The following is a 55,960-nucleotide window of genomic DNA, read 5'->3' as shown; positions in this document are numbered from 1 at the left end:
GACTTTTGTCAAAGCGTCGGGCGCCAGGCAATCATCATCATTTAGCCAACCGTAAATATCTCCGCATAGAGCCTGCCAACCCTCATTAATCGCATCGCTTTGTCCTTTATCCGGCCCAAATCGCTCATAGCAAATCTGGCTGGAAAATGGTTTGAGTTGCTCTTGCAAGGTTTCGGAGCTCGCCACACTGCAGACTGCTATGCGAGGTTTTACCTCTTGCGCCTTTAATGAACGCAGCGTCCAACTCAACCAACCGGAAGGACTCGGCCCAATAGGGATTGTTATCGCAAACGTAAGTGATGTCACATCAGAATAAGCCCCGGTTTTCATTAGAGTTCCCCTTTATAGACCTCTAAAGCTTGAAAATAGACCTAAGCCCATTTTTCTTTTCCAAGTGACAAGTTCGAGCCGTATTCCGAATGTAGAAGAACAGTATTTGTACGTACGTAAAAACCGCCCCGACAGGGCGGTTTTTAAAATATCAAAAAGTTTCTATTCTGCTGATAAAATTATCTATATTGTTGGACGCGCGTGGTTCGAAGTCCCGCTATGCCGTAACTCTCTATCGAGCGTTGCCATGCCATGAATTCTTCGTTTGAAAGGCCGTAACGTTCACATGCTCCATCCAGCGTCAGCAATCCACCGCGCACTGCCGCCACAACTTCGGCTTTGCGCCGTATAACCCAGCGCACCGTATCCGGCTTGGGTAAATCTGCCATCGTTAACGGCGTGCCTTCCGGTCCGATAACAACATTCTCTCTTTTCATTCTACGGTCAGTCATGAGCTGCTCTTATGTTTTTCTGTATAAATATTAGTAGAAAATGGAGGTTAAAAAGAGTTTAAATAAACCACAAAAAAGTGAACAATATCAGATGTTTACGAAGGTTAACGGAATCAGAGTTACGGTTAAGAAAAGTTTACCAAATCACCAACATGTTGATTCATAAAGGAGATTCACGTGCCCCCTTCTGTGACTCTGTATCGACTTGGAACGATTCCGCGCCTATAGGGGCGTCGAAAAATTTATGAATTAACTCAAACTTTTTAGCTGGAGTGAGTGAAATCTCTCAAGAGACGGGTCATAAAGCGTCAACACAGCCCAAACTCAACGTCAATTCGCTGGGTTTTGCCAAGGCTGAATCCGACACACGGGTCGTGGTGGCGATGAGCGGCGGCGTGGACAGCTCTGTCTGCGCGGCCATGCTTGCCCGTGAAGGCTATGACGTGATCGGAGTTACTCTCCAGCTTTACGATCACGGCGCGGCCATTCAAAAAGCCAAAGCGTGTTGCGCAGGTCAGGATATTTACGACGCGCAGCGCGTGGCGGAAATGATGGGCTTTCCGCATTACGTTCTCGATTACGAAAGCAATTTCAAAGAAAGCGTGATTGAAGACTTTGCCGATACCTATCTACAGGGGTCGACGCCCATTCCTTGCGTGCGGTGTAACCAGACCGTCAAGTTCCGTGATCTCTTGCAGGTGGCCAAAGATTTGAACGCAGACTGCATGGCAACGGGACATTATATACGCCGGATTGAAGGTCCGGACGGGCCAGAGCTTCACCGTGCCTTTGATGGCGGAAAAGATCAGAGTTACTTCCTGTTCGCGACAACGCGTGAGCAACTGGACTTTTTGCGTTTTCCGTTAGGGCATCTGGATAAAAGCGAAACCCGGCGCTTGGCGACAGAGATGGGCCTGAATGTGGCGTCAAAGCCCGACAGTCAGGACATTTGTTTTGTGCCGACCGGAAAATATACGGATGTCATCGAAAAGCTCCGCCCTCATGCGGCGACGCCGGGCGATATTGTGCACATGGACGGGCGGGTGCTGGGGCAGCATCGCGGCGTCATGTATTACACGATCGGGCAGCGGCGCGGTCTGGGCCTGGGGGACGACACCGGGACAGACCCTCTCTTTGTTATACGGATTGATGCGGATAAGGGCGAAATCATTGTCGGCCCGAGAAAAGAGCTCGAAAGGTCAAAGCTCTGGCTGACCGATATTAACTGGATTGGCAAAGGCGAATTTGGCCCGGAACTGGACGGCCTGCCCATTAAAGTCAAAGTCAGGTCGACAAGGCCGCCTACGCCGGCACATCTTCGCTTGTCCAAAGACCGCATTATTGTCGAGCTGGACGAGCCGGATATGGGTTTGTCTCCGGGTCAGGCCTGCGTTTTCTATGCCCCTGACGCCGAGGCCGCGCGCACGTTGGGCGGCGGGTGGATAACGCGCACGGAATAGTCGAGGCTTGAAGTGTTGAAGGGATAACACCAATAGGAGTCACATTATGGCTATTATGAAATCCGTCGAAATTATGAGCGAAAGCCCTAAATCTTTTGAGGACGCTATCCAGCTTGCTGTTACGCGCACCGCGAAAACAGTCAGTAATATCAAATCCGCTTATGTCCGGGATCAAACGACAACGATCAAGGATAATAAAATTGAACTCTATCGCGTCACACTTAAAATCACTTTTGAAGTCGGCGCTTAACTGACTTGCCAAGGCGGGCACAAAGTCAGCCCGTCTTGATTTTGCACCATCTTGAAATTTTTCCGGGCCGCGCTATCTTTATAATGATAGATTATAACATTGGAGCGGATCATGATTTCAGGACTTTCAGATACGGCGGCTATTCTAATCGTGGTCGCTCTAATTGCTATATTTATCGCCCTCTGGACATATAGCAGTCGGCAAAAGCGCAAGTTTGACGAGGCGCGCCGCGCGCGCAAACGCGAACTAGACGCGCTGAAGGCCAAAGCCGCCAAAAAGAATTCCCCCTCTGAGTAATAAGACTTAAGAGAACGCAATAAGATTCCTGTCTGGCCGGTTTATAACCTGCCCAGCCAATCTATTTTGAAATTTTGAGAGATATTATATGAGCCAGTCCGATCCCGTTGTTATCGTTGGAATAGCCCGCACCCCTATGGGCGCTTTTCAAGGGGCATTCTCTAATGTAGACGCGCCAACGCTCGGCGCGACGGCCATTGCTGCCGCCATGAAAGAAGCCGGTATTGACGCCAGCCATGTCGAACAAACCATAATGGGCTGCGTCCTCCCGGCGGGTCAGGGACAGGCCCCGGCCCGTCAAGCGGCTATTAAAGCCGGACTTGGCGAACACTGCGAAGCCACTACGGTCAATAAGATGTGCGGCTCTGGTATGCAAGCGGCGATCATGGCGCATGACGCTATCAAGGCAGGCTCAATTGATGTGGCGGTCGCGGGCGGTATGGAAAACATGACCATCGCGCCTTACCTCCTCCCGAAGGCGCGCGGTGGCATGCGTATGGGCGATCAAAAAGTCGTCGACTCGATGATGTTTGACGGCCTGACCGACGCTTATAAAGGCGGCGCCATGGGCGTCTTTGCCGATATGATCGCCAAGGAATATCAATTTACCCGCGAGCAACAGGATGCTTACGCCATTGAATCTGTCAGCCGGGCTCAGAAAGCTCAGGAAAGCGGCCGTTTTGATCGCGAAATCGCGTCCGTAACGGTTAAGGGCCGTAAAGGCGATACAGTTGTGGACGCCGATGAAGGCCCGAAAAATGCGCGTCCGGAAAAAATTTCGAGCCTGCGCCCTGTCTTCTCCGAAGACGGCACCGTTACAGCGGCCAATGCCAGCTCTATCAATGACGGCGCGGCGGCGATGGTCTTGATGCGCAAGTCACAAGCCGAAAAAGGCGGACATAAGATATTGGCCGAAATCGTTAGCCATGCCGCCCACGCGCACAAACCTGACTACTTCACCACGGCTCCTGTTCACGCCATGAGAAAGGCGCTGGATAAGGCCGGTTGGAAAGCTGAAGACGTCGACCTCTGGGAAATCAATGAGGCTTTTGCGGTCGTTCCCATGATTGCGATGCAGGAACTTGGCCTGGATCATGATAAGGTAAACGTAAATGGCGGCGGCTGCGTTCTGGGTCACCCGATTGGGGCGTCAGGCGCGCGCATCATGGCTACTTTGATTGCCGAGATGGAAAAACGCGACTCAAAGACCGGCGTCGCGTCGCTTTGTATTGGCGGCGGAGAAGCCACGGCGGTCTGCCTTAAACGGGACTAATCAATAAAAATCCTGCACAGTTTTCGCTGTGCAGGATGATTTCAATTCAGGTAATGTGCGTGTGAGCGTTTATCTAACTTAACGCGCGCTCAAATAATGCCAGTTTCCGCGCCCATGCTTTATCTGCTTTTGCCTCATCATAAACGGCAGAATCAGGCGGGCACCATCCATGCTGCGTGCCTTCATAAACTTCTATTTCCGCGGCCAGATTGGCGTCGGCAAAAGCGTCTTTCAAAGTTTCTTTCGCGACCGGGTCACGTTCATCATCATTTTCGGCAATCGCAATAAGGTATTGCGCGTTCATTTGCGGAATGAGCAAATGCGGACTGTCTTCCGCTTCTGTAACGAGGCCGCCGCCATGAAAGGATGCCCCGGCCCCGATCCTTTCCGGAAGTTCCGCCGCCGTGATCATTGTCATGGGGCCGCCCATACAATAGCCGGTCGTACCCATTTTCTTAGTTTTGTCGACAACAGACTGCGTGTCGAGCCATTTCACAAAAGCGCGTGCATCAATGCGGTTGGTCTCCTGAGTGAGCGCCCGGGCATAGGGCACTATCTTTTCTCTTACAGCCGGGTCCTTGAAGGTCTGCCCGACCTCGACCAGAGGCGCCTTCACCTGTCGATAATAAGGGTTCACAACCAAGGCAGCGTAGCCATCCCCGGCCAGACGTTTGGCCATCATTTTAAAGGCCGGGCGTAGGCCAACGATGTCGGGCCAGATAAGAACGGCGGCGCTTGCCTCTCCTTCGGGGTGGGCGAAATAGGCATCGGCCATACCGTCCGGTGTTTCAATCATGACGTCGGCTTCGACTGTGCCTTCTACCATCTCTCCGGGCGTGCACCCTGCAAAGGCAAGGGAAATAGCGGCTCCGCCCGCCATGAGATTAAAATCCCGGCGGTTTAGGTGCTTTTCATAAAAGCCCTGATTTTCAAGTTCGGTAATATCATCACACATCGTCTTGCCCTCACATCCCAATTATAGGAATGGAAGTTAGGCGAAGTCAGTGAGCTCTGCAATGAAAAGTCAAAACATCTTCGTGAGGTGCCGAAGCGGCCTCTAATGTCCCCCGCCAAAGACGCCTGTTTTCACATCATAATTTGTCGCCACTTGGTATTCCGGATCATCATCTGAATCTATCATAAGCTGCCCTGCTTTATTTAGCAGAGCGTGACAATCCCGAGTAAGGTGACGAAGCCGAAGTGTTTTGCCGGCGGCTTCGTATTTCCCTGCAAGGTTTTCGATTGCTTGCAGGGCGGATTGATCGACAACGCGGGATTTATCGAAATCAACAATAACGAGATCGGGATCCTCGCTCGGATTGAACAACTCGCTAAAGCCTTCAACTGACCCAAAGAAAAGGGGACCAATAATCTTGTAGACCCGCTGACCTTCGGTTTCCTCAATATCCGCGTCGATCCGGCGGGCATTATTCCAGGCATAAGTCAGCGCTGAAATAATCACGCCAACAACCACAGCGACAGCCAGATCGTGCCACACAGTTACCAATGTTACGATGATAATCACCAGCGCATCCATCACCGGGATACGGCGCATAATCGTCAAAGATTGCCAAGCAAAAGTTCCGATAACGACCATGAACATCACGCCGACCAACGCTGCCAGAGGAATTTGTTCAATGACGGAAGAGCCGAACAGGATAAACGCCAAAAGGAAAAGCGCGGCCGCGATACCCGACAGGCGAGTCCGTGCGCCGGATTTCATATTGATCATGGACTGACCGATCATGGCGCACCCGCCCATGCCGCCGAAAAACCCTGTCACCGTATTGGCGACGCCTTGCGCCAAACATTCCTGAGATGCCCCGCCGCGCTCTTCCTTGATCTCGCCGACGAGGTTTAAGGTTAGGAGACTTTCAATCAAACCAATAGCCGCCAGCACCAGCGCATAAGGAAAGATGATCTCAAGCGTTTCAAGCGTGAGCGGCACTTGCGGAATATGGAGCGGCGGCAATCCGCCTTTGATTGTGCTCAAATCGCCCACATTCGGGACCGGAATATTCAAAGCGATAACCAGAATGGAAACAATACCAATGCCTGCGAGGGGAGCTGGAATGATTTTGGTCACTTTCGGCGTCGCCCAGATCAAAGCCATGGTCAGCGCTACCAGGCCTAACATCAACCAGAGCGTAATGCCGGACATCCATGTACCGTAAAGCATATTAAAAGGACCGTGATGTTCCCCCGCCGGAGCCGGGGCCGTTTGAAACTGGGTCATCTGCGCCAGAAAGATAACGATGGCGAGCCCGTTAACAAACCCCAGCATAACGGGATGCGGAACGAGACGGATAAATTTCCCAAGCTTAAAAACACCTGCCCCGACCTGCATCAGCCCCATTAGAACCACTGTTGCAAAAAGATATTCCACACCATGTTGAGACACGAGCGAAACCATGACAACGGCCAAGGCGCCTGTTGCCCCGGAAATCATTCCGGGACGGCCGCCAATACAGGCGGTGATTAGCCCTACGATAAAAGCGGCATAGAGACCGACTAACGGCTCCACACCTGCAACGAAGGCAAAGGCCACAGCTTCGGGGACCAATGCCAGCGCCACCGTTAGGCCTGCCAGAACTTCCACCTTGATGCGGTTGGGCGTAAAGGTCAGGGGACCAGAACGGCGCCGGGCCGGAATGGTGATTTTATCGGCGAATGTCGAAAGGCTGGAGCGTATCATCACATGTCTCGATATAACTGGCTTTACTAAGTCGCGCGGCGGTTAGCCTGATTACCCTTCACAAGCAAGCATTCGGGGGGACATTAAGCAGACATTGCGCCTCGTCATGCATTTTGATGTTTTTATGTCTCCTTTGAACGACTAAGGTTTTTCAAAATTATATAAGGATATTATATGCGCTATTCCCTTCTTCTTATGTCCAGCCTGGCTGTTTTAGCCGTTACTGCCTGTTCGGAAACGTCCGAACCAGCTCCGGCAGAAAACTCTGACGCCGCTTCAAATTCTGATTCCAGCTCAGAAACCACCGCTCAGTCAGACGCAGAAGAAAACGTATTATTGGCAGAGTGGGACGGCCCATATGGCGGCGTGCCGCCTTTTGATGAGATGGATCTGCAAGACCTCAAACCCGCGCTTGAAGTGGCCATGGCAGAAAATCTTGAAGAGATAGACGCCATTGCTGAGAATCCCGAGGCTCCGACATTTGAAAATACAATTGTCGCTCTGGAGCGCGCAGGCGAAAAATGGGACCGCGTTTCTGTCATGCGGGGCATATGGGAGTCCAACCTGTCCAGTCCTGAATTCAGAGAAATACAAACGGAAATGTCTCCCGTAATTTCGGCCTTTAGATCCAAAATTACGCAAAATCCGGCGCTCTTTACTCGTATCAAAACGGTCTATGAGAGCGAAGAGGCTGAGAACTTGCGCGACGATCAGAAACGGGTTCTGAATTTGACTTATGATCGTTTCGCGCGAAACGGAGCAACGCTGAGTGAAGAAAAGAAAGCCCGTTACGCCGAGATTAACCAGGAACTGGCAACCCTTCATACCAAGTTTGCCAATAACGTCTTGGCGGACGAAGAAAGTTACGTTCTTTATCTTACAGAAGATCAGTTAGGCGGCCTGCCCCAATCCTTTATTGATGCAGCCGCAAGTGCCGCCACGGAGCGCGGAAAAGAGGGAATGTTTTCCGTCACCAATACGCGCTCTTCCATGTCTCCATTTTTGACATATTCAACGGAACGCGACTTGCGAGAGAAAGTCTGGCGGACTTATTACAATCGCGGGGACAATGCTGACGAATTTGATAACAATGCTATCATCGCCGAAATTTTGAAACTTCGTGACGAAAGGGTCGAATTACTGGGCTATGATAATTACGCGCAGTGGCGTCTGGAAAACCGGATGGCCAAAACGCCGGACCGTGCCATTGAATTGATGGAAGCGGTCTGGCCGTCTGCCATTGCCCGCGCCAAAGAAGAAGTCGCGGATATGCAGGCCCTCGCGGAATCAGAAGGCGCGGACATCACCATTCAGCCATGGGATTATCGCTTCTACGCCGAGAAAGTCCGCAAGGATAAATATGATCTCGATTCCGACGAGGTGAAACAATATCTTCAACTCGATAAGCTCCGCGAAGGTATGTTTTATGTGGCGGGTGAGTTATTTAATTATGATTTCAAGCGAGTTCCTTCTGGCATGGTGCCTGTTTTCCATCCGGACGTAAAAGTCTGGAACGTCACGGATAAAACAACAGGCGACCATGTCGGCCTTTGGTATCTGGACCCGTTTGCACGCACTGGAAAACGCTCTGGCGCCTGGGCCACGACATATCGGAGCCACACCACGTTTGATGGACCGACTACTGTTCTTGCCTCTAACAACTCCAATTTTGTCAAAGGGGCGGCGGGTAAACCTGTGCTCGTGTCATGGGATGATGCGACAACCTTTTTCCATGAGTTCGGTCATGCCTTGCACGGTCTGTCGTCAAATGTGGCTTACCCAAGATTAAATGGCGGGGTTCGCGATTACACCGAGTTTCAATCACAGCTTCTGGAGCGTTGGGTTTCAACCGACGAAGTTGTCAATAACTACCTCGTTCATCATGAAACCGGCAAGCCTATGCCGGCTGAATTACGCCAAAAGATCAAAGATGCGGCAACCTTCAATCAAGGCTTTGCAACAACGGAATATCTCGCCTCCGCCTTGGTCGATATGCGCTATCACACCACAGATCCCGAAGGTATAGATCCGGACGCGTTTGAGAAGAAAACGCTTGATGACCTCGGAATGCCATCTGAAATCGTCATGCGTCACCGCTCTCCGCATTTTGGCCATATCTTTTCAGGTGAAGGTTATTCCGCAGGTTATTACGGCTATATGTGGGCGGATGTCCTAACCTCTGACGCGGCGGAAGCCTTTAAGGAAAGCCCTGGCGGGTTTTATGATGAGGCCGTGGCGGAAAAACTCGTTGAGCACCTCTTCGCCCCACGCAATTCCGTGGATCCCGCAGAAGCCTATCGCGCATTCCGCGGACGTGACGCAGAAATTGACGCCCTCATGCGGGACCGCGGGTTTACCGACGAATAGTTGCGGCGCTATAGCTGAAAAACAAAACCCCGCCTCGATGGCGGGGTTTTTTATTGTTTCGGTTTTCCAAGCAAGCCTAGTGCTCTACATTCCGCCAGACACGTTTATAAGTCAGCCAGAGAAGAACTGAGAGGATGAGAAGGTAAAGCATCGTCATCGCGCCTGTATATTTGCGCTGCTCCATCTTTGGATCCGCAGACCAAGCCAGAAATTCCGTCACATCGGCGGCCATTTGCTCAACAGTCGCTTCCGGAGCCGGAATTTCGATTTCGTTACCTTCTTCATCCTCGGTGATGGTTGGGGCGTATTCAACCAACCCATCCACAAGTGGCGCCGCCATGGCGATTTTTCCGCCGTCCATAACCGGATTATAGTACAAACCTGGCGTCAGTTCGACATCGGCGGGTTTGGGCGTATCATAAGCGATAAGAAGATTGTAAACATAATCGGCGCCGCCATTTCGAGCGGAAACCATGACAGACAGGTCTGGCGGCAGCGCCCCGCCATTGGAGGCCCGCGCGGCAGCGTCGTTTGGATAGATAGGCGGGAAATTATCAGAAGTTGTTCCAGGACGATCCATCACGTCACCGGTTTCTGAATCAATGTCAGAAACAAGCCAATCGGTTGCAAAGTTTTTCACATATGGATTGTCGTTCGGGTTTGGATAGTCCTCGAGATAAAACGGGCCGCCCTTATCGCCCAAATGGCGGAAAGACAGATGCTTGAGTTGGTGGCAGCTGGCACACACTTCGCGGTAAACCTGATAACCACGCTGCATGGCCTCACGGTCATAAGTTCCGAACGGGCCGTTAAAGTGCCAGTGCTTATGCACCATTTTATAGTCTCCAGTGCCGCCACTGGCGGCAAAGGCTGCGCCTGTCGCGATAACGGCCAAAGTGCCGCCGGCAACACATAAAGTTTTTAGAAGTTTGGAAGCCATGATCTAGCCCGTATATTTTCTGTCTTTAAGGAGCCGCGCGCAAACCGCGCGGCCTTTGTTTCGTATCTTCGAGATTACTCTGCCGCCGCGAGGCCGCCGCCGCGAGATTGGTTCCCCAATACCGCTTTGGTGATGGAATCGGGCCTCGCTAGAGGTTTTTCAACCAAGCCTAACACAGGCAAAATTATCAAAAAGTAAGCGAAGTAATAAATCGTCGAAATCTGGGAAAGGCGATAGAAAGTTATGCCTGTGTCTCCCAGACCAATAGCAATATCATCCGGCGTTCCCGCGCCGCACCATCCGAGAATAAAGCAGAAAACGAGGAAGATGAAGAAAAAGCCTCTTGCGATCGGACGGAAGCGAAGAGATCTGACCTTCGATGTATCCAGCCACGGCAGAACGAAAAGCACGGCAATCGCGCCTATCATAAGAAGAATTCCCGCGAGTTTGTCCGGGACGGCCCGCAAAATGGCGTAGAAAGGTAGGAAATACCATTCCGGCACAATATGCGCAGGCGTTTTGAGTGAGTCGGCTTCGATATAGTTATCGGCGTGGCCGAGCGCATCTGGCTGATAAAACAGGAAGAAGGCAAAAATCATGAGGAACACCGCAACAGCAAAGGCGTCTTTGACCGTGTAAAATGGGTGGAATGACAATGTGTCAGATTTGCTTTTCTCACTAATACCGATCGGGTTGTTTTGGCCGACATGATGCAAGGCCCAAACATGGAGCCCAACCAAAGCGGCGATAACAAATGGCAAGAGATAGTGAAGCGCGAAAAAGCGGTTCAACGTTGCATTCCCGACGGCGTAGCCGCCCAGGAGCCACTGTTGGAGACTTTCGCCGACGACAGGAACAGCGCCAAAGAAGCCCGTAATCACAGTTGCGCCCCAGAAAGACATTTGCCCCCAGGGAAGTGTATACCCCAAAAAGGCCGTTGCCATCATAATGAGATAAATAACGCAGCCGATAATCCAGAGGAGTTCACGCGGGGCTTTGTACGACCCGTAATAAAGCCCTCTAAACATATGAATATAAACAGCCAAGAAGAACATGGAGGCCCCGACGGCATGCATGGGCTGTAAGAGCCAGCCAAATGGCACGTCACGGCGGATGCGCTGAACAGATTCAAACGCACCGTCAACACTCGGCACATAATGCATGGCCAGAATAATGCCGGTAATAATTTGCGTCACCAGACAAAGCGCCAGAATACCGCCAAAAGTATACCAGTAGTTCAGATTGCGCGGAGACGGAAATGTCATGAAATCCGCGCCGAGACGAATAATGGGCAGACGACGGTCTATCCACTTCGTAGCGGCATATTTGGGTTCGTAAGTAGAAGGGTGTCCTGACATATTAACCTACCTTGATCACAGTGTCGGAGACGAATGTATAGGGCGGGATGACCATATTCGTTGGCGCCGGCCCTTTGCGGATACGTCCGGACGTATCGTAATGCGACCCATGACAGGGGCAATACCAGCCATCAAAATCGCCGGCTTCGCCAACGGGAACACATCCGAAGTGAGTACAAACCCCGACCATCACCAAATAGGCGGGCATTAAATTGCCTTCTCCGTTAGGCACCAGGCGCGCCTCATCGGTTTGCGGGTCTTTCAGCGCGCTCATAGGCACGGATTCAGCCTCCGCGATTTCCTTTTCTGTTCTATGACGAACAAAAACTGGCTTGCCGCGCCAAAGGGTTTTGAGCTGTTGCCCCTCGGCGATCTTAGAAAGATCAATCTCGATAGAGCCTGCGGCGAGTGTATCAGCAGCTTTACCCATTTGCGCGACAAGAGGCCATGCAAGGGAGACTGCACCTGCAGCTGCTACGGCGCCTGTCGCGATAAAAATGAAATCGCGCTTGCCGTCATCAATGTTTTCGTCTGTTTTCACGGTATCGGACATGGTCTGTCCACTCCTGTGGTCAATTTAATGTATTTGGGCGGGTGTCTAACCTTATATATCTTGTAATGCCACAGATTATTCGCGGCAAGACGCCGCAATTCACAGATTTATTGCAGTTTTATTTCCTGTAAGAGGTTGTTTATGGCTCAAAATCTCTCTGTCACCCTGTTTCAACCCGATATTGCCGCTAATCTAGGGGCCGTTATGCGGCTCTGCGCCGGATTCGACGTGCCCCTCTCTGTTATTGAACCCTGCGGCTTTCCTTTGTCCGAGAAAGCGCTTCGGCGGGCCGCCATGGATTACACCCCTCCGGGCGGACTGCAGCGCGTAACAAGCTGGGCGGATTTCAAACCCGAGAAGCGAATCGTTCTTTTGACAACGAAAGCGGCGACCCCTCTGCTGGAGTTTCATTTCGACCCTGGTGATAGTTTGCTGTTTGGACGTGAAAGCGCTGGTGTGCCACAGGAGGTTCATGACCGCGCCGACGCCCGCGTCATTATTCCTATCGCGTCCGAAGCCCGCTCTTTCAACCTCGCTACCAGCGTCGCCGTGACGCTCTATGAAGCCTTGCGGCAAACAGGCAGCTTGCCGTAAAGGGCCGCTATGACTGATTTTGAGTCCCAAAAAACCCGCGCCGCGGATTGGTTTAAATCCCTACGCAATGATATCTGCGCGGAGTTTGAAACGCTGGAGCGCGAAGCGCCTTCTGATCTCTACCCCGGAGAGCCCGGCAAATTTGTTTACGAGGATTGGCAGCGCAAAGTTGAAAATGGCGGCGGCGGGACAGGCGGAATGCTTCGGGGCCGATTATTCGAAAAATGCGGCGTCCATATTTCTGTGGTTCAAGGCGAGTTTACGCCCGAAATGGCCGCCCGCACTCCGGGCGCAGACAAAGACCCTCGCTTCTGGGCGGCGGGCATTTCGCTCATCGCGCATATGAGAAATCCGCATGTCTCGGCCGTTCATATGAACACGAGATATATTGTCACGACCGAAGACTGGTTTGGCGGGGGCGGAGATCTTACGCCGACTCAGGCTAGAGACAGGCGTCCCGACGCGCCGGATGCACTGGCTTTTCACGCCGGAATGAAAGCGGCCTGCGACGCGCATGAAGTTGCCGATTATCAGCGTTATAAAAAGTGGTGCGACGAGTATTTCCACCTGCATCACCGAGACGAGCCGCGCGGGACAGGCGGCATTTTCTATGACCGACATAATAGCGGTGATTTCGAAGCCGATTTTGCTTTCACGCAGGATGTTGGGCGGCATTTCCTGAAAACTTACGCTGCGATAGTGCGCCGCCGAATGGCTGAGCCTTGGACCGAGGCAGACCGGGAAGAACAACTCATTACGCGGGGCCGCTATGTCGAGTTCAACCTCCTCTGGGATCGGGGCACGACCTTTGGTTTGAAAACCGGCGGTAATGTGAAGACAATTCTCAGCTCCATGCCGCCCGTGGTGAAGTGGCCTTGAAATGAATAAAGATGTCCTTCTTTTTGACCTTGGCGGCGTGATTGTGCCTTGGGTTGGCATTGAAAGCCTCATGGAGCGGAAGGGCGTGAGCCGCGGGACAATTGTGGAAATGTTTGCACAATCCGAAACCTTCAACGCTTATGAAGCGGGCCAGTGCGATGACCTGACCTTTTCACGCGAAATGGTCGAGCTTTTCGATATGGATATGCCGCCCGAAGCATTTGGCGCGCTCTGGAATAGTTGGGTTCATCCGCCTTTTCCGAACACGCTGGAAACGCTCAAAACCCTCAGGCAAGATTACACCCTAGCCTGCCTGTCCAATACGAATGCCCTGCATTGGGCGCATCTGAACGAAATTGTCCAATTAGACGAGATTTTCGATTATTGCTTCGCGTCTCACATTATAGACGTCGCCAAACCCGCGCCGCGTAGCTTCCAAATTCCGCTAGAGAAGATGGACGTCTCGGCAAGTGACGTCGTCTATTTCGATGACACCACACTAAATGTCGAAGCCGCTCGCGAGCAAGGTATTGAGACTTACCATGTTGACCGGCGCAATGGGGTTTTGCCGGTTCTGAAAGCCCTGAAGCTCATATAACTTCTTACAGCCTTTTGATTTCTTTATCATCGAGTTCATGCTACAATTGTTAAATGATAAGAGTTTTTATTACTCTATTTTTTCTGAGCTTGTCGGTTGCGGCCAATGCACAAATTCTGGTTGTTGGCTCTGGCGATGCAGAAAATTGTTATAAACTGACACGAGACGGAAATCCCGGCACATCCAAGGCTATAGAGACTTGCCGGTCGGCCTTGAAAATGGGACTTTTACAAAGAGACCAAGCCGCAACACATGTAAACACCGGCATTCTGTATATGCGAAATGGTGATTACGAAGAAAGCCGAGGTCATTACAAAAGCGCGATAAACCTGTCCCCCGAACTCCCGGAAGCCTATATTAATTACGGCGCGGCTCTGATCTTTATGTATGAGACAGATGACGCCATAGAAGCTTTATCAAAAGCCATCGCCTTGGATCAAACTGAAACAGCTGGAAAGCTCCCGGAAGCCCTCTTTAATCGGTCTATCGCCTATAACAAAAATGAGAATTATAAAGCTGCCTACCTGGATTTGCGTCGGGCTCTTGAACTCCGTCCCGACTGGGCTCCTGCCCTCGCCGCTATAAAGCGTTACAATGTTAAAAAACCGTCTTGATCTGCAGGCTCCGAGAGAACAAAGCGGCTTTCCTCTTGAGTTTGAGACAAGGCCCTTTATCAAGGGTCTTTATTCGATTTACGAGCTATGATTTTTTATGAACCTTATAAAGCCCTCCTATAATTATGATGAACTGATCATCAGTGGTGAAAAAAGCCTGTTTGGACAGGGCAATGCCAAATTGCCGCTGCCCCCCATGCTCATGCTCGACAGAATCACGCATATTGATGACAAAAGCGGAGAGTTCGGCAAAGGCCATATCGTGGCAGAATTGGATGTAAATCCTGATCTTTGGTTTTTTGACTGCCACTTTCGGGGCGATCCGGTCATGCCGGGCTGTCTGGGACTGGACGCCATGTGGCAACTCGTGGGCTTCTGGCTCGGATGGACCGGCTCTCCGGGGCGCGGCCGCGCGCTTGGCGTCGGAGAAGTGAAATTTACCGGACAAGTCACGCCTGATGTTAAAAAAGTCCGGTATGAAATTGACCTGAAACGCGTTATACGCCGAAAACTCGTCCTCGGAATCGCGGAAGGCCGCATGTTCGCCGACGACGTGGAAATATATAAAGCCAGTGATCTTCGGGTCGGCTTATTTGTACCTCAAGAAGGAGAAGCTTGATGCGTCGTGTGGTTGTCACCGGATTAGGAATTGTCTCCTGCATCGGCAATGATGCAGACAGTGTTGCCGAAAGCCTGAAAAACGGAAAATGCGGCATTACAAAAGACGAGAAAATGGCGGAGCTTGGCTTTCGCAGTCAAATTTCCGGACGTCCGGACTTGGATCCCAAAGACCATGTTAATAAACGTTCTATGCGGTTTATGGCGGACGCCGCCGGGTGGAGCGCTGTCGCGATGGATCAGGCCATTGCCGATGCCGGATTGGAAGACTCCACCATATCCAATGAGCGCACAGGTATTATCGCCGGATCCGGCGGGCCTTCCGCCATCGAAATCGTCCGGGCCGCGGATATCACCCGTAAGAATAACTCCCCTAAACGGATAGGTCCCTTTGCTGTGCCGAAGGCCATGTCATCCACAGTATCTGCGACACTCGCGACGCATTTCAAAATCCTCGGCGTAAACTATTCCATTACATCTGCCTGCACGACTTCGCTGCACTGTATCGGCGCGGCCGCAGAGCAAATTCAATGGGGCAAACAAGACGTCATGTTTGCCGGCGGCGGCGAAGAAATCGAATGGGCGATGAGCTCGCTTTTCGACGCAATGGGCGCCATGAGCAGTAAATATAATGACACGCCAGAGCTGGCTTCCCGCGCCTTTGACAAAGACCGCGACGGGTTCGTTATTGCCGGCGGCGCAGGCATGTTGGTCCTCGAAGAATATGAACATGCTAAAGCGCGCGGCGCGAAGATTTACGCCGAAATTACGGGCTACGCCGCCACCTCTGACGGTTACGACATGGTCGCGCCAAGCGGTGAAGGCGCAGAACGTGCCATGCGTATGGCGCTCAAAGATGCCGGGCTTGAAACGGTCAATTACATCAATCCTCACGCCACTTCGACGCCAGTCGGCGATATTGCAGAAAGCGCCGCGATTAACCGCGTGTTTGGAGATAAAGGCCCCTATGTGTCCGCGACGAAATGCCTGACCGGACACAGCCTGGGCGCGGCCGGCGTACAAGAAGCCATTTATACCCTATTAATGATGGAACGGGGTTTTGTCGCGCCGAGCATCAATATTTTCGATCTCGACCCGGAAGTGGCAAGGATTAATATCGCGCAGGAAATGGTCGAAACTGAAATTGAAACCGCTATGTCGAACAGTTTCGGGTTTGGCGGTACAAATGGCAGCGTGATTTTTTCAAAACTCTAAAAATGTTTTAAAAATAGGCCGTTCAATCATGTTTGAATGGCCTGTCACTTTTTTATGATGGCACGAATTCTATCCTGCCGCGTATGACCTTCACATATATATGAAGGATCTATCATGAAATTTCTGTCCCTGTTTTTGGGTACATCGGCACTCTGGAGCGCCGCTACATTCGCCGAAGCACAAACCAGCATTTTTGAAATTCCTCCGGAGCAAGCTGAAAGCTTTGCTGATGTTGGGGTCGCAGGTGTTTCGCGCGAGACTTATGTCGGGAGCGAAAAATCTGACTTCATTGTTTTGCCTTATGTAAATGCCAGCTATGAAGGTCGCTTTTTCATCAACCCCGCAGTTGGCGCCGGGGCCTATGCCATCAATAACAGCAAATTCCGCTTAGGCGCGTCTACGAATCTGGCTCTGGGACGGGAGGGTCAGGACACGCCTTTTGCCGGAACGTCCTACGCGGAAGAATTTAAGGTCGACACGAGCGTGACAGGTAATGTTTTTGCACGGGCCTATTTGCCCTTCGCGGCGCTGGATGTTGTGGGCACAGTCCCGATTGGCGGGGACCTTAACGGCGCGCGATTGGACACTCTACTTACGACCGAAATTTATCCTATCGAGAATTTGCGCCTAACGCCCGGCGTTCGCGCGACATTTAATACAGGCGGCTGGCTCGACACGAATTACGGAATTAATACCCGTCAGGCCGCCGCGTCGGGTCTCACGCCGATAAGCTATGATGACGGACTTTCCACGCTCGGCGCACATGTCGCGGGATATTACAAATTAAGTGATGATTACGAAATTGTGGGCTTAATCAATCACAGCTGGCTTGTGGGAGATATCAAGGACAGCCCCTTGACCCCGCAAAATACCGGGCTGACCGTTGCGCTTGGTGTGGCTCGCAAATTTTAGAGCCACTTATCCGAATAGTGTAGTGAGGCCCCCACGCCCGATACCGGACTCCCTCTCCAGCTTGGGGCACAGGGCTGAGAGAGTCGGCTGGAACGCCACTACATCCCTACTATCGAGCCTGTATCTTAAATTCCTACCCTACATTTATAGGACATCGGAATATTTAAACCTCAAGGTAAGATTAGGCCGAGCCGGATAGCCCGCGTTACCGTGTGGGTCCGGTTCGATGTTGCCATACGGCGAGATAAATCTTTTAAATAGTCCCGGACGGAATATTCTGAAATTTGGAGAATTGTTCCGATTTCCCAATTCGTTTTACCTTGTGCGACCAATGACAATACTTCGCGCTCTCTTTGACTCAATGTCAGCTTGGGCATCGCTTCAGGCATTTCGGTCAAACGGTACATCACGTCAAAAACCTGGCGAACAAGCGTTTCAAGGCTGACCATATCTTGAAGTGATAAGTCAAAATCTGTTTTTCGGCCCATCGACATGAGTCCCGGCGCGGTTCGGTCTTTCACAATCGGAAAACATATACCGTAATGGAGCCCGGCAGCTTTCGTCCCTTCGACATGTTTTTTCTGTTCCTCGGTCAGATTCTGCCATGCTTCGCGCCAGCGAAACGGAACGGAGACACGAAAACCATGCAGCACTAAGGGGCTTTTGGTAATCAAATCCCCTGTGCTAACCAGCTTGTTAATCCAGTCATCCGCCCCTTTGGAGAGGTGAAACTGCCTTGGCACATTCTGGGGAGCTTGTGCGCCCGGACGCGGCGGCAATAGACGCCCCATTGAAATGAAGTCAAAACCATAGGGCTCGACCGCGCCGCAATATTGATCGAACGCCTCTTGCGGCGTTTGAGCCTTGTCGATCTTCCCCATCCATCGGACAAGTTCAGACGGGTTCAGCAACGGCTTATCTGTCAGATCTACCGATGAGTCTGATCTGGGCCTATACCGTACTGTTTGTCCCATGGATCCTCGCCTGAATCACGAAATTAAAATCGATATTCTTTGTCAGGTTGTATGACGCTCTGTTCAAATACAACACTTAATTTAATCATGAGTTACTGATATTTACGTCGAACGCCATTCGAAAGATTTCACTATGGCGGAATCGCGTTGAATCCCATATAAGCACATCAAATCGAAAACAGGACGATATATGACTGATATGACCGAAGCGCTCGAAGGCTTTCCAAAGGGCGAGCTGATGAAAGGCAAAAAAGGCCTTATCATGGGCGTAGCCAATAAGAATTCCATTGCCTGGGCAATCGCCCGTCAACTCGCCGCTCAAGGTGCAGAGATCGCGTTTACCTATCAGGGCGATGCGCTGCTCCGCCGGGTAAAACCCCTCGCCGAGAGCATTGGCTCAGATATTCTTTGCGAATGCGACGTCACTGATGACGCGACAATGGACAGCACCTTTGCCACGCTCAAGGAAAAATTCGGCAAGATCGACTTCCTCGTTCACGCGATTGCCTTTGCGGGCAAAGATCAACTTGCCGGATCGTTTGTGGATAATACCACGCGCGAGGGCTTTAAATCTGCGCTGGATATTTCGGCCTACTCCTTTGTCGATGCGGCGCGGCGCGCCTCTGAAATCATGAATGAGGGCGGCTCCATGGTAACGCTGACCTATCTCGGGTCCGAGCGCGTTATCCCGAATTACAATGTGATGGGCGTGGCCAAAGCGGCTCTCGAGGCCTCCACCCGATATATCGCCGCTGACCTTGGTCCGCGCGGCATACGCGTCAATGCCATTTCCGCTGGCCCGATCAAGACGCTCGCCGCCGCCGGTATCGGTTCCGGCCGTCATATGTTCCGCTTCAACAAAGCCGCCTCGGCCCTGCAAGACCACACAGATCCGGCAGGCGTCGCCGGCGCAGCGCTTTACCTTCTGTCCGATCTGGGTCTGTCCTGCACAGGTGAGACGCATCACGTCGATGGCGGTTTCCACGCGATTGGGATGCCGCAAGAAGAGCCGTTGAAAGCAAGTTTGGCGGATTAAGTTTTAAAACATTCTGCCCTGTGCCATTCCATGTAAGCAGGGTGGGGCCAGTCAGATTCTTTGACTGGCATAATTGCTTTTCTATCTGTCACTAATAGGCGGTCAATTTCATCAGTGTTATTTACGTGCCTAGAAACCAAAATATCATGGTCGTCAGAAATCGAAAGATAACCTCGGTCAAACATCCAATGTATTGTCCCTGATAATGCTAAACCATTACTCACAACATCCGGTCCATCATTAGAAACAGGACGGATATGGGCAGCTTCAACCTCTGCCCTTCCCCCACCATTCACGAAATTCAAGCCCGTAAATGCACAGGTTTTGTTGTAGGCTTTTATAACTTGGCGCCGAAAAACTCTATCTCGCACTTTACGGTTTTGTAGAGTCTGTAAAGTTAATCGTGGAGTCGGAACAACATATTCAGGTTGTGCGAAATCAGAAACATAGTTTCCTTGCTCATCATAATTCTGGATTTCATCAATACGAGGCAGTTCAGCAAGTTCGTCTTCAAAGCCTAAGTTCACAATTTTTGCGAAATCCTCTTCGGATATTGGTCTCACGGCGGATATAGCTAGACCGCCATTTATTCGTCCGTCTTCTAAACTTAATAATGACTCGTTTGGTTGACCATCAACTTTGAAGGGCACGAGTTGGTCAAAGGGCAAATATGTATTTGGAGCGATATCAGCATAATAATGGCCGGGTTTGATGAAGTCCTCCCGAATGGCTTTAACTTTTGCAATAGCCTTATAAGATTTTCGCCCTCTCCCTTTCCCAGATTCGTAATAGATAATCCAATCTCCCACAGTAGGTTTTGCCCTAGAGAGATATACTTTTGGGAAGTTGTAGTATTCTTCCGGTCGGTCGTCATAAACCGATTGAGGGTTATGTATAAAAACACCCTTAGCCATCTATCCTCCCCACCCGCGCGAAAAAGTCCGCATTAATCTCAAACGCCTCTTCCGCCCCAATTCCGATCTGCACATCTATACCCGCCTCTTGCAAAAGCGCCGCGCCGCGCCAGTGGACGCGGGGGTCGGGGTCAATCACCGCGATATGACAAGCGGCAATTTTCGCCTCTATCAAGGCGTTGGCACAGGGCGCGGTTTGGCCGTAATGTGAGCAGGGCTCCAGCGTGACATATGCCGTAGAGTCACGCGCTTCTGACCCGGCGCTCATCAAAGCGATTGTCTCGGCATGAGGACGGCCTCCATCCGCCGTCGCCCCGCGTCCGATGACCTCGCCATTTTTGACAAGTACGCATCCCACAGCCGGATTCTCGGCAGTGCGCCCTTTTTGGGCGCGGGCAAGGGAAAGGGCCAAAGCCATATAATCTTCATCACTCATAGGTCTTTATTCCGTTTTTGCTTCGCAAAGGGAAGATTGAATTTGGATGTTTTAACTCCCTGCCGACAGAAGTCTAAGCGGAACACTGCGCAATTCCGCTCACACTCGGAACGTAACAAGGCAGACTGTCGTTAGGTTGGCATAGACATTTAAATTCGAGCCTTACTTATGACTGATACGTCCCCGCTTTTCGACCCTGCCGAGATGGGAGAGCTCAAGCTTTCCAACCGCGTCCTGATGGCGCCGCTGACACGCAATCGCGCGCAAGCCGACGGCACGCCTAAAACAATGGCGCAAACCTATTACCATCAGCGCAGCTCTGCTGGTCTGATTGTAACCGAAGCCACTCAGATTTCCGACATGGGGAAAGGCTATTTGGACACGCCCGGAATATATGACGGAAGTCATGTGTTAAGCTGGAAAAAGATCACAGATGCGGTCCATGCCGGGGGCGGGCAGATTTTCTGCCAGCTCTGGCATGTCGGCCGTATCAGCCACACTTCTCTCTTGCCGGACGGAAAATCCCCGGTCGCGCCCAGCGCTATTCGGGCCGAGACAGAGACATTTACAGCTGAAGGATTCCAAGCTTGCTCTGAACCCGTTGCTCTGACCAAAGAGGGAATAGAGCAAACCATCGAAGATTATTCCAAGGCAGCCCTATTTGCCAAAAATGCCGGCTTTGACGGCATCGAAGTCCATAGCGCAAACGGCTATTTACTTGACCAATTCCTGCAAGACGGCGCGAATAAACGCGACGACGAGTATGGAGGGTCAATCGAAAACCGGACCCGTTTACTGCGGCAAGTGCTGGAAGCCGTCATGGACGTCTGGCCCTCGCAGCGTATTGGGGTTCGCCTTTCTCCACTCGGCCAGGCCAATGACATTAGCGACAGCGATAAGGAAGGCACCTTTGCCTATACCTATAAAATGTTGTCCGACTTCAAACTCGCCTATCTTCACGTCGTAGAGCGTTTCCCCGGAAATGAGCCGGACGGGAAAGACGAAAAGATCATCAAAAATCTTCGAAAACAATATGACGGATTTTATATTGCCAATGGCGATTATGATGCAGAGCGAGCCGTCAAGGCGATAGAGAGCGGCCATGCTGACGCGGTCACCTTCGGACGCCCTTTTATTGCCAATCCCGACCTGCCTGAACGCTTTCGACTCGGCGCGGAGCTGAATGAACCCAATCCCGACACGTTCTATGGCGGGGATGAAACCGGATATACCGATTACCCCTTCCTCGACGAAGAAGAACACACTGCTGAAAAGGATGAAGCCGCATGAACCCCACAGTCACCATAAACCCTGCCACAGAAGACGTTATTGAGCGTCATACCAAACTCACCAATTTCGAATTGTCCGAGGCAATTGAAAATTGCCATAAAGCCTATCTCGACTGGCGTCAGGAAAGCCTTGAATCGCGCGCTCAAGTCATCGGAAAAATCGGCAAATCCTTGATGAAACATAAGGATGACCTTGCGGCGCTTATGACCGAAGAGATGGGGAAACTTCTGTCTCAAAGTCACGAGGAAGTCGAACTTTGCGCCGGTATTTGCGAATACACTGCAGAGAACGGCCCGTCGGAACTGGCTGATGAAGACCGTGATATTGACGATGAAATACGCGGCATCATTACCTATTCTCCGATCGGCGTTATTTACGGCATCCAGCCTTGGAATTACCCGACCTATCAGGTGATACGTTATTCCATCGCCAACCTGATGGCCGGGAACGGCGTGCTTTTGAAACACGCGTCCAATGTTACCGGATCCGGCAAGCTTCTTCAGAAAATTTATGAGGATGCGGGCCTGCCGAAACACCTCTTTAGAACACTGGTCATCTCTCACGATCAGTCGGACACAATTATTTCCAATGAGCGCGTCCGAGGCGTTACCCTGACAGGGAGTTCTGAGGCGGGCCGCATGATTGCTCAAAAGGCCGGCAAGGTTTTGAAAAAAACCGTTTTGGAGCTCGGCTCTAACGACGCCTATATTGTCTTGGCGGATGCTGATATTGAGGCCGCCGTCGAAGTCTGCGTGAATGGCCGCGTCTATAATAACGGCGAGACCTGTATCGCGGCGAAACGCTTTATTGTTGTCGAAGACATCTATGATGATTTCCGCGATGCCTATGTCAAAGCCATGTCGGCGTTGACGACAGGCGATCCGACGTCGGACGAATTTGATATGGGCCCTATGGCGCGTAAAGACCTTCGCGACGATCTGCACAAACAAGTGCAGGACAGTGTTGCGAAAGGCGCCGAAATTCTTTGCGGCGGCGAAATGCCGGACGGTAAAGGATATTTCTATCCGTCAACGGTTCTCGGCAATGTTCTGCCCGGACAACCCGCTTATGATGATGAACTGTTTGGCCCTGTCGCCTCCCTGATCAAAGCCAAAGACGCAAAAGATGCCATGCGTATCGCCAATGACAGCCGATTTGGACTTGGCGGCGGCATTCTGACAACCGACACGGATAAAGCTATTGAGCTTGCCCGCGATCATTTCGACACAGGGATGGTCTTTATCAACCGCTTTGGTCTGGCCGTCCCGAATATGCCCTTCGGCGGCGTCAAAGACTCCGGTTATGGCCGCGAGCATGGCGGGTTTGGCGTAAAAGAATTCGTCAATATCAAGTCCCTGCTGATCCAAAAATAGTCAGAATTGGATTATCTAGCCCGAATTTAAGGTCATTTAATTCCAGCAGACAGGCCGATAGACCTGTGGTATAATGGTTCCAGATAATCTCTGGGGCCAAATTGACATCGTTTCTTTCAGAACTGCGCAGGCGCAATATTTTCCGAGTGGCCGGAGCCTATGCTGTGGTCAGCTGGATCATGGTGCAGATTGCCGCTATTACAACGACCAGCTTCGGTGCGCCTGACTGGGTCATGAAAATGATCATCATCACCCTCGTGATCGGTTTTCCGATCGCCATGATCCTGGCTTGGGCCTTTGAAATGACGCCGGAGGGCATGCGCCCGACGGAGACAAAAGCCGCAAATGACAGTATTTCCTCTCAAACCGGGCGCAAGCTGGATTGGGCCATTCTGGCTGGTCTGTTGGTTGTCGGCGGATTAATGATATTCTCCCAATTTTTCAGCTCTTCCACGGGACCGACTTTCAAGACAGAGAGTTTATCAGCTGACCTAACGGAAGCGGCCTCGATTGGCGACATAGGGGTTTCCGCCGCGTCAGTGAAGGCAGAGGATCCAACAACTCAATCCATCGCCGTTCTTCCCTTTGAAGACTATTCTGCCGACAAAGATCAAGATTATTTTGCCAAGGGCATTTCAGAGGAGCTCTTGAATGTCCTCTCCCGTATCAGCGGTCTGCGGGTCGCGTCCCGAACATCGGCCTTTTCATTCGCTGGACAGAATAAAAGTCTAGCGGAAATTAGTGAAGCGCTGAATGTTTCGCATATTCTGGAAGGCAGTGTGAGAAAAGCGGGTGAAACTTTGCGCATCACGGCCCAATTGATTGATACAAGCAATGACAACCACATTTGGGCGGCGACCTATGACAGGCCGCTCACGGCGAAAAATATTTTTGATGTCCAGGATGAAATTGCGATGGCCATCGTCGAAGAATTAAAGGGGCGCCTAAACTTTACGCCCGAAGGGGAAGCGGGCCGAACCGTCTCCCTCGAGGCCTATGAAAAATACTTGAAAGCGCGCGAAGAAGCCAATCAGCGTCTTCCCGCACCGCTTCTGTCTTCCATTCAGGGGTTTGAAGAGGTTATTTCTCTCGATCCCAAATTTTCACATGCGTATTCGGGACTGGCAGACAGCTATATGCTGGCTTTCGCTTATGGGGCTTTCCCAAAAGAGGACGCGCAGACCGAAGCGCGAAAAAATATTGATCGGGCGCTCGTTTTATCCCCGAATTCGGCAGAAACGCTGACCAGCGCCGCGATGTATGACCATATGTTTTCGGAAAATCCGGAATCAGCAGCCGCGATTGATTACGCGCTCAAAGCAGTGGCCGCCAATCCCAACTATTCGGTGGCCTTCCACCGTCTAGGCCAGGCCTATGCCAAGAGAGGGGAGTATGAAAAGAGCCTTAAAGCCTTTGAACAGGCCCGCAATCTTGATCCGCTCTCCGCCTCCATTCTCAATAATATTGCGCGCATTCAACGGCTGAGCGGTGACTGGAAAGCGGCAAAAGCCACGACAATGGATAATATTAAATGGAATCCGGAGCAGCCGGCGGGGCATATCGCCTTGGCGGTGTTTTATTTTGATGAAGGAGATTTTGTAAAAAGTTTCATTTCAGCCAAAAATGCGCAGGCTTTAAATCCTGACGATCCTTACCCCCCGATTATACTCAAAGAGATATTCCTCAAAGCGAAACTATATGAAGACGCTCTGACACTGGATAATAGCCCTAAGATGAAGGCTCTGATAGCTGTTGAAACGGGCAACTTCAAAACGGCCAAAGACCTGTTCTCGGAGCTAAAAGACCCTAAAGATAGAGCTTACCTGGCCTATATGATGAAAGATCTTGAACGCGCCGCGTCCGCTTATGAAAATGTGATAAACACGCTCGGCTATAAGACGCTTCAGGCGGATACAGATAATCTGGTTGATTTCGCAAATATATCATTTGTCTTCGCAAAACTGGGGCTGCCCAAAGGGATGAGCTATCGAGAGCGGCTTAAAGCGTATTTCGGCGATAAATCCGCCGACCAGTTCGAATTATTAAATCCATTATGGGCCGGAGCTGTTCTCAAAGCGTCCGGGCAAAACCCCAAACAGGCCCTGCCCTGGATTGACCGAATGATTGCGCTTGGCCAGGCCGACAATCTTCTGGACGGTCCGGCTTTTGACATGCTTCGTAAATTCCCTGAGTTCAAAGAGCGGCAGAGCCGGATGGCCGAAAACAGGGCGAAACTGAACGAGGCGATAATGACTGAGTTGGCCGACCCCAATCCGAACTGGGTCGGAAACAACTAATTTATTCTCCCAACGCCTCATAGGTCACGAGGCGGTAATTAGCGCCAGGAGCCGCTTTCATCAAATCCCCGATTTGGCCGTGGAGCTCTTCGTCCCAATTCGTCCATTTATCGACAAAAGCATTCGCAGCGTCGCGGTCGCCTTGATATTGCAGATTCAGGACAAGTTTGAGCAGGCTTTCCACGGCGGAAGGGTAGAGCTCGTAATTAATAGCGAGCTTGCCGTCCTGAAGGGACAAGACGCCAGATTGCAAAAACCAGTTCCACTGGATGAGCTGCATGGTTCCGTAAGCTTGTTCCCGGCGGGGCTGGTTCTTGTTTAAAACCCGCAAAATTCCGGAGGCGTAGATCGCGCGGAGCTGTTCATCGCTGAAGCTTCCGGCCGCATGTAATTTTTCAGCAGAAAAAAGCGATACCAGATCGGCTTTCATTTCTTCCATCAGGTCGGCTGTGTCCTGAAGGGCAGCGTCAATATCTCGCCCGTCCTTGGTTTGATCCGGCCCCATATAATGGCCAATTTCATGCCATAATGTGCGGTAAAAATTACCTTCCAATTTCAAATCACTGTGATGACTCTCGTCAATTGCGGCTTTGAAAGCGGCTTTGGAGTCGGCAAAGATTCTTTCATTGGTCAGAACATTGGAGCGGATTAAAATTGTCCGGCCATATTGCCGGGAAAGATGCCCTTCATTTGGCAGAATTGTCGCCGTATTCGTGCCGCGCGCCTGACCGAAATCCGCAATGACGTTGTAAACCGCCACGGGAATATTGCGGCGCACCTGTTTATTGGCAGTATAAGGCAGAGCGTCTTCAATCGCCTGAATGTCCCCTATCGAAGCTGCCAGCTCTTCGCTTTTCTCAATATCGCGTTGCAACAGTGAAAGGCTGAAAAAGCTCTTCACACCGTAAAGAGCATCGTCATAGGTCTCATAGCTCCCGATCTGGGCGTTGAGATTCCCGGTGAAATCTCCTGTGACCCAAGCCGCGTCTCCGCCGTCATAATTATCCGTCAAAAGATCGACCGCGCGCAGATCCAAAAAACGGGAAAATGCGATATCGTCATCTTTCATTGCGTCTGCCGCATGTGTCAGCCGATCATAGATAAACATGATATCCTCGGCGTAAGCGACAGAATAAGGCAGCGCGAAATAGCTTTCCGCCTCTTGAATGTTTTCGCGCAAACCGGGATGCAGAATATCGAGCGCCGGGAAGAGGTCGAGCTTATCCAGTGCGGCTGTCTTTTCGTCTTCATCGGCGCGTTTTACTACAGCCCGTAAATCCAGAATCTCGTCCCGCATGTCAGGATTTTCTTCGAGATAGGCGTCCAAATCCGCTCGTGTTAACCCGTCCGGATAAACATTCCGCGCCGGGGTTTCAGGGTCAACATTCAAGAACGCCTTGCGTTTATTGTCCGGAGTTGTCGCGATTGGGCCTTTCATAATGCGGAAAATCTCTTCCAGATCGGGGCGTTTTTCATTTTCAGTGAAGAAGCTCTCTATCGCGCGGGCCTGCGGGTGACGCTGTTCCAGATAAAGCGTGTGGAGGCGCGCTCCGGCCTCCAAGAGGTCTTTGACTGCGACTTCTTCGGCCTCGCTGAGCGCCAATTCGTCATACTCGAATCTCAACCGCATCGTATCGTCAAGAATTTCGGCGGCTTGAGCTTTTGTCCAGGCCCGTTCGAGATAATTCGCACTGGCTGTTTGAGAGACCGGGGAGAGTTGCGTATCGGACATCTGGGCATGAGCCGACAGGGCCGGAAGGGTCAGAGCGACAAAGGCAATGCCGGTAGAAAGAACGGATTTCATGAAAGTCTCCAAAAACGGGTCTGAAGACTATGTTCTCACATCCCCTTTTTTATTCAAGTCTTTCTACCCGCTTTCGCCATTTCGAAAGCGTAATTCAGTCATGTCCGCTTTTAGGGACTGGACGAAGGCCACCGGAATCCATCATAAGCCCAATATGACCCAAACAGCCGAAACAGATTTTGAGACATTCCTGAAAGTGGACATCCGAACCGGAACCATCGTGGAGGCAGAGCCCTTTCCGGAGGCCCGCAAACCCGCCATCAAAATGCAAATCGATTTTGGCCCGGACATCGGAATTAAAAAATCCTCGGCGCAAATTACTGATCTCTACACGCCTGACCAGATAATCGGCAAACAGGTTGCGGCGGTTGTCAACTTTCCGCCCCGCCAAATCGGCCCCATAATGTCGGAAGTCCTGACTTTGGGATTTCCCAACGAAGACGGCGCGATCGTTCTCTTTAGCCCGGACAATGACATTCCTGACGGATCACGATTGGCGTAAAGGATAGGCATGAGTCACATTTGTCAGATTTATCTTCTCACGCCTCCGTCCATTCCCGATATGGAGGCCTATTTGAAAACGCTTGAGGCGGCGCTTTCGGCCGCGCCTGTGGCCTGTCTGCAAATCCGGCTTAAGGATATAGAGGATTCAGCTCTCATTCAGGCAGGGAAAGCCATTGTCCCCCTCTGCCATCGATACGGCGTGAATGTTCTCTTGAACGACCGTCCGGATTTGGTGGATGCAATTGGCGCAGATGGCGCCCATATCGGACAGGACGATATGGACTATTTTTCATCTCGTGAGCTGTTAGGCGGGGATGCGATTATCGGCGTGACCTGTCATAACGCCAAAAGCCTCGCTTTTGAGGCCGCAGGAGCAGGCGCGGATTATGTCGCCTTTGGCGCGTTTTTTGACACGCCCACGAAAAAGGCCAAAACCCGCGCAGATTTGGAGATTTTGCAATGGTGGCAAGAAGCCGTCGAAATACCGAGCGTCGCGATAGGCGGAATTACGGTGGACAATGCGAAACAGGTCATAGACGCGGGCGCCGATTTCATCGCGGTTTGTTCGGGCGTTTGGGACTACAAGGACGGACCTGCCAAAGCAGTTTCGCGACTTTCTGCGCTCTGTTCGGACTCGTCGCCGCGTTAAGCCCTCTTTCGGCACCGCCGGCCTTTGCCGAAACAACGCTCACAACCATTGAAGGTCAGGCCAATTTCGAAGCAGCGCTCGAAGCCTATCAGTCTGGCAATATTGAAACGGCTCTGAGTCTCGCCAAAACGGCGGCGCGGGGCGGTAGCTCCGAAGCCGCTGTCATGGCGGGGCATATCTTGCGAAAAGGAGAAGCCGGCCGCATTGATATGGAGCAAGCTAGAGAATGGTATGAGCGAGGCGCGGTAAAAGGCCATCCTGACGCGCTTGTTGCCCTGGGCGAGATGGGTCTGCGCAGGCAAGGCGGCGTCACAGAAATGCAATCTGTATCCTATCTGACCCGGGCCGCAGAGGCTGGGCGGACAGATGCCATGCGGGCTTTGTCTGATATGTACAGACTAGGTAAGGGCGTCGAGGCTGATCCGGAAAAAGCCCGTCACTGGCTGGAAAAGTCGGCGCAGAGTTTTGACCCGCAAGGCACGAAAGATCTGGCTGATTCCCTATTTGAAAGCGATCCGAAAGCGGCGCTGAAAGCCTATGAACAGGCGGCGGCCGGAGGTCATATCGAGGCAGCTTATATTGCCGGGGTCATGTATGCGGAAAATTTTGACATTCCGCCAAATGAGCAAAAATCCTCCAAATGGCTTCGCGTTGCCGCAGAAGGCGGCCATCCCGCTGCTATGGCGGATTACGGCCTTCTGGTTTATCAGGGCGTCGGGGCGAAACAGTCGGAAGAACAAGCTGCTGCCTGGTTTCAAAAATCCGCTCAGAAAGGCGACCCGGAGGGGCAGTTTCTATATGCTTTTACGCTAGCCAAGGGCGAAGGCGTGCCGCAAGATTTCGGAAACGCTTATTACTGGGTTTTGAAGTCAATCGAAAATAGCCACGATGCGGCTGACATTGATATTTACGACAAAGACAAGCAGACTTTGAAGAGCCGGTTGGAAGAAAATGTGGATCCAGCCATTCTGACAAAAGCCCGTCAGAGAGCAAGTTCGGAGTAATCCCCGCCGTCTGTCTTAAGATATTCTTTTCAAAGCCTGCACGATAGGCTAACCCTTTTTCATGGCAGATTCAAAAGCACCTTCTTCAGAAGATTCCTCGCAAAAAGGCTTTTTGGGCTGGGTTGAACGTTCAGGAAACCGTTTGCCCGATCCGGTCTTTATCTTTTTCTATTTAATTGTGCTTCTTATCCTTATTTCTGTGGTTTGCAGCCTGTTTGGATTATCAGCTAACCACCCGGTACAGGAAACTTCAGAGGGGACGCCCGTTATTATTCGGTCTCTGAGCCTTTTATCTGCCGAAAATATCCAGAGACTTTGGGTCGAAATGCCCGAAACATTCACCCACTTCCATCCTCTTGGTTATGTGCTTGTTGTCATGCTCGGGGCGGGTGTTGCGGAACGGTCGGGTCTGTTCGCAAGCGGTATCCGTCAGGCCGTCCGAGGAGCGCCGAAATATTTGCTGACGCCCGTTGTGGCTTTGGTGGCGATGTTATCAAACCACGCTGCGGATGCAGGATATGTTGTCATGATACCGTTGGCGGCTATCTTGTTCGCGACTGTAGGACGTCACCCCATGGCGGGCATAGCGGCCGCGTTTGCCGGGGTTTCCGGTGGTTTCTCCGCCAATATTTCTCCAGGCCAGCTCGACGCGCTCCTGTTCGGTATAACAGAAGCAGCTGTGGAAGGCGCGGGTATAGATCCGACTTGGGTCATGAATATTGCCGGCAACTGGTTCTTTATCGCTGTTCTCATGGTCATCTACCTGCCCGTTATCTGGTATGTAACGGACAAGATTATTGAGCCCCGCCTTGGCAAATGGGTGCCGGATGAAAGGCAAGCCGCAGAATATGGCCAAGAAGACAAGCCCCTGACAGAAGGACAGAAAAAAGGCCTTCGCCACGCAGGCTACGCTATTTTGGGCGTTTGTGTCCTTTGGGCCATCATGACATTCGCGCCCGGAACGCCGCTATTGGCAGATGAAAACGCCGTTGAGGGCCAAGAGTGGTATGTCACGGCCACGCCGTTTTTCCGCTCACTTGTAGCCGGATTTATGATTCTCTTTTTGGCCGCAGGCTGGTTTTATGGCCGCGCCGCCGGAACGATAGAAAATCACCGCGATCTGGTCGACATGATGGCTGAGGCCATGAAAGACATGGGCTATTACCTCGTGCTTGCTTTTGCGGCGGCGCATTTTGTCGCCATGTTCAACTGGTCAAATCTTGGCCTGATTAGTGCCGTTCACGGAGCGAATGGTATTGAGGCCAGCGGGCTTCCTCTGCCTATTACTCTTGGCCTTATTGTTCTTTTCACCGGATTATTAAATCTCTTTGTCGGCTCGGCGAGTGCGAAATGGGCGCTGCTTGCGCCGGTCCTCGTGCCGATGTTGATGCTCCTGGGTATCAGTCCAGAGGGGGCGACCGCGGCCTACCGCGTCGGCGACGGGGCAACGAATATCATTACGCCGCTCATGGTTTATTTCCCGCTTATCCTTGTATTCGCCCAGCGCTGGCAGAAAGGGTTTGGAATTGGCAGCCTGACCGCCATGATGATTCCTTATTCCATCTGGATGCTGATTTCCGGTGTGATTTTAATCGTAGCTTGGATTGCCTTGGGTCTTCCGCTTGGCCCCGGCGCGCCGATTTCCTATAGCCTCCCCGGATAGCCTCTCTGACAGAAAAGATTGCTTAAAATCCAGAGAGCGGTCAAAACAAACGTATGAAAATACGCTCTCTCATCTGTCTCTCGGCTTTTGCTTTATCGGTAAATTCTGCATCAGCTCAGAACCGCCTTATAAACCGCGTTGATTTCAGCCGCTTGGCGCCAGTCGCCACGCAGAAATTTCACGATGCCCAGTCCGGTCAGGTTTGGAACGATTCGAATTATGACGGCCTGATCACAGCGATCGAAGGCCTTGAGGGTCATGGCCTGAACCCGGAACATTATCATTTATCCTCATTGATAGAGAATAAGAACAATAAGGAAGCGCGGGAACGTCTGGCCACCGATGCCTGGTTGTCCGCCGCGGCCCATATGGTTTATGGCAAGCTCTCCCCGACCAGCGTGGAGCCGGATTGGACAGCAGCGAGCCGGAGCGAGGATTTAACCGGCAAACTCTCCGACGCCCTCTCTTCCGGAAATCTTTCGTCAAGTCTCGAGGCCCTAGCGCCAAAACAACCCGGCTACGCTGCCTTAGTTGCGGAATATGAAAGTCTTCGGGATCTGGCTGAGGCAAATTCAAATATCATTCCGTCAGGGGAGACACTCAAACCCGGCATGTCCGGTGGGCGCGTGACGACGCTACAATTACGCCTGACTGAATTAGGCTTTTTATCAAGCGAAGAAAACCCGTCCGGAAAAATGGATGAGCTCACTCTGGAGGCAGTTAAGTCCTTTCAGAGAAACGCCGACCTGGACGATGACGGCGTGGTCGGCGCGGCCACTCTCGCCGCCTTGAACCGCGGAACACAGGAAAAACTGGATACGCTGCGCGTTAACCTTGAACGCTGGCGTTGGCTACCCGAAGATTTGGGGCGCCGCCACCTCCGCGCTAATATCGCCGGATTCAATGTGACTACATATGAAGACGGACAGCCGGTTCGGACTCATTTGACCATTGTCGGAAAACCTTACCGGAAAACGCCTGTTTTCTCGGATGAGGTTGAATATGCCGTCTTTAACCCATGGTGGGAGACGCCCTATTCTCTGGCCACCAAGGACAAGGTGCCTCTTTTCCGTAAAGACCCCGAAGCAGTAAAACGGTTGGGGTTTCAGGTGCTTGATAAAGACGGGATGGCGGTCAACTCTTCTTCAATAGACTGGAATTCTGTTGGCCCCGGTAATTTTCCGTATCGATTGCGCCAAGCGCCTGGTGAGCAAAACGCGCTGGGTCAGGTGAAGATTATTTTTCCCAATAAACATAATGTGTATTTGCATGACACGCCGACGCGGGGCCTGTTTGCTCAGAGGCAACGCGCGTTTTCCTCCGGCTGTATGCGTACGCAAGACCCTCTGGCCCTTAGCGCGTGGCTGCTGGAGGACACGCCCGGCTGGACGAGAGAAAGAATTGAGACCGCCGTGCTGAGCGGCAAGGAAACTCGCGCAGATCTAAAAGTAAAAGTGCCCGTGCATATTCTTTATTTCACGGCCGTGAATGAAGGGCCTTCTGGTATCCGCTACCTCGATGATATTTATTCACGGGACTCAGCCGTCTTGGCCGGACTTAAAACAGCTCCTCTATAGATCAACACTATAGGATATTGCGGTCACCTTTAATTTCACCTCATTCTTGTTTGCGCGCCATTTTATTCCTGCTAAGCGAAAACATGCTCAGCTATGCCTTTTCTCAATTTAATTTCCTGAAAGGTTTTTCCTGATGAAAGGTTTCGGACTGAAGCCTGTTCATGCCCTGCTTGTCATTGTGGTGGCGATCGCGACGCTGCTAAGTTGGGGCGCGAAAGGAACTGTGGACGCCTTCAAAACTGATGATATCTCTCAAACCCAAACGACGACCTCAAGTAACATCGTTAAACATATCCGGCAGATTCAGCTCTCTCTCACCGAGACTGAAACAGCCCAGCGCGGATATATACTTACCGAGGATACGGATTACCTTGAGTCCTATGAGGACGGCGTTCAAAGATATCGTGATGCCATTAAAAACCTGGATACGCTTTTAGGAGATACGAAAACCCGCACTCAAATCGAGATTCTTTTCGATGTGAAACATCTCGCAGAAGAAAAAATAGCAGAGATGGTGCGCTCCATCGAACTCGTCAAAGACGACCGGAGATCCGAGGCGGTGGACTTGGTGAATGATGGAAGCGGCAAAATGCTGATGGCCAAAATTCGGGAGGATCTGAATGATCTCTATATCATTGAACGCGAATTAATGGATCAGTCTCTTTCCACAACGCGGGAAATTCAAGAGAAATCGTTTCGGCGATTAATTGCCATGGGTGTAGGCGTTTTACTGCTACTGTCCTGTATTGTTTATCTTTTTGTTCGAGCGGTTTCCTTGGATCAGACGCTTGAATTGTTGGAAGAAGTGGAAGTTGAACGTCAACGCTCTGACCTGCTTACCAAAGAACTCAATCACCGGGTTAAAAACCTTTTTGCGGTCATTACCTCTATTGTCAGGCTTACAGGCCGAAACGAAACCGATACTCAATTGGCCGTCACCAAAATAACGGATCGAATCATGGCCTTGTCACGCGCGCATAGCCTCAGCGCGTCTCAAGACACCAAAGAGGTCACAGATCTGAAAACCCTCATTCAAACTCTGTTCACGCCCTACGAAACGCCCGAAAGAGTCGTCCAGATAGAGGGCTCTTATCTGGAGTTGACCCAAGAGACTTTGACGCCGCTTGGCCTGTTGCTGCATGAATTGGCGACCAACGCTCTGAAATACGGCGCTTGGTCTACGGAAGCCGGAGGCCGTATTCAGATTTCTTGGTCAGCAGAAACTGTAGAAACTGAGGAAGATAACGATAAAACTTTTGTGACACTTTATTGGAACGAGACATCAAATTCCGCGTTAAGGCCTGTAGATTTCGGGGAAACCGGGTTTGGTTTCCGGATGATGGACATGAGTTTACGTCAGCTTAATGGGGATGTTGAAAGAGAATGGAACAACGGGTTGAACCTAGTCGCACGCTTCCATGCGACGTAAATCTATCTGGGCCCGAAGTCGATTCAAGTCCTGAAAAGCGCATTCTTGTTGTTGAGGATGAAGCTCTCATCGCTTTGCAAATCGAAATGGATATTGAGGATGTTGGCTATTCCGTGGCCGGGACATGTATGAGCCTCGCCGAAAGCCTGAAATTTATTGAGAATAAAGAGATAGATGGGGCCATTCTCGATGTTGACCTTAGGGGCATTGATGTCTTTCCGGCGGCCGAAAAACTGTTGGAAAAAGATATTCCTTTTGTTTTCCACACGGGTCACGGTCACAAAGCTCAGATTGAAGATCGTTTTCCTAGCTCGACTGTTTTTAAAAAACCGACCTCGACCGAAATCATGCTCAAAATTCTTTTCAGTTAACCTGCTTCCCAGACCTAAAAGACCTGAAACCCCAGGCGATTATCGGCGTTATCTTGTTCCAGCTGTAAATTACTCTGCAATTCATTCGCAACCGTATTGACAATCAGTTGCAATTGCTGTTTATGGATTTCATGATTTATTGCGTTTGCAGACAGATCAATACGGAAAAGGTCGATTTCGCGGCGTCTTGCGGCGCTAAAACGGCCCGATGCGTCTTGGCCCATTATGGCGAGCGCTTTAATTGCGGAAAATGCGCCTGTTCCATTCAAGAGCGCTTAAACAGTAACGCAGCCCCCGTCAGAGCTGTCGCCGCCGAATAAATTTCTGTCCCTTACAGGCTGAGTTTTACAATTTAGCGCCTGTGAATCCTCTTTGATATTTGCTATGTGTCTTTTGAAGTTTCTTCGAAGGAAAAAGACATGCGCGACGATCCCAAAGTAATCGAACTCTTGAATATAGCGTTGAAAAACGAGCTCACGGCCATCAACCAGTATTTTCTTCATTCCCGGATGCTTAAAGATTGGGGCGTCAGCAAACTCGCGGCCAAAGAATATGAAGAATCCATTGATGAAATGAATCACGCCGATTGGATTATTGAGCGGATATTATTTCTCAACGGCCTCCCAAATCTTCAGGACCTCGACAAAATCTTTATCGGAGAAAATGTCGAAGAAATCATCGAATGCGATATGAAGCTGGAAAAAATAGCTATTCCGCATTTGCGCGACGGCGTCGAATATTGCGAAAAAGTTCGGGATTATGTCACCCGGGATCTGTTTGCCAAAATTTTAACCAGTGAAGAAGATCATCTGGACTTTCTAGAAACCCAGCAAGACCAAATTCGCCTTATCGGAATTCAAAATTACATCCAGAATCAGTCCGAGCCGAATGCGGAATAACGGTCAACATTCTCCTTACGCCATTTGGCCAATGTTGGTCTTTGCCTTGCTGACATTGACTTTGCCGGCGTGTCAGCCTGCGCCCGCCGACAAAACCGCCATTGAGGCGGAACTTGTTTCCATTCTGAACGCACAGGACGAATCCTGGAGCGCCGGCGATATTGACGCCTTTATGGAAAGCTACTGGAAATCGCCTGAACTTCGCTTTGCGTCCGGCGGAAAAATCAACCGCGGATGGGAAGCCACCCGAGACGGCTATTACACACGTTACCCTAACCCTAATGTCATGGGAGAGCTCATCACAGACGATTACGAGGTTGATGTTATCAGCCCAAACGCCGCGATTGTTCATGGCTCTTGGAAGCTTGAAAGAGAGGGCGAACCCGCCTCCGGACTATACACTTTGGTCTTTAAGAAAATCGACGGCGAGTGGGTTATTACGTCGGACACCACTACAAGCGCAAATTAGAGTTACGCCCGCATATCCTTGGGCGAATCGAGCGTGATGTAGGACGTCATGGAACTGACATGAGAGAGTGTTCCCAAAGTGTCACGGTGGAAGTTTTTATAACTTTCCAAATCTGCCACCTCGACCCGTAATAAATATTCAACTGAACCCGTCACGTTATGGCACTCACGCACCTCGGGGGCGACGGCCATGGCTTTTTCAAATCCTTTGGAATAATAGCGGGAATGTTCTGACAGCCCGACCATAACGAAAACGGTAACGCCCGCCCCCAATTGTTTGCGATCCAATACGGCACGGTAACCTTTGATAACGCCGCGTCGTTCCAAATCCTGCGTCCGGCGAAGACAGGCCGACGGTGACAAGCCAACCTTTTTTGCGAGTTCAGTATTGGACAATCGTCCATCCAACTCAAGACTATGCAATATATGCGCGTCAATTTTATCCATATCTTTCATATATTGCATGAATAAAACTTTCGACGCGGATTATGCAAGGAAATTGACCAAATACTCCTCTATAATTGTGTAAAAAGAGGATTTATGCCATGACACTTAAACTAACTGATTACGACATGTCCGCCGAGCGCGGATTTCTTTGTCGCCATAATCCGGCTGACATCAAATTGAGCGGTGATTTGAAGCAAGCCGCCGAGACCGCCCTTCGCCTGCCAGATGCTTTACCCACCGGAAAGGTTCGGGAATATCTGCTCGACAACCTCCCTGATTTTGACCGGTCAATTGTAGAAGGTTTAAGCGACGCGGAAGCCCGCATGGCTATGGTACATTATTCTTTCATGATTCAGGCCTATGTTTGGGGGGAGCCGGACGCACCGTCTGTCCTGCCCCGCAAGCTGGCGGTTCCCATTGTGGCTCTGTCAAAGAAAATCGGACAGCAACCTCTCATGCCTTATAGCGGCTATGTCCTCGATAACTGGGCAAGGTTTGATAAAGACGGCCCAATCGATTTGTCGAATCTTTACATGATTCAAAAATTCCTCGCCGGACAGGACGAAGCCTGGTTTGTCCTGGTTCATGTGGCGATTGAGGCCCGCGCAGGCGCCTGTCTTGCGCTCTTCGGGGACGTTATTGATGCCGCCGACCAGAAAGACGCGAAAAAGGCCCAAGCCCTTCTCGAGGACATGGCCAAAGTTTGGGGGAATCTAAAAGATCTATTTGACCGGATGCCCGAGCGCTGTGATCCTTATGTCTATTTTGAGCGCGTCCGGCCTTATATCCATGGGTGGAAAGACAATCCCGCCCTTCCAGACGGATTGATATATGAAGGCGTCGAAGAATTTGAAGGCAAACCACAATCCTTCCGCGGGCAAACAGGGTCGCAATCTTCAATTGTGCCATCCATGGACGCCTTGCTCGGTGTCGGTCATGCCGCCGATCCGCTGAAAGCCTATCTGGATCAGCTTCATATATACCGTCCGCCGTCTCACCGCCGTTTCATCGATGACGTTCGCGCCAAGAGTAATCTAAGAGAATTTGTCAGCAACTCCAGACATAAGGGATTGGTTGAGGCTTATAATGCCAACATTCAGGCTGTGGCCGATTTCCGCTCCCGCCATTTGGAATACGCGGCAAGTTACATCAACAAGCAATCGCGCAAAGCGGCCGGCAATGATCCGGATGTGGGGACGGGCGGGACGCCCTTCATGAAATATTTGAAAAAACACCGCGACGAAACCGAAGCCAATCTGGTGAGCGTTTAGTCGCACGGTTACTTCGGAACCTGTTTCTGTCTCTGGGAATAATATTACCGTCGGATTGGAATAATTCCCTTCCGACGGTTTTAATTACTCATAGAGACAGAACATAAATGGTAGAACTCACCGAACTGAAAAACCCTGAAACAGAAGACTACCCTGACAGGGAAGGGCGAACAAAGCCTGTAAAAGCTTTAAAGGCGGACGGCGTTGAACGTATTGAGGGCCGGAATGTCATTTTGGAATTTGACGGAAATAAATGCATCCACTCTCGTTTTTGCGTGACCGAAGCTCCGGAAAGTTTCGTAGGGGATGCGGATGGGCCGTGGCTCTATCCAGATGATACGGATTCGGATGAACTCTATGCAGTAGGACGGGAATGTCCCTCAGGGGCAATCAGAATTAAACGTAAGGATGGCGGTCGGGAAGAACAGCCGCCTCAAACCAATCTCATGAAGCTTTGGGAAAATGGACCGTTGGAAGTGCGGGCAAATCTGAAAGTGAACGGTAAGGAAGACGGGTTTCGCCGAACGCTGTGTCGCTGCGGTAAGTCCGGAAGTAAGCCCTATTGTGACGGTAGCCACACTGAGGGATTTATAGCTAGCGGAGAGGTCGAGCCTAAAAACGACACTAAATTGGAGTCCAGGCAAGGCGAGTTAAACATCAATCCGCAGAAAGACGGGCCTTTTGAAGTCAAAGGGCCGCTCGAGATTTGCTGCCATTCCGGGGCTGTCATTGCCCGGACGAAATCCTGTTACCTTTGCCGCTGCGGCCACAGTGATAACAAGCCTTTCTGCGATGGCAGCCATGAAAAGGTGGGCTTCCAGGCTGATTAATTGGGAAGGTCTGCCTGTCTAATGTCATTGACTTGCGGTCTGGACGCGCTTAGGGCGCGACTCAAACAACCAGACCGTAGCGGGTCGTTTCCCCTTCGGATATTCATGACTTCTTTCTCTGACCTCAACCTGGCCGAGCCGCTTGACCGCGCTTTGCGCGAGCTGGGCCACGCCGTCCCCACCCTTATTCAAGCCCAAGCCATTCCGGACGCGCTCAAGGGTAAGGATATTATGGGCATCGCCCAGACCGGGACAGGCAAAACCGCCGCCTTTACGTTGCCGACGCTCCATCATATTTTCACACAGGAAAAAGACGCCCCAAAACGCGGCGCGCGCGTTCTTATCTTGGCCCCCACACGGGAACTGGCAGACCAAATTGCCGTTTCTGTTCGCGATTATGGACGTTACATGATGGATTTATCTGTCGCCTGCATTTATGGCGGCGTTCCCATTTCCCGTCAGATAAAGCGCCTCGTTCACGGCAATGACGTTCTTGTCGCGACGCCTGGACGATTGATTGACTTGCTCGACCGTAAGGCAATTACACTGGCTGAAATAGAAGTCCTGGTCTTAGATGAAGCCGACCAGATGATGGATATGGGGTTTATCCATGCCCTGAAAAAAATTGTGCCGCTGCTGCCAAAGCAAAGGCAAACCCTTTTCTTTTCCGCCACCTTGGCGCCGAAAATTAAACAACTTTCCAAACAGTTTTTAATTGACCCGGTTCATATTTCTGTGACGCCGGCCAATACAACAGCGGAAAAAGTCGAGCAGCGTATGTACCGCGTCAATCAGGCGGATAAGCAGGACTTGCTTAGCGTCGCCTTGCTCGACGAAGACGTTGGCCGCTCGCTGGTCTTTACCCGCACGAAACACGGGGCAGACCGGATTGTGAAACGCCTGGCCAAGGTCGGCATCCGCGCCATCGCAATTCACGGAAATAAATCTCAAGGCCAGAGACAGCGCGCGCTTGAGGATTATCGGAGCGGCAAGGTCAATACTTTGATCGCCACGGATATTGCCGCGCGCGGGATTGATATTCCCGATATTACCCATGTTTTTAATTATGAAATCCCGAATGTGCCCGAGCAATATGTTCACCGGATTGGACGGACGGCGCGCGCAGAACGATCTGGGATTGCTGTGGCTTTTGTCGATAAGAGCGAAGCAAATTATCTACGCGACATAGAAAAACTATTGGGCGAAAAACTGCCGCAAATGGATATGCCCGAAGATATGAACGAAAAGCTCAAAGAGCTAAACTCTCGCGACGCCCTGCCTGCCCCGGAAAAGCCCAAGCCTGACGCCCGTAAAGGGCGCGGAAAGTCCAAGAAAAAAGGCCGATTCAGCAAATCCGGAAAGCCTGAAAATTCTGATAAATCAAACAGGCCTTCAGACGAGGACGGAAAGCCTCGTCGGGAAAAATCTGATCGAGTCCAAAAACAAAATCCGTCTGATATGCCCCGACGCGCTAATCCAGACTCGAAAAATCCGCGGGCGAAAACAGCGCGTCCTGAGAAAACAGGGAACAGACAGCGCTCTGATAAACCCAAATCGGAGAAGTCTCGGTCTGACAGACCCCGCTCTGAGAAACCCCGCTCAGGAAAGGCCCCGTCCAAAACCCCTCGCGCGCAAACGGCGGAAGGCCGCGCCGCGCAATCTTATTCCGGCAAGGGATTTAAGAAAAAAGCTAAGCCGAGCCGGGCGAAACGCACGGCTGCGCGTCAGGCACAAGGTAAAAGTGGTGGGCCTTCTAAGCCGCGTCGGAAGACTTAGGCTTTTCCCAAAACCCGCTCGCCCATAAAACCAAGGCGATTAACGGAAATTGCAAAGCCACTCGGAACCAGAGTTGAAATCCAGTTAGATCCCGTTCGCCCAAGGGCATGTTTTCTAACGCCATATAAATATTGGCAGGCAAAACAGCCAAAAGATAAACACTTAAAACAATGCCCGTAAGGCGGCGCCATTTTGGCCAGATAAGGCCAATGGCAAACAGGATTTCCAGAACGCCTGTCACGATTACAATTAATTTTGGAAAGGGCAGAAAAGGCGGCACAATTTGGGCGACTTCATCCGTCGCCATGAAGTGCAGCAAAATACCGGCGGCCAAGAAAAACAGGGCTAAAACCCAGCAAAACACCGATTTAATTCGTGATTTGAGCATTACCCACGCGGCAAACCAAAAATCGCCCGTACGCCGATTGCGTCATTTGCAATTTGCTCTTTCAGCGCCTCAAAATTTTCGAACTTTATCTCGGGACGAATAAAACTGCGAAACCTTACGTCCACATGCTGGCCGTAAATATCGCGGTCGAAATCGAGCAGATGCACCTCAAGGCGCGCTTCTTTCCCGTCCACAGTGGGGCGGCTCCCGGTATTGGCCACGCCGGGCCGCCAGGTCTCTTCGCCCTCAAGCCGCATTTCGACGCAATAAACCCCGAATTTAGGCCGAACGAGATCGCCGAAGTCGAGATTTGCCGTCGGGAAATTAATCGTGCGCCCACGCTTTTCCCCTTCTTTCACAATGCCGTCCACCCGCCAGGGACGAGACAGCATGTGATGGGCGTGAAAAACGTCACCTGCCTGCAAGGCTTTTCGGATTTCCGTGCTGCCATATTTGCCGTAGCGTTCATGCAGGCCGACCGCGGGCATAGCCGTGACCCCGATGCCGCGCGCCGCGCCAAGCCGCGTCAGGCTTTCAACATTTCCGCAGCGATTTCGTCCAAAGCCGTAATCTTCGCCGACCACGACATGGCGAATGCCCAGGCCATGATGCAGGACTTGCTCTACAAATTCTGTGTCGTCCATATCCCGAAGGTTTGTCGTGAAAGGAATCTCGTAAAGGCATCCCACCCCAAGCTCCGCCATTATTTCGGCGCGAACCGTCGCGCTCATCAGGCGAAAGGGGGCGGCGTCAGGTTTAAAAAAACGGTATGGGTGCGGACGGAACAGACCAATCCCCATCGGTGCTTTCATCTCCCGCGCGATGTCTTGCGCCGCTTTAATGACGGCTTGGTGGCCCCGATGCAGACCGTCAAAGTTTCCCAAAGCAATAACCGCGCCCTGATCCTCTTTTGAAAGCCCGGTATAAGTTGTGAGCGTTTTCACGCTTTACTCAGCAGGGCGTTTTTGAACAAAGACGCCCGCATCGCCTCGGCAGATTTTCTGTCCGTTCACTTCGCAATAGCAGCTCATTTTAACGCGGCCAGAGCGTTCATTGATTTCGGCCACTTCGGCCACTGCAATGACTTCATCCCCAATGAAAGCCGGTTTACGAAAACGAAGGTTAAGCTCAACAAAGAGCGCGCCCGGCCCCGGCAGGTCATTACCAAGAACGGCTGATATAAAACTGGCCGACAGAGCCCCGTGGGCAATTCTCTGGCCAAATTGAGTGGTGGCGGCAAATTCGGCGTCGACATGAACCGGGTTATGATCGCCGGTAATATCCGCAAATGTGTTGATCATTTCTTCGGTGATGATCGCGGTTGTCGTCGCGCGCATCCCGACGGATAAATCATCCAGATAATATTTTACCGTCTCAGTCATAAATCCCTCTTTCGTGAGAGAATGGATTATCACTGCAAATTTAAGATTGCCACGATAAATTTATATCTCAAAGAGAATGTACAAAATTCTCAGATATTACCAGTTCAGAGACGGCGAAATATAACGCGCAATGACTTTATGTTTCTGCATCAATGCCTTGAAATTTTCTGCCGTTTCGCCGTGCAGTCCGTCCTGAATAAACAGGCAATCATAGCCCTGTTCCTGAGCGCCCAGCAGATCCGTAAAGATATTATCTCCGATACAAAGAATGCGCTCGACATCGGGGACATGGCCCAAAACCTCTTCTATCCAAGCCCGTGACAAGCGGTAGATCGGCTCATGCGGCTTGCCGGAATAAATGACCCGCCCGCCCAGTCTTTCATATTTCTGAGCCAGCGCGCCGCCGCACCAGACCAGCTTGTCGCCCAGACGCACTTTTATATCAGGGTTGACGCATATGAATTCCAGTTCGCGGGCCAATGCCTCTTTCAAGAGATCTTCGTAATCCTCGGGCGTTTCATCATCTTCGAATAATCCGGTGCAGGAAATAAACTCCGCTTCGTCCAGATCAGAAAAATTCATATCCAGTTCTTCGTAAAGAGCGTCATCGCGTTCCGGTCCGATTTTGAAAACCGGTCCCGGCGCCCGTCTGGCAAGCTCATCTATTGTCGCGTCGCCTGACGTTACAATCGCGTCCCAGAATCCGCCCGGCACGTCTATGCGCGCAAAACTTTCCGGAATAGCCACGCTGGGCTGAGGGGAATTGGAAATCAGAACAACCGGGCCGCGGGTTTCGCGAAATCGCTCCAGGGCTTCGCACGCCTTTAGATGAGGTCTTTTGCCGTTATGGATAACGCCCCAAATATCACAAAAAATTGCGTCATATTCATCCGCTATACTGCCGAGCCCGGACAAGGGCTGAAAGTCATCATGTAGATTGCTCATACTCTCTCTCCTAGGCCGTGCAGTTAGGGGCTCTAGCCGAAACGGGCAAGCCCTTTCCCTGTTAAACGATTTGTCTTGTGTCTCAGAACTAAGCACATTAAAAATTATTACGAACTGTCATTTTGACATTCGTTAATGTGGGGCAATTTAATGACAAATAAATCTATAATTACGAGCTACATCGCCATTGGAACCCTGTTCCTTGGAACAGCGGTGTTTAATCCATCATACGCGCAACCTTCTCCTGAGGCATCTGTCGAGCTTTCCATCGAAGATGCAAACCTCACCGTCGTCAAACAGATCTATGCAGATTTTGCCAGTGGGAATATTCCTGGCTTTGTCGCGGCTTTGTCAGAAGACGTTGTTTGGAACGAAGCGGAAAATAACAGCTTGGCTGTCGGAAATCCATATGTCGGGCCGGAAGAGGTTATGAGCGGCGTCATGGGGCCGCTCATGCAAGACTGGTCCTCTTTCGAAGTGCAGCCTGAAAGTTTTATGGCGGATGGAAACACCGTTGCCATGTTTGGTCGATACCTTGCGACGTCCGCTAGTTCAGAAAAGCAGATAAACCCGCAAGTTGTACACCACTACACGCTCGAGAACGGGAAAGTCATCCGGTTTCAGCAATATGTCGATACACTGGCGCTTGATCAGGCCATGACAATCGACCCCGATATGGAAAAGGCAGACCTTCCGCAATAAACGGAAGGGTCAATGCGTCATTGACTATCAAAGTTGGCCTTGGTCATAACAAGCTGAAGCCGCCGCAGTTCCTGTGTGATGATGCGGCGGTTAAGCTGCATATTAAACCAGAGCTTCATAGCGATTTGGGCGGAATTCAACATGATCGCCAGGGAGGCGAACAGGATTTGATCTCGAACGGTTTCCGCCTGAAAAAACTGCCAGATAGATATCAGAAGGAGTGCGCTGAAAATAAATATGCCAACCCAGGAGAGAATGCGCATACCACTGCCCTGACCTTCCAGGCTTTTTAGAACAGAGGCGTAATAGCCTTGCTCATCCACTGCGTCGGCAATAAAGGCCTCATCTTCTTCACTCAATAACTGAGATAGTCTCTTGTCAAAATCACTCATTTCTCTCTCCTTGAGGGGTATCGTCCCGGGGGACGGGTTGATAATATTGTTTGAGATTTTCGCGGGCTTTGAACAGACGCGATTTTACCGTTCCCAAAGGTATACCCAGCGCTTGTGCAATGTCCCGCCCGGTAAATCCGTCGACATAAAATAATGTAAGCAATGCTCTCTCCTCAGACGGTAAGTGTGAAAGCACCTGTCTTAAAGACAGATCCGTCTCCGCACAGGATTGAGGCGGCGACTCTTGATAACGTGCTGCGCGCACTGAAGCCTCTCTGGCTTTTATGGTGGAGCGAATATGATCCGCCGCGCGGCGCCGGACAATTGTGTAGGCCCAAGCCGAAAACTGTTCCGGTTTTTCAAGTCGGTGTATGTTCCTCGCAATCGTCATGGACGCCTCCTGTAGAACATCCTTTGCCTCCTCGGCATTACCAGTAAGCCTTTGGGCCAAGCGAATTCCTTTTGGATGCCACCGCTTGTAAAGCCCTTCAAAGGCATTTCTGTCTCCTTTCGACGCCAAGAAGGCTTGATAAGTATCAAGAGCTTTGACGAGATCCGCTTTTGTCTTCGCTTTCGGCACATCATCCCCTTCGAAACGTTCACTGCTTTACCATGCGGAACGTGTTTGCATCTTATAGTCGGAAGTTTGGGCCAAAAGGTTCAAATTGAGATTCTTTTTTACTGAGTAGCTTCTTGGGAAGCTCCAATTCCCGTTTGCGGTTTAATTGCTGTAAGCTTAGGGTCGCTGCTCAAACGACAAAGGCCTTTTTATGAAACATCTTCCTGCCCTCTGCCTGTCCACTGCTCTGTTTTTGGGAGGATGCATCGCGCCTTCGGAAACACAGACTCAGACTATGAAGCCAGGTGAGAACCAAAAGCCAGCCATTGAGAGAGTGAAAACAACCAAAGCGCTGTCTCCGGGCATGGTGGCAGCTGCCAACCCCTTGGCCGTTGAGGCAGGTGTCGAAATTCTAAGGCAGGGCGGCTCGGCTGTGGACGCGGCCATCGCTGTGCAAACGGTCTTAGGATTGGTGGAGCCGCAAAGCTCGGGTCTCGGCGGCGGCGCATTCATGGTGGTTTACGATCCTGAAACGGCCCAGGTCTGGAATTATAACGGACGGGAAACGGCTCCGGCCAATGTCACGTCTGATTTATTCACGGACCCGGAAACCGGAGAGCCTTTGCGCTATTTCGAAGGCATTGCCTCCGGACGGTCCACAGGCGTGCCGGGAGCCATGGTCATGCTCGAGCTGGCGCATCAGGATTATGGCAAGCTGGAATGGGGACCTCAGATGGAACCTGCCATAAAACTTGCTGAGGACGGATTTGTGGTCAGCGCGCGTCTGGCCGGTTTGGTGGAACGCATGGGCGCCTATGTTTTGAAAAACGATCAGCAAGCCCGCGAATATTTCTTTCTAGAAGACGGAAGCCCCATTCCCGAGGGCACTCTTCGTGATAATAATCCCTACGCCGAAACCTTGCGCGCGCTGCAGGATAATCCGCGCGCCCTTCTCGAAGGGCCTATTGCTCAGGCTATCATCGACAAAACTCAACAAGCGCCTCTACCCGGGACAATGACCTTGCTGGATATGAACAGCTATCAAGCCAAAAAGACCGAAGCGCTCTGCGGCACCTACCGCGCCAATATTATCTGCGGCGCGACGCCGCCCTCCTCCGGGCCGCTCGCCGTCATGTCTATTCTCGGTCAGCTGGAAAATTTCAATATGGCCGAGTTAGGACAAACGACACAAGGATGGCACGTTTTTGCCGAAGCCTCTGCCCTCGCCTATGCAGACCGCGATAAATATGTCGCGGATCCGGATTTTGTCGATGTGCCTGTTGGGCCGCTTTTGAACAAGGATTATTTGAAATCCCGCGCAGAATTAATTCATCAAAACGGCGTATTGGCCAAAGTAAAGGCCGGAAACCCTGTTGATTTCGTTCGCGGAAATGACGCGACGCCGGACAGTCCTGGCACATCTCACTTCACGATTGTCGACTCAGACGGGCTGACGGTTTCAATGACAACAACGGTCGAGTCCGCTTTTGGTAGCCAGCGCATGGTCAAGGGTTTCATGCTCAACAATCAGCTAACTGACTTCTCTTTTAAAGCTGTTGACGAGAACGGCGACCCTATCGCGAATGCTGTCGCGCCCGGAAAACGGCCGCGCAGTTCTATGGCGCCGCTCATTGTGTTCAACCCGGACGGAGAGTTTCTCTTCTCAACAGGTTCGCCGGGCGGAAATTCCATCATTGCCTATGTTGCAAAAAGTGTTGTCGGTATTCTGGACTGGGACCTTAGCCCGCAAGAAGCCATTGAGCTTCCCAATGTTATTTCCCGTAACGGCCAGGTGCGGCTGGAATCCCAGGATCTGAAAAAGGAAAATACGGACGAGATTGACCGCGGGGCAGGAGCCGTCGAATTTGGACTGCCAAATGAGACGGTCAGCGAGCTTGAAAATATGGGTCATAAAGTCGTGCGTTCCGCCGGAGAAATTTCAGGCCTTCACATTATCTATCGGCAGGAAGACGGCACTCTGATTGGCGGAGCAGACCCGCGGCGCGAAGGAAGCGTCGCCGCGCCTTAAGTTTTCACGGTCGGCAGACACAGCTTGAAATGCGTCCCTTTTTCACCTGTCTTGACCAGAATTAAATCGCCGTTCTGAGCTGTCGCAAGTTCCTTGGAAATCGACAGCCCCAACCCGGTACTTCCTTCTGCGCCGCGCGAAGCTGCAAACGCCAGGAAAATGTTTTTCTGGGCGCGTTCCGGCAATCCCGGCCCGGTATCTTTTATATTAATATGAGTGATTTCTTCGGTGACTTCGGCAGAGACAGTAATGCGCCGCACCTCGCTTTTTTGCATGGCCTGCGCCGCATTGCGAAAAAGGTTATGCAGAATGCGGTAAGCGTGGTCGGGGTCGGCGCGGACTTCCAGTTCTGTCGGCACGCGGTTTTTGAATTGAGTGCCGGGAAAGCTGGCCATGGTATCGGCGGCGACTTCGCCCAACAGGAAAGAAAGGCGAATATCCTGCGGTTCGGGGTCTGCCGTTTCTGCCCGGCTATACGCCAGAACATCTTCTGTCAGGCCGACTCCGCGTTCAATTGTTTTTACAAGCCGTTCTCCCATTTCGACAACCTTTTTGTCCTTGTGGGTTGTCAATCGATCAGAGACCAAAAGAGCCGTTGAGAGGACATTCCGTAAGTCATGATTTATTTTAGCCACAGACAAGCCCAGTCCCGCCAGTCTTTCACGTTGTCGAAAGGCCGCCCGCAAGCTCTTCTTCAAGTCTGAAAAGGCCCGTTCCAGCTCCCCGATTTCGTCCTTACGGCGAGCATTGCGTTTAACATTTTGCCGATGTTGCGGGTTTTCCCGAAAGGTTTTCATTCCGGCCAATAATCTCTGCAGCGGCCTGACAATTATCATCAACATTGCGAGATATATGAGTCCGCCAGTTATAACGGCAATTACCAGAGACAATAACAGAATGCGTTCAAAATAATCCCATAGCTCGCTTCGAAGTTCAGACCGGGGAATGACCAGTTCCAGACTGTCTTGCCCGCTCACAGGAGACAGAGCCGTCACGCGAAGTCTCTCGTCCCCGGAAGAAAAATAATCCGCAAAAGTATCCCGAAATAAAGGGCGGCGGTCAGGGTCTGTCATATCGACGGCTACATATTCAACGCTGGACGGAGGCGACCCCAGCAGAAGCTCCGTCATACCGTCACGTTTTGCCGATAATAGCTCAACGCCTGTTTGCTCCATAAAATCCTGGGTCAACATTTCCGACGCTTCGTAATCCGGAACGCCTGTCAAAGCCTGTGTCAATATCCCTGCCTGATCCACACGCTCCATCAACCAGTTCTGACGAAAAACGGCCGCGGAAGGAAAAAACAGGACAAGTTCGGCCAACATGACAAACCCAATTGTCATAAGCAGGAGCTTGGCCGAAAGGCGCCGCGCTATGTAGCCATCAATCATATAAACCCGTTAGCGTTTTTCCGGTCGAAAAAGAAGGGTTATTGAAATTTCGTGAGAATTCCGGCGAGCTTTCGCGTTTTCTCCGAGAAGATTGTATCTGTGTACCAAGAACCAGCCGCGCGCTTCACAATTTCAGTTCGGGTCGGATAAGGCGAGATGAATTGCGCCAGTCCGGAGATTTTCACGCCGCTAGCCATAGCCAAAGACAGCATTTGAATGATTTCCCCTGCCCCGTCTCCGACAATGGAGGCTCCCAGGACTTTTCCTTTACGGGTCGCAACAATCTTTATCCCGCCTTCAGTTTTTCTCTCAGCCATGGCGCGGTCATTTTCTTCGAATTCCCAGGACACGGTTTTAATATCGTCTCCATGCTGCTCGCGTGCCTCTTTTTCGCTCAACCCAATATTGGCAAGTTCCGGTTCGGAATAAATGGCGGCGGGCATACGCTCAATTGCGGCTTTTGCGAAAATGTGGCCTAAGAGAGGCGGCATGAAATAGAAGTTCTTAATCAACTGTCCGGCATGGAAACCGGCGGCGTGAGTGAGCCCGCCCATGCCTTTGACGACATCTCCGGCGGCATAAATCCTGGAATTAGAGGTGCGAAGCGCCTCATCTGTTTCAATCCCTTTCTTGTCGTATTTAATATTCGCCTTTTCGAGAGTGAGTTTTTCTAGCGCTGGCGTGCGGCCAGCGGCCACCAAAAGATGTGATCCGTCAATTTTAGTGCCGTCTTCCAACTCGACGCTGACGCCGGATTTCGTCTTGTATTTTTTTGATTTAATTTGCTTGGTTTTGGCCGGAGTCAGGAATTTAACACCTTCACTTTCCAACGCCTCAATCAAGATTTTGGCATGTTCCGGCTCGTTCCGGCCCAGCGGAGCGGCGACATCAATAATTGTGACTTCGCTGCCCAGACGCCGAAAGGTTTGCCCTAATTCGAACCCGATCGGTCCGGCCCCGATAATGACAAGATGCTCCGGCAGACGGTCAACATCAAAAATAGTTTCATTCGTTAAATAAGGCGTGTCCTCCAATCCGGGAATGGGCGGGGCAGACGCGCGGGAGCCCGTGGCAATCACGAACCGCTTGGCTTTGACTCGCGTTGAATCAGATTCAACCGTTTTTTCATCCGTAAAACGCGCATATTCCCGAATAACGATGCAGCCGAGGCCTTCAAAGCGCTCCTGACTATCTACCGGGGCAATCTGTTCGATAACGCCTTTGACATGGGCTTTGACAGCTTCGAAGTCGATTTTGGGTGTGACAGGCTTAATCCCGTATTTTTCGCCCGAGGTTTGGGCGTGAGCCGCTTTCCCCGCCGCAATGAGAGATTTAGAGGGGACGCAGCCTGAATTCAGACAATCGCCGCCCATGTCATTGGCTTCAAATAAAACAACGGAGCGTCCGAGCTGAGCCGCGCCGGATGCCACGGAGAGTCCCGCTGATCCGGCACCGATAATGCAAATATCAACATCATAGTCTGTCTTGGTCATATATGTCTTTCTAGGGAGGTCTTGTCAGCGCTTTGGTTTTTAAATTTAGGCTTCCGCACTGGATGCGCCCGGCTTTCCAAAAAACTTCTTATAGAGAATAGGCAGAACGGACAGGGCGATCAGTCCGCATATAGGCAGAAGAATTTTCGGCTGGAACATAATACCTGACAAGCTCTCTTTTCCGCCCTCAGCCAGAATTGTCTCAAGGCCCTGTCCCACACTGGCATACACAAAACTGCCTGGCATGATTCCGAAAAATGTGCTCAGAACGTAGTTTCTGACTTTTACATCAAACAAGGCGGGCGCGAAATTGACGACGAAAAAGGGAAATACCGGGATAAGTCGTAAAATGAAGAGATAGGAAAGTTCGTTTTCCTGAAGTCCTTTTTCGAACTTCTTCATATAGCTGCCCTTGGTTTTGCGTTTCAGGAAATCCCCAATGGCGTAGCGCGCCGCCAGGAAAATACCTGTAGCCCCGATTGTTGCGCCAATCACGATCGCGCTTCCGCCGACAAATGTTCCGAATAGAAATCCGCCTAGAAGCGAAAGCACCCAGGCCCCGGGAAAAGAAATTGCCGTCAGAACCGCATAAGCCGCAATAAACCCGATTATCGCCACAAGGTAGTTACTCTCTACAAATCTCGCCAGACTATCCTTATGCTCGCGCAAGGCCGAGAAGCTGACATATTTTGGTCCGCCCAGAAGGAAGAAGGCCGCTAACGCCACGACAATAATTGCGAGCGGCAGGAGTCGCTGCCAAATAGGCTTACTCTGCTTGGAAGAGTTCGTTTCATTTTCAGACATATATCTCTCTGCAATCTACTCAGACATGATTATTTTCATTCGCTTTTAAACCATGGCATGGACCATGGCTCCCCACAATCTTTTCACAAAACCGTGCGCCGCATTTTATAATCATGTCAGGCGCGAATAGGGTGTTTCTTAGACCTTCAGCCCTGTAATTTTCGCGGCTGAATTACTTGACAGCCACGGTTCATCCTCTTAATGGACGCGTCTTGAATTCAGATGTAGCGATACGGGCCGACGATAGGGCCAAATTCGCTTCATGGAGAGCATTATGAAACGTACATTCCAACCTTCCGTCATCGTCCGTAAGCGTCGTCACGGTTTTCGCTCACGTATGGCCACCAAAGCCGGTCGCCAAATCCTGGCCCGTCGCCGGGCAAAAGGCCGCAAGGTCCTTTCCGCGTAGCTTATCGGCTTCGCTGCATAAGTCGCCGTTCATGACGGCCGACTCCAAAATAGATTCAAAGCTCGGCGTGCTGAAAAAGCGGGCCGAGTTTTTGTATGTGCGAGAGGGGGCTTACCGCGCTCAAGGCGGGATTGTCATCCAGATGCGCGAAAACCCGCAGCATGACGTTATCCGGGTTGGATTTACCGCCACGAAGAAAATTGGAAATGCGGTGATCCGAAACCGCGCGAAACGGCGTCTAAGAGAGCTCGCCCGGGCTTTACTTCCCGAATATGGACTTGTTGGCCATGACTATGTTTTCATCGCCAGAGACGGAACAACTGAACGCGAATGGACAGCTTTGCTTGACGACACGCAAAAAGCCCTCATAACGCTTTCAAAACGAAATAGCCCTAAGAGCGCCCCCGGCGCCCCTTGATTTTCTAATAAGCGGACTTTCAGACCGATGAACGAACAAAGAAACTTTATTCTTGCTATGGCGCTCTCCGCGCTTATCCTGATTGGATGGTGGTTTTTTTATCAAGGCCCGGCCGCTGAAAAAGCCAAAGCAGACGCCGAAGCCGAAATGGCCCGCGTTCAGGCGGAACAATCCGCCGCAGACCCGGCGGCCACGCCAGAAAGAATTGCCAACCGTCCACGAGAAGAAGTCATTGCTCAGACGTCAACTGAAGGCCAGCGTATTAAAATCGATACGGCGAGCCTGACCGGCAGCCTTTCCACCGCCGGCTTCCGCTATGACGACGTTACTTTGAAAAACTATGACCAGACACTTGATCCAGCGGATGGACAAGTCTCCCCCCTCTCGCCTGAAGGGTCTGAAAAAGCGGCTCTGATTTCTGATAACTGGGTCCGCGCCGGGGCAGGCGATAACGGTCTCGGATCAAATTGGACACTTTTGTCCGGTACAACTTTAACCGTCAATTCCCCTATCGAGCTAGGATATCGAGGCGATGGGTTCGAGGTTCGCCGGAAAGTTTCCGTCGATAACCGCTACCTTCTGACCGTCGACGATACGGTTACGAACACATCCGGGTCGGAGATTTCGCTGCAGCGCGTCGGAATTTCCCGTCAATATGGCTTGCCAGACGACCTCACAAATTTCTTCATCATTCAGGAAGGTCCGATTTCCATATTGGATAACAGCTATGATGATATGAAATATAAGAGCATCCGCGACAAAGGCACTTGGTCGGAAACCGGAGAAGGCGGTTGGGTCGGACTTAGCGACAAATACTGGTTAACGGCCGCGATTGCGCCGCAGGGCCAAACGATTACGGCGGAAAGAAACTTTAGAACTGTGGATAATCAGGATGTCTATGAGACGTCTTACACACTCTCTCCCATGACGCTGACGTCTGGAACCTCCATTACGTCCACCGGATATATGTTTGCCGGAGCGAAAGACCGGGACGTGCTCAAGCGTTACGAAACGGAACTGGGTATTGCCCAGATGGAACGCGCCATTGATTGGGGCTTTGTCGGCATTCTGGTCAAACCGATTAGCTGGGCTCTGTCCCAACTCGGAGAACTGCTCGGCAATTTCGGACTGGGTATTCTGGCGCTGACGCTCATCATCAAGCTGTTCATGTTCCCGCTTTTCAATAAGCAATATGAGAGCCAGGCGAAGATGAAAAAGGTTCAGCCGAAACTGAAAAAGCTTCAGAAACGTTACAAAGAAGACCGGATGAAACTCCAAAAGGAGATGATGGCGCTTTACAAGAAAGAAGGCGTCAATCCGGCAGCGGGTTGTCTGCCGATTATCCCGACAATTTTCGTCTTCTTTGCGCTTTATAAGGCAGTGTTCATCAATATCGATATGCGCCATGCGCCCTTCTTCGGCTGGATAAGGGATTTGTCCGCCCAGGATCCTGTTTCGGTTTTAAACGGCTTTGGTCTCTTCCCCTGGGGGCCGGATCCACTGGGGATCGCTTTCCTCGCCATCGGGCCGCTTGCCATCCTTTACGGTATCTCGATGAGCCTGATGTACACACTGACCCCTCCGGCGGCGGACCCTATGCAGGCAAGAATTTTCAAATTCATGCCCTGGATATTCATGTTTGTCCTGGCGCCTTTCCCGGCGGGTCTCTTGGTTTACTGGGTCTGGAACAATATTCTTTCCTTTGGTCAGCAATATATTATTACGCGGAAATTCAAGGTCGATACGCCCATTGATCAATTTTTCCGCAAGATAACCGGCAAAGAAAAGCCGGAGACGACGGAATAAATCAAATGGAAGAAAAGACGTCAGAACAGTTAGAAGACGGACGTCTGCTTTTTGCTCGCGATGTCGACTTTATGCGCAGTGCGGTCAGTCTTGAAACCCTGCCTCCGCCCGATTTGCCTGAAGTCTGTTTTGCCGGGCGTTCCAATGTCGGGAAATCCTCGCTCATCAACGCGCTGACCAACCGCAAAGGTCTGGCACGCGCCTCCAACACACCAGGCCGAACGCGGGAGCTGAATTATTTCAATGTCGATGGACGGCTTTTTCTTGTCGACCTACCTGGTTTTGGATATGCGCGCGCGTCCAAAGTGGATATTGAGCGCTGGCAAGTTCTGACCAGAGCCTATCTGCAGGGGCGGCCCGGTCTTCGCCGGGTCTTTCTTTTGATCGACAGCCGTCACGGCATCAAACCCCTCGATGTCGAAGTCATGGACATGCTCGACGAAACGGCCGTGATTTATCAGCTCGTTCTGACAAAAATCGACAAGATAAAAAAGGGCGAACTTTCCAAGGTTGCGGAGAAAACTCAAAAGTTCATCGCAAAGCGTCCCGCCGCTTTTCCTTTCATCGCGCAGACAAGCTCTGAGAAAAAAGACGGACTGGATATGCTCCGCGCTGAAATTGCAAGCTTGGCCCTGCCCGCAAATGCCGATAGATAAGTCATCATGAAACGCCGCGCCGATGAAGACAACTGGACCAGCGCGCAAATCCTCTCAGAGGCTTTGCCCTTTATCCAGCGCCATGCCGGAAAAACGATTGTCATAAAATTCGGCGGAAACGCCATGGGCAGTGAAACCCTGACCCAGCAATTTGCCAATGATGTTGTCCTGTTGCGGCAATGCGGCTTGCGTCCGGTCGTTGTTCATGGCGGCGGGCCCCAGATTGGCTCCATGCTCGATAGGCTGAAAATCAAATCCGAATTTGTCGACGGATTGCGTGTCTCGGATATGGAAACGGTTGGCGTCGCTGAAATGGTTCTCTCCGGCGCTATCAATAAGTCCATTGTTGCCGCCATTAATCAGGCCGGCGGGCAAGGCGTCGGTCTTTCCGGGCGGGACGCCAATCTAATTCTGGCCGAAGCGGTCAATAAAGATCTGGGTTTCACAGGCCGGCCTGTCTCCGTAGACCCCTCTGTTATACACGCGCTTACAGACGCAGAGTCAGGCTTCATTCCGGTTATTTCGCCAATTAGCGGAAGTGCAGACGGCACACGTTATAATGTAAACGCCGACACGGCCGCAGGCGTGATTGCCGGAGCCCTGAACGCGGCACGACTGATGCTGCTGACCGATATTGAGGGCGTTATGGATTCAGAAAAAAACCTTCTGACCGATTTATCGACAAAAGACGCTCAAGCCTTAATCGAAAACGGCACGGCCAAAGGGGGCATGATCCCCAAATTAGGCACAGCCATAGACGCGATAGAACAAGGAGTCGAAGCCGTCGTGATTCTTGACGGCAGGCGGGCGCATGGATTATTAGTAGAACTCTTTACCGATGTGGGTGCAGGGACACTCATAAAATGATAATCAGATATTTCCGGTTTATTTTCTGTTTTCTTTTTTTAGCTTTATGCCTCGCAAACGCTCGGACAGGCTCTGCTCAACAAGGCAGCGGCCCTGAAAACGAAACGCCCGCATCCGCGCTTAAACCAAGCAATCTGATAAATCCTACGGATAAAACAGTCTGGTCGGTGTGTAACGAAACCTCATTTATGTTGCGTTTAGCGAGCGCCACATTACGCGGCGGCAGCGTCAAAGCAAAAGGCTGGAGAATAATTCAGCCTGGCCAGTGCTTGGATGAAGAGGTTGTTCGTAATGCGCCCCGTCTCCTTTATGCGGAGAGTCTGAAACTGCACCGAGGCGGCATACGGGAATGGAAAGGGAATATACCGCTTTGTGTGGCCGAAGAGGACTTCCTCGCTGACGCCGCCCAAAACTGTGGTGAAGATGATTATCAGAGCCGAAAATATTTGGCTGTAAAGCCTGGCGAACAGACAACCACTCTGATTGAACCTGCGGATTATGGTGATAAAGCACAAATTGCCGGGACGCAGAGATTACTTCGCGATTCAGGTTATCGGATCACGTCAATTGACGGATTACCGGGTCGCCGCACATCCCGTTCCATTAATGAATTTATCAAAACCGAAGAACTTGAAAACACGCCTGAAGGCGCAGAGTTGATTGACGTTTTAAGCAAAGTCGCGGCGTCTTCGAAAAACAAGGTCGGGTTCGAAATCTGCAATCAAAGCGACACACGGATTTATTCTGCTATAGGCTTGCAGCAAAACGGAAATTGGGCGTCGAAGGGATGGTGGGCTATTGACCCTGAACAATGCGTCCGGCCGATAACCCTGCCTCTCAAAGATATCGAAGCGCATTATTATGCCCTTAAGGAAGCCCCTGCCAACACCTCAGGCGTAAGGCCCGAAGATCTCCGCCTTCGCTCTGTCGCGACCGTCCCGGCCCAATTCTGTATTGCCGAGGCTCAGTTTTCAGCCCTTGGCCGGGAGTATTGCTTTGAAGGCGGCTATAGCGTCGCTAACTTCAGGCCTCTTCCCACGGATCGGGACGGCACTTCAGTGACCTTGACAAACGAAGATTTTGCGCCCCCTGCGCCTCAAGGCTTGCGCCGATAGCCACGTCTGTTTAAGCGCACGCCATGTTAAAAACGCCTCCAGACCTCTCCCATATACGTCACTGGATTTTTGATCTCGATAATACGCTTTATCGCGCCGATGTGGAGTTCTTCAGTCAGATTGACAATAAAATTACGGATTATGTATCGCGTTACCTTGCCCTACAGCCCATGAAAGCACGCGAGCT

General features: G+C 51.3%; 59 protein-coding genes (2 of these 59 cut by a window edge). 37 read left to right on the top strand and 22 right to left on the bottom strand.

Going from position 1 to position 55,960, the window contains the following annotated elements; translation table 11 throughout:
• Positions 1-330: the beginning of a glycosyltransferase gene (locus tag ACN0IC_RS00885; protein WP_416876859.1), read on the bottom strand. The gene continues 732 nt to the left of window position 1, outside the view; only the first 330 of its 1,062 coding nucleotides appear in the window; it begins with the start codon at positions 328-330; its stop codon lies off the left edge, out of view.
• Positions 331-509: 179 nt separating this feature from the next.
• On the bottom strand, positions 510-782 hold the full coding sequence (locus tag ACN0IC_RS00880; RefSeq protein ID WP_416876858.1) for a DUF1153 domain-containing protein: 273 nt from the start codon (positions 780-782) through the stop codon (positions 510-512).
• Between the two features lie 281 nt (positions 783-1,063).
• Between ACN0IC_RS00880 and mnmA the strand changes: the two genes are divergently transcribed.
• The 4 genes from mnmA to ACN0IC_RS00860 all read left to right on the top strand — a co-directional run bounded on the left by mnmA (position 1,064) and on the right by ACN0IC_RS00860 (position 4,062).
• The gene (gene mnmA, locus ACN0IC_RS00875) at positions 1,064-2,242 is read left to right on the top strand and encodes a tRNA 2-thiouridine(34) synthase MnmA (protein WP_416877059.1); all 1,179 of its coding nucleotides are present in this window, start codon (positions 1,064-1,066) and stop codon (positions 2,240-2,242) included.
• A gap of 46 nt (positions 2,243-2,288) precedes the next feature.
• A complete protein-coding gene (locus ACN0IC_RS00870) occupies positions 2,289-2,492 on the top strand; it encodes a dodecin family protein (protein ID WP_416876857.1) in 204 nt (67 codons plus the stop codon).
• Between the two features lie 111 nt (positions 2,493-2,603).
• Positions 2,604-2,789, top strand: coding sequence for a cbb3-type cytochrome c oxidase subunit 3 (locus ACN0IC_RS00865; RefSeq protein ID WP_416876856.1), 186 nt, complete (start codon positions 2,604-2,606; stop codon positions 2,787-2,789).
• A gap of 88 nt (positions 2,790-2,877) precedes the next feature.
• Complete coding sequence (locus ACN0IC_RS00860; RefSeq protein WP_416876855.1) at positions 2,878-4,062, top strand: thiolase family protein; 1,185 nt, start codon at positions 2,878-2,880, stop codon at positions 4,060-4,062.
• A gap of 73 nt (positions 4,063-4,135) precedes the next feature.
• Here ACN0IC_RS00860 and ACN0IC_RS00855 read toward each other — a convergent pair whose 3' ends face one another.
• The gene (locus ACN0IC_RS00855) at positions 4,136-5,017 is read right to left on the bottom strand and encodes a dienelactone hydrolase family protein (RefSeq protein ID WP_416876854.1); all 882 of its coding nucleotides are present in this window, start codon (positions 5,015-5,017) and stop codon (positions 4,136-4,138) included.
• A gap of 102 nt (positions 5,018-5,119) precedes the next feature.
• Positions 5,120-6,757, bottom strand: coding sequence for a SulP family inorganic anion transporter (locus tag ACN0IC_RS00850; protein ID WP_416876853.1), 1,638 nt, complete (start codon positions 6,755-6,757; stop codon positions 5,120-5,122).
• A gap of 174 nt (positions 6,758-6,931) precedes the next feature.
• Here ACN0IC_RS00850 and ACN0IC_RS00845 point away from each other — a divergent pair, with 174 nt between their 5' ends.
• Entirely contained in the window at positions 6,932-9,124 is a 2,193-nt protein-coding gene (locus tag ACN0IC_RS00845) for a M3 family metallopeptidase (RefSeq protein ID WP_416876852.1), read from the top strand.
• A gap of 76 nt (positions 9,125-9,200) precedes the next feature.
• On the opposite strand, the gene ACN0IC_RS00840 is transcribed toward ACN0IC_RS00845, so the two are convergent.
• The 3 genes from ACN0IC_RS00840 to petA form a co-directional block, all read right to left on the bottom strand.
• A complete protein-coding gene (locus tag ACN0IC_RS00840) occupies positions 9,201-10,064 on the bottom strand; it encodes a cytochrome c1 (protein ID WP_416876851.1) in 864 nt (287 codons plus the stop codon).
• 74 nt (positions 10,065-10,138) lie between these two features.
• Positions 10,139-11,422, bottom strand: a complete 1,284-nt coding sequence (locus ACN0IC_RS00835; RefSeq protein WP_416876850.1) for a cytochrome b — start codon at positions 11,420-11,422, stop codon at positions 10,139-10,141.
• A gap of 1 nt (position 11,423) precedes the next feature.
• The gene (gene petA, locus ACN0IC_RS00830; protein ID WP_416876849.1) at positions 11,424-11,975 is read right to left on the bottom strand and encodes a ubiquinol-cytochrome c reductase iron-sulfur subunit; all 552 of its coding nucleotides are present in this window, start codon (positions 11,973-11,975) and stop codon (positions 11,424-11,426) included.
• Between the two features lie 141 nt (positions 11,976-12,116).
• Here petA and ACN0IC_RS00825 point away from each other — a divergent pair, with 141 nt between their 5' ends.
• The 7 genes from ACN0IC_RS00825 (at position 12,117) to ACN0IC_RS00795 (ending at position 17,405) form a co-directional block, all read left to right on the top strand.
• The gene (locus tag ACN0IC_RS00825) at positions 12,117-12,569 is read left to right on the top strand and encodes a tRNA (cytidine(34)-2'-O)-methyltransferase (protein WP_416876848.1); all 453 of its coding nucleotides are present in this window, start codon (positions 12,117-12,119) and stop codon (positions 12,567-12,569) included.
• A gap of 9 nt (positions 12,570-12,578) precedes the next feature.
• Positions 12,579-13,448 (top strand): oxygen-dependent coproporphyrinogen oxidase, encoded by an 870-nt coding sequence (gene hemF / locus ACN0IC_RS00820; protein WP_416876847.1) that lies wholly within the window; start codon positions 12,579-12,581, stop codon positions 13,446-13,448.
• Between the two features lies 1 nt (position 13,449).
• Positions 13,450-14,046 (top strand): HAD family hydrolase, encoded by a 597-nt coding sequence (locus tag ACN0IC_RS00815; protein ID WP_416876846.1) that lies wholly within the window; start codon positions 13,450-13,452, stop codon positions 14,044-14,046.
• Between the two features lie 53 nt (positions 14,047-14,099).
• Positions 14,100-14,660, top strand: a complete 561-nt coding sequence (locus ACN0IC_RS00810; RefSeq protein ID WP_416876845.1) for a tetratricopeptide repeat protein — start codon at positions 14,100-14,102, stop codon at positions 14,658-14,660.
• A gap of 97 nt (positions 14,661-14,757) precedes the next feature.
• Positions 14,758-15,279 (top strand): bifunctional 3-hydroxydecanoyl-ACP dehydratase/trans-2-decenoyl-ACP isomerase, encoded by a 522-nt coding sequence (fabA, locus tag ACN0IC_RS00805; RefSeq protein ID WP_416876844.1) that lies wholly within the window; start codon positions 14,758-14,760, stop codon positions 15,277-15,279.
• Positions 15,279-16,493, top strand: a complete 1,215-nt coding sequence (fabB, locus tag ACN0IC_RS00800) for a beta-ketoacyl-ACP synthase I (RefSeq protein ID WP_416876843.1) — start codon at positions 15,279-15,281, stop codon at positions 16,491-16,493. Before fabA ends, fabB begins: the two co-directional genes overlap by 1 nt.
• Before the next feature lie 114 nt (positions 16,494-16,607).
• Positions 16,608-17,405 (top strand): MipA/OmpV family protein, encoded by a 798-nt coding sequence (locus tag ACN0IC_RS00795; RefSeq protein ID WP_416876842.1) that lies wholly within the window; start codon positions 16,608-16,610, stop codon positions 17,403-17,405.
• A gap of 170 nt (positions 17,406-17,575) precedes the next feature.
• On the opposite strand, the gene ACN0IC_RS00790 is transcribed toward ACN0IC_RS00795, so the two are convergent.
• Positions 17,576-18,379, bottom strand: a complete 804-nt coding sequence (locus ACN0IC_RS00790) for a LuxR C-terminal-related transcriptional regulator (protein WP_416876841.1) — start codon at positions 18,377-18,379, stop codon at positions 17,576-17,578.
• A 190-nt stretch (positions 18,380-18,569) separates the two neighbouring features.
• Here ACN0IC_RS00790 and ACN0IC_RS00785 point away from each other — a divergent pair, with 190 nt between their 5' ends.
• Positions 18,570-19,415 carry an enoyl-ACP reductase FabI gene (locus ACN0IC_RS00785; RefSeq protein ID WP_416876840.1) on the top strand — a complete coding sequence of 282 codons (846 nt, stop codon included), beginning with the start codon at positions 18,570-18,572 and terminating at the stop codon, positions 19,413-19,415.
• Here the strand turns inward: ACN0IC_RS00785 and ACN0IC_RS00780 are convergent.
• Both ACN0IC_RS00780 and ribD read right to left on the bottom strand, forming a co-directional pair.
• On the bottom strand, positions 19,412-20,329 hold the full coding sequence (locus ACN0IC_RS00780) for an HNH endonuclease (RefSeq protein ID WP_416876839.1): 918 nt from the start codon (positions 20,327-20,329) through the stop codon (positions 19,412-19,414). The genes ACN0IC_RS00785 and ACN0IC_RS00780 overlap by 4 nt on opposite strands.
• Positions 20,322-20,765 carry a bifunctional diaminohydroxyphosphoribosylaminopyrimidine deaminase/5-amino-6-(5-phosphoribosylamino)uracil reductase RibD gene (ribD, locus tag ACN0IC_RS00775; protein ID WP_416876838.1) on the bottom strand — a complete coding sequence of 148 codons (444 nt, stop codon included), beginning with the start codon at positions 20,763-20,765 and terminating at the stop codon, positions 20,322-20,324. The genes ACN0IC_RS00780 and ribD overlap by 8 nt, the downstream gene beginning before the upstream one ends.
• Positions 20,766-20,933: 168 nt before the next feature.
• Between ribD and ACN0IC_RS00770 the strand changes: the two genes are divergently transcribed.
• The 3 genes from ACN0IC_RS00770 to ACN0IC_RS00760 all read left to right on the top strand — a co-directional run bounded on the left by ACN0IC_RS00770 (position 20,934) and on the right by ACN0IC_RS00760 (position 25,725).
• Entirely contained in the window at positions 20,934-22,055 is a 1,122-nt protein-coding gene (locus ACN0IC_RS00770) for an alkene reductase (RefSeq protein WP_416876837.1), read from the top strand.
• Entirely contained in the window at positions 22,052-23,428 is a 1,377-nt protein-coding gene (locus ACN0IC_RS00765) for an NAD-dependent succinate-semialdehyde dehydrogenase (protein WP_416876836.1), read from the top strand. Before ACN0IC_RS00770 ends, ACN0IC_RS00765 begins: the two co-directional genes overlap by 4 nt.
• A 101-nt stretch (positions 23,429-23,529) precedes the next feature.
• On the top strand, positions 23,530-25,725 hold the full coding sequence (locus ACN0IC_RS00760) for a tetratricopeptide repeat protein (RefSeq protein WP_416876835.1): 2,196 nt from the start codon (positions 23,530-23,532) through the stop codon (positions 25,723-25,725).
• Position 25,726: 1 nt separating this feature from the next.
• Here ACN0IC_RS00760 and ACN0IC_RS00755 read toward each other — a convergent pair whose 3' ends face one another.
• Positions 25,727-27,529, bottom strand: a complete 1,803-nt coding sequence (locus ACN0IC_RS00755; protein WP_416876834.1) for a zincin-like metallopeptidase domain-containing protein — start codon at positions 27,527-27,529, stop codon at positions 25,727-25,729.
• Positions 27,530-27,683: 154 nt separating this feature from the next.
• On the opposite strand from ACN0IC_RS00755, the gene ACN0IC_RS00750 reads away from it, so the two are divergent.
• The 7 genes from ACN0IC_RS00750 to ACN0IC_RS00720 all read left to right on the top strand — a co-directional run bounded on the left by ACN0IC_RS00750 (position 27,684) and on the right by ACN0IC_RS00720 (position 34,726).
• Positions 27,684-28,031 (top strand): tRNA-binding protein, encoded by a 348-nt coding sequence (locus ACN0IC_RS00750; protein ID WP_416877058.1) that lies wholly within the window; start codon positions 27,684-27,686, stop codon positions 28,029-28,031.
• A 9-nt stretch (positions 28,032-28,040) separates the two neighbouring features.
• Positions 28,041-28,682, top strand: a complete 642-nt coding sequence (thiE, locus tag ACN0IC_RS00745; protein WP_416876833.1) for a thiamine phosphate synthase — start codon at positions 28,041-28,043, stop codon at positions 28,680-28,682.
• Complete coding sequence (locus ACN0IC_RS00740) at positions 28,607-29,686, top strand: tetratricopeptide repeat protein (protein WP_416876832.1); 1,080 nt, start codon at positions 28,607-28,609, stop codon at positions 29,684-29,686. The genes thiE and ACN0IC_RS00740 overlap by 76 nt, the downstream gene beginning before the upstream one ends.
• A gap of 61 nt (positions 29,687-29,747) precedes the next feature.
• Entirely contained in the window at positions 29,748-31,349 is a 1,602-nt protein-coding gene (locus ACN0IC_RS00735) for an AbgT family transporter (protein WP_416876831.1), read from the top strand.
• Positions 31,350-31,402: 53 nt separating this feature from the next.
• Positions 31,403-32,926, top strand: a complete 1,524-nt coding sequence (locus ACN0IC_RS00730) for a L,D-transpeptidase family protein (protein WP_416876830.1) — start codon at positions 31,403-31,405, stop codon at positions 32,924-32,926.
• Between the two features lie 133 nt (positions 32,927-33,059).
• Complete coding sequence (locus ACN0IC_RS00725) at positions 33,060-34,355, top strand: sensor histidine kinase (RefSeq protein ID WP_416876829.1); 1,296 nt, start codon at positions 33,060-33,062, stop codon at positions 34,353-34,355.
• A complete protein-coding gene (locus ACN0IC_RS00720) occupies positions 34,310-34,726 on the top strand; it encodes a response regulator (protein WP_416876828.1) in 417 nt (138 codons plus the stop codon). Before ACN0IC_RS00725 ends, ACN0IC_RS00720 begins: the two co-directional genes overlap by 46 nt.
• Before the next feature lie 14 nt (positions 34,727-34,740).
• Here ACN0IC_RS00720 and ACN0IC_RS00715 read toward each other — a convergent pair whose 3' ends face one another.
• Positions 34,741-34,950, bottom strand: a complete 210-nt coding sequence (locus ACN0IC_RS00715; protein ID WP_416876827.1) for a hypothetical protein — start codon at positions 34,948-34,950, stop codon at positions 34,741-34,743.
• Positions 34,951-35,145: 195 nt separating this feature from the next.
• On the opposite strand from ACN0IC_RS00715, the gene bfr reads away from it, so the two are divergent.
• Positions 35,146-35,625 carry a bacterioferritin gene (bfr, locus tag ACN0IC_RS00710; protein ID WP_416876826.1) on the top strand — a complete coding sequence of 160 codons (480 nt, stop codon included), beginning with the start codon at positions 35,146-35,148 and terminating at the stop codon, positions 35,623-35,625.
• On the top strand, positions 35,615-36,094 hold the full coding sequence (locus ACN0IC_RS00705) for a YybH family protein (RefSeq protein ID WP_416876825.1): 480 nt from the start codon (positions 35,615-35,617) through the stop codon (positions 36,092-36,094). The genes bfr and ACN0IC_RS00705 overlap by 11 nt, the downstream gene beginning before the upstream one ends.
• A gap of 2 nt (positions 36,095-36,096) precedes the next feature.
• On the opposite strand, the gene ACN0IC_RS00700 is transcribed toward ACN0IC_RS00705, so the two are convergent.
• A complete protein-coding gene (locus ACN0IC_RS00700) occupies positions 36,097-36,558 on the bottom strand; it encodes an Lrp/AsnC family transcriptional regulator (RefSeq protein ID WP_416876824.1) in 462 nt (153 codons plus the stop codon).
• A gap of 80 nt (positions 36,559-36,638) precedes the next feature.
• Between ACN0IC_RS00700 and ACN0IC_RS00695 the strand changes: the two genes are divergently transcribed.
• The 3 genes from ACN0IC_RS00695 (at position 36,639) to ACN0IC_RS00685 (ending at position 40,417) form a co-directional block, all read left to right on the top strand.
• The gene (locus tag ACN0IC_RS00695) at positions 36,639-37,811 is read left to right on the top strand and encodes an indoleamine 2,3-dioxygenase (protein ID WP_416876823.1); all 1,173 of its coding nucleotides are present in this window, start codon (positions 36,639-36,641) and stop codon (positions 37,809-37,811) included.
• Between the two features lie 107 nt (positions 37,812-37,918).
• The gene (locus ACN0IC_RS00690) at positions 37,919-38,641 is read left to right on the top strand and encodes a CDGSH iron-sulfur domain-containing protein (protein WP_416876822.1); all 723 of its coding nucleotides are present in this window, start codon (positions 37,919-37,921) and stop codon (positions 38,639-38,641) included.
• A gap of 105 nt (positions 38,642-38,746) precedes the next feature.
• On the top strand, positions 38,747-40,417 hold the full coding sequence (locus ACN0IC_RS00685) for a DEAD/DEAH box helicase (protein ID WP_416876821.1): 1,671 nt from the start codon (positions 38,747-38,749) through the stop codon (positions 40,415-40,417).
• On the opposite strand, the gene ACN0IC_RS00680 is transcribed toward ACN0IC_RS00685, so the two are convergent.
• The 4 genes from ACN0IC_RS00680 to ACN0IC_RS00665 form a co-directional block, all read right to left on the bottom strand.
• Positions 40,395-40,805: a hypothetical protein gene (locus ACN0IC_RS00680; RefSeq protein ID WP_416876820.1), complete on the bottom strand. Its 411-nt coding sequence runs from the start codon at positions 40,803-40,805 to the stop codon at positions 40,395-40,397. The two genes, ACN0IC_RS00685 and ACN0IC_RS00680, sit on opposite strands and share 23 nt — an antisense overlap.
• Complete coding sequence (locus ACN0IC_RS00675) at positions 40,805-41,749, bottom strand: bifunctional riboflavin kinase/FAD synthetase (RefSeq protein WP_416876819.1); 945 nt, start codon at positions 41,747-41,749, stop codon at positions 40,805-40,807. The genes ACN0IC_RS00680 and ACN0IC_RS00675 overlap by 1 nt, the downstream gene beginning before the upstream one ends.
• Before the next feature lie 3 nt (positions 41,750-41,752).
• On the bottom strand, positions 41,753-42,187 hold the full coding sequence (locus ACN0IC_RS00670) for a MaoC family dehydratase (protein WP_415810267.1): 435 nt from the start codon (positions 42,185-42,187) through the stop codon (positions 41,753-41,755).
• A 96-nt stretch (positions 42,188-42,283) separates the two neighbouring features.
• Positions 42,284-43,132: a TIGR01459 family HAD-type hydrolase gene (locus ACN0IC_RS00665; protein ID WP_416876818.1), complete on the bottom strand. Its 849-nt coding sequence runs from the start codon at positions 43,130-43,132 to the stop codon at positions 42,284-42,286.
• 150 nt (positions 43,133-43,282) lie between these two features.
• Between ACN0IC_RS00665 and ACN0IC_RS00660 the strand changes: the two genes are divergently transcribed.
• Entirely contained in the window at positions 43,283-43,834 is a 552-nt protein-coding gene (locus tag ACN0IC_RS00660; protein WP_416876817.1) for a nuclear transport factor 2 family protein, read from the top strand.
• A 17-nt stretch (positions 43,835-43,851) separates the two neighbouring features.
• Here ACN0IC_RS00660 and ACN0IC_RS00655 read toward each other — a convergent pair whose 3' ends face one another.
• Both ACN0IC_RS00655 and ACN0IC_RS00650 read right to left on the bottom strand, forming a co-directional pair.
• Complete coding sequence (locus ACN0IC_RS00655) at positions 43,852-44,226, bottom strand: DUF6768 family protein (protein WP_416876816.1); 375 nt, start codon at positions 44,224-44,226, stop codon at positions 43,852-43,854.
• A complete protein-coding gene (locus tag ACN0IC_RS00650) occupies positions 44,219-44,806 on the bottom strand; it encodes an RNA polymerase sigma factor (protein WP_416876815.1) in 588 nt (195 codons plus the stop codon). Before ACN0IC_RS00650 ends, ACN0IC_RS00655 begins: the two co-directional genes overlap by 8 nt.
• 190 nt (positions 44,807-44,996) lie before the next feature.
• Between ACN0IC_RS00650 and ggt the strand changes: the two genes are divergently transcribed.
• Positions 44,997-46,814 carry a gamma-glutamyltransferase gene (gene ggt / locus ACN0IC_RS00645; RefSeq protein ID WP_416876814.1) on the top strand — a complete coding sequence of 606 codons (1,818 nt, stop codon included), beginning with the start codon at positions 44,997-44,999 and terminating at the stop codon, positions 46,812-46,814.
• Here the strand turns inward: ggt and ACN0IC_RS00640 are convergent.
• The 3 genes from ACN0IC_RS00640 to ACN0IC_RS00630 are packed head-to-tail and all read right to left on the bottom strand — an operon-like array spanning position 46,811 to position 50,502.
• Positions 46,811-48,205 carry a sensor histidine kinase gene (locus ACN0IC_RS00640; protein ID WP_416876813.1) on the bottom strand — a complete coding sequence of 465 codons (1,395 nt, stop codon included), beginning with the start codon at positions 48,203-48,205 and terminating at the stop codon, positions 46,811-46,813. The genes ggt and ACN0IC_RS00640 overlap by 4 nt on opposite strands.
• Positions 48,206-48,243: 38 nt before the next feature.
• The gene (locus ACN0IC_RS00635) at positions 48,244-49,698 is read right to left on the bottom strand and encodes a dihydrolipoyl dehydrogenase family protein (protein WP_416876812.1); all 1,455 of its coding nucleotides are present in this window, start codon (positions 49,696-49,698) and stop codon (positions 48,244-48,246) included.
• Positions 49,699-49,743: 45 nt separating this feature from the next.
• Positions 49,744-50,502 carry a TVP38/TMEM64 family protein gene (locus tag ACN0IC_RS00630; RefSeq protein WP_416876811.1) on the bottom strand — a complete coding sequence of 253 codons (759 nt, stop codon included), beginning with the start codon at positions 50,500-50,502 and terminating at the stop codon, positions 49,744-49,746.
• A 274-nt stretch (positions 50,503-50,776) separates the two neighbouring features.
• On the opposite strand from ACN0IC_RS00630, the gene rpmH reads away from it, so the two are divergent.
• The 7 genes in view from rpmH to ACN0IC_RS00595 are tightly spaced (at most 31 nt apart) and all read left to right on the top strand, a layout consistent with a single transcriptional unit that may run on beyond the window.
• A complete protein-coding gene (rpmH, locus tag ACN0IC_RS00625) occupies positions 50,777-50,911 on the top strand; it encodes a 50S ribosomal protein L34 (protein WP_416876810.1) in 135 nt (44 codons plus the stop codon).
• 31 nt (positions 50,912-50,942) lie between these two features.
• The gene (gene rnpA / locus ACN0IC_RS00620; protein ID WP_416876809.1) at positions 50,943-51,329 is read left to right on the top strand and encodes a ribonuclease P protein component; all 387 of its coding nucleotides are present in this window, start codon (positions 50,943-50,945) and stop codon (positions 51,327-51,329) included.
• Positions 51,330-51,356: 27 nt separating this feature from the next.
• The gene (gene yidC, locus ACN0IC_RS00615) at positions 51,357-53,135 is read left to right on the top strand and encodes a membrane protein insertase YidC (RefSeq protein WP_416876808.1); all 1,779 of its coding nucleotides are present in this window, start codon (positions 51,357-51,359) and stop codon (positions 53,133-53,135) included.
• 5 nt (positions 53,136-53,140) lie between these two features.
• The gene (gene yihA, locus ACN0IC_RS00610; protein WP_416876807.1) at positions 53,141-53,791 is read left to right on the top strand and encodes a ribosome biogenesis GTP-binding protein YihA/YsxC; all 651 of its coding nucleotides are present in this window, start codon (positions 53,141-53,143) and stop codon (positions 53,789-53,791) included.
• A 6-nt stretch (positions 53,792-53,797) separates the two neighbouring features.
• A complete protein-coding gene (gene argB / locus ACN0IC_RS00605; protein ID WP_416876806.1) occupies positions 53,798-54,658 on the top strand; it encodes an acetylglutamate kinase in 861 nt (286 codons plus the stop codon).
• Positions 54,655-55,773, top strand: coding sequence for a DUF1036 domain-containing protein (locus ACN0IC_RS00600; protein WP_416876805.1), 1,119 nt, complete (start codon positions 54,655-54,657; stop codon positions 55,771-55,773). The genes argB and ACN0IC_RS00600 overlap by 4 nt, the downstream gene beginning before the upstream one ends.
• A gap of 23 nt (positions 55,774-55,796) precedes the next feature.
• On the top strand, positions 55,797-55,960 hold the 5' portion of the coding sequence (locus ACN0IC_RS00595) for a pyrimidine 5'-nucleotidase (protein WP_416876804.1). It continues 568 nt past the right edge of the window; the window shows 164 of its 732 coding nt (coding positions 1-164); it begins with the start codon at positions 55,797-55,799; its stop codon lies off the right edge, out of view.

It is taken from the genome of Litorimonas sp. (assembly GCA_029936425.1).
In the GTDB taxonomy this organism is placed as follows: Bacteria; Pseudomonadota; Alphaproteobacteria; order Caulobacterales; family Maricaulaceae; genus Litorimonas.
This window is presented reverse-complemented; position numbering and strand designations above follow the sequence as displayed.

Coding starts and splice junctions, on each gene's coding strand:
- ACN0IC_RS00865 (WP_416876856.1), top strand. CDS start 2,604: ATGATTTCAGGACTTTCAGATACGGCGGCTATTCTAATCGTGGTCGCT.
- ACN0IC_RS00665 (WP_416876818.1), bottom strand. CDS start 43,132: ATGAGCAATCTACATGATGACTTTCAGCCCTTGTCCGGGCTCGGCAGT.
- ACN0IC_RS00835 (WP_416876850.1), bottom strand. CDS start 11,422: ATGTCAGGACACCCTTCTACTTACGAACCCAAATATGCCGCTACGAAG.
- ACN0IC_RS00795 (WP_416876842.1), top strand. CDS start 16,608: ATGAAATTTCTGTCCCTGTTTTTGGGTACATCGGCACTCTGGAGCGCC.
- fabB (WP_416876843.1), top strand. CDS start 15,279: ATGCGTCGTGTGGTTGTCACCGGATTAGGAATTGTCTCCTGCATCGGC.
- hemF (WP_416876847.1), top strand. CDS start 12,579: ATGACTGATTTTGAGTCCCAAAAAACCCGCGCCGCGGATTGGTTTAAA.
- ACN0IC_RS00855 (WP_416876854.1), bottom strand. CDS start 5,017: ATGTGTGATGATATTACCGAACTTGAAAATCAGGGCTTTTATGAAAAG.
- rnpA (WP_416876809.1), top strand. CDS start 50,943: ATGACGGCCGACTCCAAAATAGATTCAAAGCTCGGCGTGCTGAAAAAG.
- ACN0IC_RS00880 (WP_416876858.1), bottom strand. CDS start 782: ATGACTGACCGTAGAATGAAAAGAGAGAATGTTGTTATCGGACCGGAA.
- ACN0IC_RS00870 (WP_416876857.1), top strand. CDS start 2,289: ATGGCTATTATGAAATCCGTCGAAATTATGAGCGAAAGCCCTAAATCT.
- ggt (WP_416876814.1), top strand. CDS start 44,997: ATGAAACATCTTCCTGCCCTCTGCCTGTCCACTGCTCTGTTTTTGGGA.
- ACN0IC_RS00635 (WP_416876812.1), bottom strand. CDS start 49,698: ATGACCAAGACAGACTATGATGTTGATATTTGCATTATCGGTGCCGGA.
- ACN0IC_RS00860 (WP_416876855.1), top strand. CDS start 2,878: ATGAGCCAGTCCGATCCCGTTGTTATCGTTGGAATAGCCCGCACCCCT.
- ribD (WP_416876838.1), bottom strand. CDS start 20,765: ATGAGTGATGAAGATTATATGGCTTTGGCCCTTTCCCTTGCCCGCGCC.
- ACN0IC_RS00730 (WP_416876830.1), top strand. CDS start 31,403: ATGAAAATACGCTCTCTCATCTGTCTCTCGGCTTTTGCTTTATCGGTA.
- ACN0IC_RS00845 (WP_416876852.1), top strand. CDS start 6,932: ATGCGCTATTCCCTTCTTCTTATGTCCAGCCTGGCTGTTTTAGCCGTT.
- petA (WP_416876849.1), bottom strand. CDS start 11,975: ATGTCCGATACCGTGAAAACAGACGAAAACATTGATGACGGCAAGCGC.
- ACN0IC_RS00765 (WP_416876836.1), top strand. CDS start 22,052: ATGAACCCCACAGTCACCATAAACCCTGCCACAGAAGACGTTATTGAG.
- ACN0IC_RS00655 (WP_416876816.1), bottom strand. CDS start 44,226: ATGAGTGATTTTGACAAGAGACTATCTCAGTTATTGAGTGAAGAAGAT.
- yidC (WP_416876808.1), top strand. CDS start 51,357: ATGAACGAACAAAGAAACTTTATTCTTGCTATGGCGCTCTCCGCGCTT.
- ACN0IC_RS00780 (WP_416876839.1), bottom strand. CDS start 20,329: ATGGCTAAGGGTGTTTTTATACATAACCCTCAATCGGTTTATGACGAC.
- ACN0IC_RS00700 (WP_416876824.1), bottom strand. CDS start 36,558: ATGCAATATATGAAAGATATGGATAAAATTGACGCGCATATATTGCAT.
- ACN0IC_RS00680 (WP_416876820.1), bottom strand. CDS start 40,805: ATGCTCAAATCACGAATTAAATCGGTGTTTTGCTGGGTTTTAGCCCTG.
- ACN0IC_RS00840 (WP_416876851.1), bottom strand. CDS start 10,064: ATGGCTTCCAAACTTCTAAAAACTTTATGTGTTGCCGGCGGCACTTTG.
- ACN0IC_RS00600 (WP_416876805.1), top strand. CDS start 54,655: ATGATAATCAGATATTTCCGGTTTATTTTCTGTTTTCTTTTTTTAGCT.
- thiE (WP_416876833.1), top strand. CDS start 28,041: ATGAGTCACATTTGTCAGATTTATCTTCTCACGCCTCCGTCCATTCCC.
- ACN0IC_RS00785 (WP_416876840.1), top strand. CDS start 18,570: ATGACTGATATGACCGAAGCGCTCGAAGGCTTTCCAAAGGGCGAGCTG.
- ACN0IC_RS00715 (WP_416876827.1), bottom strand. CDS start 34,950: ATGGGCCAAGACGCATCGGGCCGTTTTAGCGCCGCAAGACGCCGCGAA.
- ACN0IC_RS00755 (WP_416876834.1), bottom strand. CDS start 27,529: ATGAAATCCGTTCTTTCTACCGGCATTGCCTTTGTCGCTCTGACCCTT.
- bfr (WP_416876826.1), top strand. CDS start 35,146: ATGCGCGACGATCCCAAAGTAATCGAACTCTTGAATATAGCGTTGAAA.
- ACN0IC_RS00825 (WP_416876848.1), top strand. CDS start 12,117: ATGGCTCAAAATCTCTCTGTCACCCTGTTTCAACCCGATATTGCCGCT.
- ACN0IC_RS00790 (WP_416876841.1), bottom strand. CDS start 18,379: ATGGGACAAACAGTACGGTATAGGCCCAGATCAGACTCATCGGTAGAT.
- argB (WP_416876806.1), top strand. CDS start 53,798: ATGAAACGCCGCGCCGATGAAGACAACTGGACCAGCGCGCAAATCCTC.
- ACN0IC_RS00640 (WP_416876813.1), bottom strand. CDS start 48,205: ATGATTGATGGCTACATAGCGCGGCGCCTTTCGGCCAAGCTCCTGCTT.
- ACN0IC_RS00770 (WP_416876837.1), top strand. CDS start 20,934: ATGACTGATACGTCCCCGCTTTTCGACCCTGCCGAGATGGGAGAGCTC.
- ACN0IC_RS00670 (WP_415810267.1), bottom strand. CDS start 42,187: ATGACTGAGACGGTAAAATATTATCTGGATGATTTATCCGTCGGGATG.
- ACN0IC_RS00685 (WP_416876821.1), top strand. CDS start 38,747: ATGACTTCTTTCTCTGACCTCAACCTGGCCGAGCCGCTTGACCGCGCT.
- ACN0IC_RS00720 (WP_416876828.1), top strand. CDS start 34,310: ATGGAACAACGGGTTGAACCTAGTCGCACGCTTCCATGCGACGTAAAT.
- fabA (WP_416876844.1), top strand. CDS start 14,758: ATGAACCTTATAAAGCCCTCCTATAATTATGATGAACTGATCATCAGT.
- ACN0IC_RS00815 (WP_416876846.1), top strand. CDS start 13,450: ATGAATAAAGATGTCCTTCTTTTTGACCTTGGCGGCGTGATTGTGCCT.
- ACN0IC_RS00725 (WP_416876829.1), top strand. CDS start 33,060: ATGAAAGGTTTCGGACTGAAGCCTGTTCATGCCCTGCTTGTCATTGTG.
- ACN0IC_RS00750 (WP_416877058.1), top strand. CDS start 27,684: ATGACCCAAACAGCCGAAACAGATTTTGAGACATTCCTGAAAGTGGAC.
- ACN0IC_RS00630 (WP_416876811.1), bottom strand. CDS start 50,502: ATGTCTGAAAATGAAACGAACTCTTCCAAGCAGAGTAAGCCTATTTGG.
- ACN0IC_RS00850 (WP_416876853.1), bottom strand. CDS start 6,757: ATGATACGCTCCAGCCTTTCGACATTCGCCGATAAAATCACCATTCCG.
- ACN0IC_RS00690 (WP_416876822.1), top strand. CDS start 37,919: ATGGTAGAACTCACCGAACTGAAAAACCCTGAAACAGAAGACTACCCT.
- ACN0IC_RS00705 (WP_416876825.1), top strand. CDS start 35,615: ATGCGGAATAACGGTCAACATTCTCCTTACGCCATTTGGCCAATGTTG.
- ACN0IC_RS00810 (WP_416876845.1), top strand. CDS start 14,100: ATGATAAGAGTTTTTATTACTCTATTTTTTCTGAGCTTGTCGGTTGCG.
- yihA (WP_416876807.1), top strand. CDS start 53,141: ATGGAAGAAAAGACGTCAGAACAGTTAGAAGACGGACGTCTGCTTTTT.
- rpmH (WP_416876810.1), top strand. CDS start 50,777: ATGAAACGTACATTCCAACCTTCCGTCATCGTCCGTAAGCGTCGTCAC.
- ACN0IC_RS00660 (WP_416876817.1), top strand. CDS start 43,283: ATGACAAATAAATCTATAATTACGAGCTACATCGCCATTGGAACCCTG.
- ACN0IC_RS00735 (WP_416876831.1), top strand. CDS start 29,748: ATGGCAGATTCAAAAGCACCTTCTTCAGAAGATTCCTCGCAAAAAGGC.
- ACN0IC_RS00695 (WP_416876823.1), top strand. CDS start 36,639: ATGACACTTAAACTAACTGATTACGACATGTCCGCCGAGCGCGGATTT.